Source organism: Pseudomonas sp. GM17, from assembly GCF_000282175.2.
In the GTDB taxonomy this organism is placed as follows: Bacteria; Pseudomonadota; Gammaproteobacteria; order Pseudomonadales; family Pseudomonadaceae; genus Aquipseudomonas; species Aquipseudomonas chlororaphis.
The window spans coordinates 3,718,026-3,773,132 of the sequence record NZ_CP124732.1 but is presented as its reverse complement, the minus strand read 5'-3'; the positions used below and the strand labels follow the sequence as shown (position 1 = coordinate 3,773,132).

Here is a 55,107-nt window from a genome sequence, read left to right as displayed (position 1 = left end):
GGCGCCGTAATGCTGCGCCACGCGCTTTTTCTGCGGCACGGCGCAGCGACAGCGCGGAAGCCAGCAATATCAGGGTGGTCAGCAGGAAAGAAATGACGATGCTGGGCGGTGTCGGCCAGTTGTCGAACACACTGTTGCGCGACGCAATCAGGATCAACATGACCACCGTCGGGGCATAGATCAGGCGATTGACAGTGGCCGTGCGTTTGGCGATCAGTTGCATGTCCACCCAATCGTCGATGCAGGGGTGCAAAGCAACACCGAAGAGCCTCTGGTGCTCCTCGCGTAATTCTTTTGGCCAGATCGCGTAATGCTTGCTCAGGTTGCGGATGAACCGCGTCAGCAGGCGATTGGCATCCACCACCCAGAACACCAGCAACTGGAAGGCCAGGGTGGGCAGCAGCCAGTTCCATATCCAGATCGATGAATCGCCTCGAGTGGGAGCGCCTTCCATTGGCCAGAGCACGAAGAGCGCGCTGGTGGCGACGATGAATATCCAGGTGGCGAGGAGGGCGCGCAACATTCGGGCACCGAAGGTGCCACCCACACAGTGCTCCTTCCAGAAGCGAGTGACGAAAATGATCCCGCGCTTGTCTGCGCCATAGGGCAGGACCGCAGTTATCAGTCGCTGATGCAGGCTCCAGTCGCGATTGTTGGCTGAGAGCGGGACCAGGATCAGGAACAGGCAGCGTCCCAGCGCGGCGCGCCACTTTTGCAGAGTCGTGCCCTTTTCTCGGTGAACGAGGCGCAGTAGCAGCCCCCATAGGTTCATCTGCAGCTTGCTCATGTACCGGTCCAGGTGGTAGGCCTTTTCGATCTCGATACTGTTGATGCGCAGGGTGCGCCAACCCCAGGCCAGCGCCGTGATCGAGATGACCACGGCGAGCAGGCGCAGGGCCACGGTGGGCCAGGCGCTGATGCCCTCGAACAGGAACATCGGCTCACCCAGCCCGTCATCCGTCAATGCACGCCGGATCTGGTACATCCACAGCAAGGCCAGGACGAATACCACGATCGGTACCACGACGTACCACGCCGAGGCGTCGAACAAGCTACTGCTTGCAGGAGCGGGGACCGGTCCGGGTTGCGCTGGTTGGGGCTGATGACGGCGGATAAGTTCCGAGCAAACGATGCCCAACAGGATCAGCACGAAGGCGGTCCACATGAACTCCACGCGCCAGAACCGCATGGCGAGCCACGCCGACAGTCCGGACACCACATACAGCGTCAGCGGGATACTGTGCACCCAGGCTGGCAGTTTGCTGTCTCTGGATTGCGCATAGGTCCACCACCAGCCGAGGAGGATCGCCAATACCAACAGGATGAACGTCAGCGGCCCGGCCCAGAAAAACGATTGTTTTTCATCGAGCTTGTCGCGTATCGACTGAGAGAGTTCGGGATAAGGAGGGGGCGACGGATCCTGCAGGCAGCGCAACGCCATGAGGTCATGCGTTGCTTGCCGGGTCTGGCCGGGTGCGGCGCAATCCTTGGGGCGTTCGGCACTCTGCTTGTTTGACAGGGGGATGAAGCCGCTGATGCCCACCTCATAGATGCCCGGCGAAAGCAGCTCCGATTTGGAGTAGTCGAACTTCGCCCGCTTGGCCTCGTAGTCCTGTGGTGCCTGGGCAGCCAGAACCGCGATGAACACAGCGCTTTGCAGACTCTCGCGAAACGGCGGCACATCCTGTTGCAGGGCGCGGGTCAGCGTGAGCCCGTAAGGTGCTGCCAGGACCAGGTTGCGGGTGGTCTGGGCCTGGCCGCGCTGGAGCATGCGCGCATCGAGGTTGGTGGAGAAAAACACTTTGTTCGGCATCCGGCCCTTGAGGGCCTGCAACACCAGCAGCTTGTCGTAGGTATCGGCCCCCAGCACACCGATGGCGCCGATACCGCTGGTGCCCTTGCGGCGATAGGCTTCGTCCTCGCGCGCGATGTGGTCGGCGAGGCGGCGCAGGTAATCGAGCTGGGAATTGCCGTCGGACTTTTCCAGCGGGCTCAGATCCAGGGTGTTCTTGTCCTTGCTGTTTTTATTGTCATCGCTACCAGGCGCCTTGTTGCCGCTGGCGGCCTCCTCTGGTACACGCCCGTCCACGCCTCGCAGGTAGCTGAAGCGTAAGACCCAGTCATTGACCGCCACCTGGTCTTTGCCCTCGATGCCGGCATCCTGGGCAACCTGCGATTTAAAACTCTCGCTCAGTGCGCGGCTGTAGAAACTGTCCCACTCGGAGACCAGCGCAATGCGACTGGGGCGCTGCCAGCCGCCAGAGCCGCAGCGGGTTCCGACCCGCAGCAATGCTCCTTGGCTGCATCCCATACCCGCAACTGGATCCACATGGCGCAGCTTCAGTTCGTCTAGAAGCAGGCGTGTCATGACGCCGTCGTCGCTGACAGTACGCAGCAGTTTCATGGAGCGTTTCGGCGCCGCTGGTGTTTGCTGCTGGGAGGTTGCTTCGCCGGGCGAGGGCTTGTCCAGGGCATGCATCAATATGTCGTAATCAGCAGTGGCCAGGGGGGAGTAAATCTCGATATTGGGCTTGGCATAGCCGTTGGCTTCGTCCCGATACATATCGAGCAGGACTTTCGAGGTGGAGGGGCCGATGACTTTCAGCAGTGTCGGCTTCGGGCAGCTTTCTTGGGATGGGCAAGCCGAGGGAACCTCTTTCTGCAGGGTGAGGCGCAATGTTTCGAGTTGTTGTAGCGGGTTCGAACCAAGAAGCTCCTGCTTTACCCAGAGCAGTATGGTCTGGGCGGATGGGCGCGGTCTGTCCTGTATGTCCCTGGGTGGGTCGAATGGATTGGCGATGAAGGTTTCATAGGGGATTTCTACGCGCTTCAGCTTGCCTTGCGCATCGGTTTGCAGCTCGCCTGACAGGTCGTCGGCAAGGGCCAGGCAACGGATGTGCTGCTCGTCCTCGGGCACCATGCGCGAGTTTTTGACCCCGGCCAGGATTGCATAACGAATGCGCCGGCGCATTTCCACTTCATCAGCGTATGGGCCGCCTTCGACCAGCGCCACCATGAGTTGGGGAGGCTCCGCCGGTTGTTGCATTTTTTTTTCGTCCAGGACCGCTGGCGTAACGACAACAAGATCGGAACTGCATTCAAAGTCATTACTTGGGGGCTTGTTACCGTCCTTGAACTTTTTGCGATGACGCTCGAGCGCATCGAACGGGTCCTGCCACAACCGGGCTTCTATCGGTGGTTGCGCCTGGAATTGTGCGCCGATGGGGCGTGGTTCGAGGAAAGGCTCGCGAGTGAGGGCGAAGGTCGAGACGACCAGACTGAGGATGAGGGCGCTACCCGGTAACCAGAGGACGAGGTTGTTACCTGAGCCATTGCTGTTGTCCATGGTCTTTTCCCCCTTCCTTAGGTGTAGGGCCGACCGCTATGCATAGGTATAGCCCCCGGATCAGGCTTTATCTACCGGCCCTCCGACGCTGCAACGAGGGTGTCGCAGGGCCAAACGAGCGTGCTTTCAAGCGGCCTGGGGCGCGCGAGCAATTGGGCCGCTGACCGGTGGCTTCATGCTGGGGGCGGGAACAGGATCGGCGGTCATGCGGCGGGGGCGCAAGGCTGCTATTCCTTCCCTTGGGACAATCGTTTCAGACCAGACGGAATGCGGGTCGATACCGATGCGTGGCCGTGGTCAAGGTGCCTGCCAGGTGCGCGCGCAGAACAACGGGCACCAGTTTCGCTGGAGGTGCCAAATGTTATTCATTGTCAGCTGGTCAATCAGTCCCGAGCGTCGTAACAGTGCGATCGAGCGATTTCTCAAGACCGGTGGGGCGCCACCCGCAGGGGTGAGCATGTTGGGGCGCTGGCATGCCGTTGGCGGCATGACGGGGTTTGGGATCGCGGAAACCAGCGATCTCGCGCTGATGCAGAAATGGGTGCTTGAGTGGAGCGACCTGCTGCGCATGGAAGTGCACCCGGCGTTGACCGATGAACAGGCCGCGCCGCTATTGGCGGCAGCGCTTGGCAGGTAACGGGCAAGCAGACCGTTGGCGATCCGCCGAGGGCTGTCTGCCTCGGCCAATATACGGGGTAACGCTGTTTGTCGGCGTGCCCCGGCCATTCACGAAGTGGAGGTTGTCATGCCAAAGTTCGTCATTGAGCGCGAGATGCCGGAAGCCGGGGCGCTTACGCCGCAGGATCTGCAACAGATCTCGCAAAAATCCTGCAAGGTTATCAGTGAGCTGGGGTCGCAAGTGCAGTGGCTGCATAGCTACGTCACGGGCGACAAGATCTATTGTGTCTATATCTCCCCGGACGAGGAACTCGTCAGGGAGCACGCCAGGCTAGGCGGTTTTCCGGCGGACCGGGTATCGCGAGTCACCTCGATCATCGATCCGACGACGGCGGAGTAGGGGCTGCCGCCGAGGTTCGCGCGCCAACAGCTAAGGAGGTTGTAGGAACGAGCTTGCTCGCGATGAACGTGAGAGCGCCGCGTTTACCCAGTCAGTGGGCGTTATCGTTAACGGCTATCGCGAGCAAGCTTCGCTCCTACAGTAACGAGCCGGGATCAGCTTTTTTGTGGTTACGGCGTGCCGCGCGGCGGTCCGCTGGGCGTCTTGATAGACAAACGGCTGCGCAGCGCTTGGCTATGCTGTCGAGTCTATAGCCGGTATGCAGCCGGTCCCCATGTCCCCAGCCCCAAGAGCGCCATGAGAAAAACCACCCAGCAGATGTTGCTCCACGAAATCGCCGACTGGCGCCACCGTGGCCTGATCGATGCCGAGGCGCAGCAGCGGCTCGGCGCCCTGTACGAACGTCCCGAACACCGCTTGTCCACGGTCCTGCAATGGCTGGGCATCGGCGCGGTGCTGCTGATCGGCATGGCGGTGCTGGGCGGCATTGGCCTGCTGGCCGAGTCGGTGCTGGTGGGGGCGGTGCTGTTTTTCGCCGCCGGTGTCGGGCTGTGGCTGATCGGCGCGCGCCTGGCCCGCGACCCGGCGCGACGCATGCCGGTCACCGGGGTGGCGATCCTGACCATCGGCCTGATCCTGATGGGCGCCAGCCTGTTGCTGGGCAGCTCCGACAGCGAGACCGGCGACTTCGGCAACCTGCCCCTGGCGCTGCTGGTCACCGCCGCCCTGAGCATTGCCACCGCCTATGGCTATCGCCTGCGCTGGCCGCTGCTGCTGGGCCTGCTTTGCGTCTTCCACGGCCTGGGTTCGTGGGAGTGGTATGGCGGTTCCGGCACGTACTATTTTGGCATCCAGGACCCGCGCTCCATGGCCGTGATTGCTGCGTTGACTGCGCTCCTGGGGCTCTGGCACCAGCGCGCCGAGGATCACGCCTTGCGCCGCTTCAGTGGCTTCGGACGGTTGTATGTGATCTTCGGGCTTCTGTACTTCAACTGTTCGCTGTGGTTCCTCAGCCTGGAGGAAGCTTACCGGCAGACCCTGACCTGGACCCTGTTGTTCACCTTGGGCGCCATCGTCCAATTGGTGCTCGGCGCGCGCTTCAAGCACCCCAGCTTCACCGGTTTTGGCGTGGTGTTCCTCGGCATCGACCTGTACACGCGCTTTTATGAGTACGCCTGGGAACAGCTGAGCGCCGCGGTGTTTTTTGCCGTGGCCGGCGCCCTCGGCATGCTCCTGGGCTGGTTGTTCGAACGCACCGCGCTGCGCGCCGGGGAGGCTGGCCAATGAACCCGGATCGCCGCAATCGCCAGGTGCACAACGCCCTGGACCAATGGTTGCGCGACGGCCTGATCGACACCCAGGCCCACGCGCGGATCGCCGAGCTGTACCCGCAGACCCGCTGGGACTGGCGTTCCCTGGGGCGCTGGTTCCTGACCTTCGGCGCCATCAGCCTGGCGGCGGGCTTGCTGATCCTGCTGCATGAGCACCTGACGTTCACCTTGCCGAAGCTGGCGGGCGGCCTTGGCCTGTTGATGGTCGGTTTGTTTGTCGCCGGGCGCTGGCTGCTGGGCAAACAGCTGAAGCTGCTCGGCGCGACCCTGGAGTTGCTCGGCGGTTTTGCCCTGATCGGCCTGAGCCTGGTGCTGGGCATGATCTACTCCGACGGCTCGGGCAACTGGCCGGCGCTGTTGCTGGTGGACCTGCTGCTGTTGCTGGCGCTCAGTTATGTGCTGAACAACGTCTTGCTGCTGACCCTGTGCAGCGTGCTGTTCTTTATCTGGTTCGGCGGGCGCAGCGGTTATGAGTCGGGGTGGGGCGCCTACTGGTTCGGCATGAACTACCCGCTGCGCTTCCTCGGCGCGGCCCTGGCCATGGTGCTGTTCGGCTTTGTCCATCTGTGGGGCGAGGCCTCGACGCTGGCCCGTTATCGCGGCTTTGCCAAGGTGTGGATTTCCGCCGGGTTGTTCATGGCCCAGATGTCGTTGTGGCTGTTGTCGCTGTTCGGCAGCTACGACCTGATCGACGGTCCGTGGCACCTGGTCGAGTCCGGCGAACTGGTGCTGTTCAACGGGCTGTGGGCGGCGTTCAGCCTGGGCTTGCTGGCACTGGGCATTCGCCTGCGTTTTTCCATGCTGGTGGGTTATGGCGCGACCTTCTTCATCATCCAGCTGTACACGCTGTTCTTCACCCAACTGGCGGACACCCTGGGCTGGTTCGTCAGCTTGCTGATCGCCGGCGGCAGCCTGCTGGGGCTGGTGATCTGGCTGGAAGGCAGACGCCAGCAACGCCGGACTGTGCCGGGCGAAGCCGGATCGGTGTAGGGAAGGGGAGAAGCCCATGCCTGAGGTTGCGGGCATGGGCAAACGACAGGCGTCAGGCCGTCAGTCGTTTTTCGATATCCCGGTAGGTTTCGCTGTCTGTGGCCGCCAGCAGTTTGCGGCCATCCTTGAAGGTGCCGATGAAGGTCACCTCGGTTTCTTTGCCGGCTATCAGGTAGCCCGCAAGCGCACCCACCGGACCCAGCAGCATGGCCCCGGCGATGCCGTAGCCAATGGCGTCCCTGTTGGTGATGCTGTCCTGTGTCGCGATTTCCAGGTGTTTGAATGCGGAGGCTTTGACCTCGACGCCCGGGGAGGGGTTGGTCACGGTCGGCAACTTGAAGACGCCCTGTCGGTACTCGCCATTCCCTTGTAGAAAATCACCAGCCAATACATTGATCTTTGCCATGTTGAATATCCTTGTTCAAGCATTGCGGATTGACCATACAGCGCCGTCCCACGCCCACCGTCAATGGGTGGGCGATGAAGGGCGGTACCACTGATCGGTGATGTTGCGCCTAACAGCATCGGTCTCGAGTGTAGACGTTTGGTTGACGCAGATCAGTGCGCTGGTCGCAATGGGCTACCGCTCGTCCGTTTGATTCTGCGCGGGCTGCAAGGCTGTCATGAGCTGCCTGGAGCTCATGTTCGATAATGTTAATAAATGTTAGATTGAAAAAATACTTCACATAATCTGTTCATTGGTAGATGATCGGCCACAACCTGATAACAACAAATCACAGGACGGCCCTCGATGTCCGACAAGGTCTCGATTCACCCGCCAGGCGACCCTGTCGCCCCCGTCGCCCGTGCTCCCATTCATCCTGCGGCCCGCCGCCCGCGCCTTGCCGGCGTGGACCAGGCTGCTGTCACCCCTGGAGTACCCCATGAATAACAAGAATGTCGGTGTTGTCGGCTTGGGCGCGATGGGCCTGGGCATTGCCCGCTCGTTGCTGCGCGCGGGTTTCAAGGTGCATGCCTGTGACGTGCGTGAAGCGGTCACCCAACAGTTCGCCAGCGAAGGCGGAGTGGCCTGTGCGTCGCCGGCGCGGATGGCCGAGGCCTGCGATGTGATCATCACCGTAGTGGTCAACGCCGAGCAGACCGAAACCGTGCTGTTCGGTGGAGAGGGCGCCGTGTCGGCCTTGGGTGCCGGCAGCCTGGTGATCGGTTGCGCCACCGTGGCGCCGACCTACGCCGTGGAGCTGGGCGAGCGCCTGGCCGAGCAGGGCCTGCTGTACCTCGACGCGCCGATCTCCGGCGGCGCGGCCAAGGCCGCCGCCGGCGAGATGACCATGATGACCTCCGGCCCGGCTGCCGCCTACGCCAAGGCCGAAGCGATCCTTGCCGGCATGGCGGGCAAGGTCTATCGCCTGGGCGACGCTCATGGCCTGGGTTCCAAGGTCAAGATCATCAACCAGCTGCTGGCCGGGGTGCACATCGCCGCGTCCGCCGAAGCCATGGCCCTGGGCCTGCGTGAAGGGGTGGACGCTGACGCCCTGTACGAAGTGATCACCCACAGCGCCGGCAACTCCTGGATGTTCGAGAACCGCGTGCCGCACATCCTCAAGGCCGACTACACACCGCTGTCGGCGGTGGACATCTTCGTCAAGGACCTGGGCCTGGTGCTGGATACCGCCCGTGCCAGCAAATTCCCGCTACCACTGTCGGCCACTGCGCATCAGATGTTCATGCAGGCCTCCAGCGCTGGTTTCGGCCGCGAGGACGACTCGGCAGTGATCAAGATTTTCCCGGGCATCGACTTGCCGACCGCCAAGCCCGAGCCTGTCTGAGGAACGCTCCATGACCCATTCCACCGCACGCCCGTTGCTGGGCTGCATCGCCGACGATTTCACCGGCGCCACTGACCTTGCCAACATGCTGGTGCGCGGCGGCATGCGCACGGTGCAAAGCATCGGCATCCCTAGCCGCGAAGTGGCGTCCGGGCTGGATGCCGACGCCATCGTCATCGCCCTCAAGTCGCGCACCACGCCGGTGGCCGAGGCGGTCGAGGAATCCCTCGCGGCCCTGGACTGGCTGCGCGAACAGGGTTGCGAGCAGATCTTCTTCAAGTACTGCTCGACTTTCGATTCCACCGCCGCCGGCAATATCGGCCAGGTCAGCGAGGCCCTGCTCAAGGCCCTGAACAGTGATTTCACCCTGGCGTGCCCGGCGTTCCCGGAAAACGGCCGGACCATTTTCCGCGGCCACCTGTTCGTCCAGGACCAGTTGCTCAGCGAGTCGGGCATGCAGCATCACCCGCTGACGCCGATGACCGACGCCAACCTGGTGCGCGTGCTGCAGGCCCAGACCCAACTGAAAGTCGGCCTGCTGCGCTACGACAGCATCGCCGGGGGCGTCGAGGCGGTGCGGGCGAAGATCGCCGAACTGCGCGCGCAGGGCGTCGGCATGGCCATCGCCGACGCGCTGTCCGACCAGGACCTCTACACCCTGGGCAGCGCCTGCGCCGACCTGCCGCTGCTCACCGGCGGCTCGGGCCTGGCCCTGGGCCTGCCGGGCAACTTCCGCCGCGCCGGCAAACTGCGCGACTTCGACGCGGCGTCGCTGCCGACCGTTGCAGGCGGCGAAGTGGTGCTGGCCGGCAGCGCCTCGGTGGCCACCATCGGCCAGGTCGCGGCCTGGCTGGAGGCCGACCGTCCGGCCCTGCGCATCGACCCCATGGCCCTGGCCGCCGGCGAGCCGGTGGTGGAAAACGCCCTGGCCTTTGCCCGCGACAGCGACGAAACCGTACTGATTTACGCCACCAGCACCCCGGCCGAGGTCAAGGCGGTGCAACAGCAGCTCGGCGTCGAACGCGCCGGCGCGCTGGTGGAGAACGCCCTGGGTGAGATAGCCCAGGGCCTGCGCCAGAACGGCGTACGCCGTTTTGTGATTGCCGGTGGCGAAACCTCCGGCGCGGTGGTCAAGGCGCTGGGGGTCAACCTGCTGCAGATCGGCGCGCAGATCGACCCGGGCGTGCCGGCTACCCTCAGCAACGCCGCCGAGCCGCTGGCGCTGGCCTTGAAGTCCGGCAACTTCGGCAGCCGCGACTTCTTCGCCAAGGCCCTCAAGCAACTGGCCGGAGGTGCCCGATGAGCGCCGCGGCGAACAAGGAACAGGCCCTGCGCGAAGAGATCTGCGACGTCGGCCGCAGCCTCTACCAGCGCGGCTACACCGTGGGCAGCGCCGGCAACATCAGTGCGCGCCTCGACGATGGCTGGCTGATCACCCCGACCGACGTCTGCCTCGGCCGCCTCGACCCGGCAGCCATTGCCAAGGTCAACCTGGCGGGGGAGTGGGTGTCCGGCGACAAGCCATCCAAGACCCTGGCCCTGCATCGCCAGGTCTATGACCGCAACCCGGGTGTCGGCGGCGTGGTGCACACCCATTCCACCCATCTGGTGGCGCTGACCCTGGCCGGGGTATGGAGGCCGGACGACATCCTGCCGCCGCTGACGCCGTACCAGGTGATGAAGGTCGGGCACATTCCGCTGATCGGCTACCAGCGCCCGGGTTCGCCCAAGGTCGCCCAGCAGGTGGCGCAACTGGCCAACAGCGTGCGCGGGGTGATGCTCGAACGCCTGGGGCCGGTGGTCTGGGAAAGCTCGGTGGCCAAGGCCAGCTATGCCCTGGAAGAACTGGAAGAAACCGCGCGGCTCTGGCTGATGAGCAACCCCAAGCCTGCGCCGCTGGATCAGGCAGCCCTGGATGAGCTGCGCGAGACCTTCGGCGCGCACTGGTAGCGCGCCGCTGTAAACGACACTGCAAGCACCGCCCGGGAGTCGTCCTCAGTCTCTCGACGGCCCCGGCTTGCCTTTAAAAAACAATAACAACAGGACATCCCCGCATGACGTTCCCTGACTGCAGCTGTTTTGGCTTCACCGGCGCTTCTTTCTCTTATGAGGGAGGGGCCGCGCAATGAGCCCGCTTATCCTGATGTTGACGGCCGGCGCGGGCATCGCGCTGCTGCTGTTCCTGGTGCTCAAGTACAAGTTCCAGCCCTTTGTCGCGCTGATGCTGGTGAGCATCCTGGTGGCGCTGGTGGCCGGGGTGAAACCGGCCGACCTGGTGGCGACCATCGAAGGCGGCATGGGCAAGACCCTCGGCCATATCGCGATCATCATCGCCCTCGGCGCGATGATCGGGCGGATCATCGAGCTGTCCGGCGGCGCCGAGGCCCTGGCCAAGACCCTGATCGAGCGTTTCGGCAACCGCCGCACGCCGCTGGCGCTGACCATCGCCGGGTTCATCATCGGCGTGCCGGTGTTCTTCGAAGTCGGGGTGATCATCCTTATGCCGCTGGCCTATGGCGTCGCTCGCCGGGCGCGCAAGCCGCTGCTGGTGTTCGCCTTGCCGATGTGCGCGGCGCTGCTCACCGTGCACGCGTTCCTGCCGCCCCATCCGGGCGCCGTGGCCGCGGCCAGCCAGCTGGGCGCCGACCTGGGCCGGGTGCTGATGTTCGGCCTGCCGATCACCGCCTTCCTGTGCTACGTCGGCTACCGCGTGGCCGGGCGCATGACCCGGCGCTTCTACCCGATGACCGACGATATCCGCGCCGAAGTCTATGGCCCCCACGTGACCAACGAGGACCTGCAGGCCTGGACCAACGGCAATGCCAAGGACCCGCAACAGGCCGCGGTGGCCGTGTCCCACATGGGCCTGGAAGAGTCCACCAGCGCCATAGTCGCCAAGCTGCCGCCAGCACCCGCGCCCGGTTTCGCCCTGATCGTCAGCCTGATCCTGCTGCCGATCGTGCTGATCCTGCTGGGCACCCTGGCCACTTCGTTGCTGCCGGCCGAATCGACCTTGCGCGGCATCATGACCGTACTCGGCGCGCCGCTGGTGGCGCTGCTGATCGATACCTTGCTGTGCGCCTGGCTGCTGGGTTCGCGCCGAGGCTGGAGCCGCAACCAGGTGTCGGACGTGATCGGCTCGGCCTTGCCGGGCGTGGCCATGGTGATCCTGATCGCCGGGGCAGGCGGGGTGTTCGGCAAGGTGCTGGTGGACACCGGGATCGGCGCGGTGGTCTCCGACCTGCTGCGCACCACCGGCCTGCCGGTGCTGGCCCTGGGCTTTTTGCTGACCATGCTGCTGCGCGCGGTGCAGGGTTCGACCACCGTGGCCCTGGTGACCACCGCCGGGATCATCAGCCCGCTGATCGCCACCCTTGACCTGACCCCCAACCACATGGCGCTGCTGTGCCTGGCCATGGGCGGTGGCGGGCTGGCGATGTCGCATATCAACGACGCCGGCTACTGGATCTTCACCAAGCTCGCCGGGCTCAACGTTGCCGATGGCCTGCGCACCTGGACCGTCATCACCACCTTGCTCGGTACCCTGGGTTTCTGTATTACCTTGCTGATCTGGCCTTTTGTCTGAGCCGTTTTTAGGAGCCAACATGCCTCGTTTTGCTGCCAACCTAAGCATGCTCTACCCACAGCACGGGTTTCTCGAGCGTTTCGCCGCCGCGGCGGCCGACGGTTTCGAAGCGGTGGAGTATCTGTTCCCCTACGACTATAGCCCCCAGGAACTCAAACAGCGCCTGAGCGACAACGGCCTGGTCCAGGCCCTGTTCAACGCACCGCCCGGCGACTGGGCGGCGGGCGAGCGGGGCACCGCGACCCTGCCGGGGCGCGAGGCGGAGTTCCGCGCCGGCTTCGAGCGCGCCCTGGAATACGCCGCGGTGCTGGGCAACTCGCGCATTCATGTAATGGCCGGCCTGCTGCCCTCGGAAGAGCTGCGCGAACGCCATCACGCGGTGTACCTGGAGAACCTGGCCTACGCCACCGCCCAGGCGGCCAAGGTCGGGGTCACGGTGCTGCTGGAGCCGATCAACACCCGCGACATGCCGGGCTTCTTCCTCAACCGCCAGGACCAGGCCCAGGCGATCTGCAAGGAAGTCGGCGCGAGCAACCTCAAGGTGCAGTTCGACTGCTACCACTGCCAGATCGTCGAAGGCGACCTGGCGACCAAGCTGCGTCGCGACTTCGCCGGCATCGGCCATATCCAGATCGCCGGCGTGCCGGACCGCCACGAGCCGGACCTGGGCGAGCTGAACTACCCCTACCTGTTCGCGCTGATGGACCAGCTGGGCTACGACGGCTGGGTCGGTTGCGAGTACCGGCCGCGGGGCGATACCTCGGCCGGCCTGCAATGGCTGCGGGACTGGAAAGCCTTCTGAGGGGCGGGCGGGGCGGCGCCACGGGGTAGCGCGCGCCGCCCGAAAACCGCGATTCTGCGGGAATCTGAACATTTCTGGAGGTGTCGGCCTTCGCTCCCCAGCTGCGGGTACATTGGCTCCCTGTCGCCAGGGCCATCACTGGTGCCATCAATGGGAGCGGGGAGCATGGAAAAGTCGATATTCGTCGATCAGTCGGGCCTGGACGACGCGCCTTGTCGCCCGCACGATCTGCATTGGGAACAGATCCCCACCGTGACCCTGGAGCGCATCGAGCGTGAATACCGCCGTGCCCGGCGTACCACCATTCTTGGTCAGTGGATCAATATCGCCAGCGTGCTGCTGGTGGTGCTGAGCGCCGCCTGCGGCCTCTGGCTGTGGAACCACTTCCGCGCCCAAGGGCTGGACCAGGGCTTTGGCCTACGCCAGTTGTTCGTGCTGTTGTTCTTTTTCGCCAGCCTGTGCGCGGTGGTGGAGTGGCTGCGGCGCATTCGCCGCACCACCCGGGTGGCCCTTGACGGCTTGAGCGAAGACCTGCGGGATATCGCCTGCGTGCTGTGGTTCAGAAAGCAGCACCGGTGAGCGGCACCCGCGCAGCGGCTGTCAGTCTTTCGCGGCAACCGCTTGCGAGTCGGACGGCAGCAGCAATTCCACCCCTTGCTTGCGAATCCCGTCCGCCGCGGCCTGGGCCAGGTCGTCGTCGCTGATGATCACGTCGAACTGCTCCAGCCCGGCGATGCGGTACATGCTGAAGGTGCCGTACTTCGAACTGCTGGCCACCAGCACCACCTGGGACGCCGACTGCATCGCCACCTGCTTGACCTCGACCTTCAACGCCGACGGCGTAGTGATGCCGCGGCGCAGGTCCCAGGAGCTGGTGGACATGAAGGCGATGTCGGTCACCACCTGACGCAGAGTCGCCACCGCCAGCCCGCCGACGCAGGAATGGTTGTCGTGGTCGAGCTGGCCGCCGGTGTGGATCACCGTGACCTGCGGTGCCTCCATCAGCGCCTGGACGATACCGAAGTCGTTGGTCACCACGGTCATGCCCGACAGCGCCTTGATGTACGGCACGATCTCCAGGGTGCTGGTGCCGGCGTCCAGGTACACCGTCATGTCCGCGTGCAGCAAACGCGCCGCCAGCCGCGCCATGGCCTGCTTCTGCGGCAGCTCGACCACCGCCTTGCTCTGGTGGCTCGGCTCGCTGTGCAGCTGGCTGGCGATGCGCACCCCACCGGTCACCGAATAGGCCCGGCCTTCCTGCTCCAGCAGGGCAATGTCGCGACGCACCGTCATGTGCGAGCAGTCGAACATCTCCATCAACTGATGCACGCTCAACACCTGGTGCTTGCGCAACTGGCGCAGGATCAGCTCACGACGCTGCTCGGGAATCATCGGGGCGCCGCTATCGCTGGCGATGTCCTTGGGGTTGGGCATTGAGGCTCCGCAGTGGCTGGGCAGAAGGCAGGTAACTGGCGGACATAGTAGCGAATCCGCGAGGCGTGGACGAGAACCCGTATAGGGCCGCATGGCTCTGCTTCTGTAGGAGCGCAGCTTGCGCGCGAAGAACGATGACGCGATATTCCTGCATTGCGCGTGACGGCTATCGACCGGCAAGCAGTTACCAAGGAGCGGTCATGGACCCCAGACGTTATGAACACCTGACGATCAGCGTCGAGCCCCATGAAATGCGCATGAGCCATTGGGTGTACGCACCCAGGGTGGTGGATGCTCGCGATGGCCGGGTGCTGCTGGACCTGAGTGGCGGGCCGTGGGATCTGGTGTCCTGCTCGTCATCGACGGCGGCGGTGGAGCTGCTGTTGCGCAAGTATCCCGGAGAGCGTGAGGCGCTCCGCCTGAGCATTCGCCTGGCCGACAACAGCCTGTGGCTGGAGGGCACTGCGGTTGCCACCGAGAATATCGAGGGGGCGTTGGAGAGGGCGCATGGCTGAGCCGCGCCGTGGCTCATGCCGGCGAAGCGTCACCGGGGCCTGACGACCGTTGGTAAGCTGGCGGTTCTTTCTTTTGCCAAATGGCATTAGAGTGAATGCCATCTGTCATCCGGCAGGGAGATGATCATGACCGCCGCCGCCAAGAAAACCGCCACCGTGAAACCTTCGGCCGAGGCTGAGAAGGCCAAGGGCAGTGTGCCCAAGGCCATCGCCAAGGTCGAACCGCGCAAGCCCTCCGCCAGCCGCATCCGCGGCCCCAAGGCCAACCTGCTGCGCGAAGAGGCGGCGGTCTATGCGCTGCCTTCGCCCATGGTGCGCGGGCTGCTGCCGGGCACTGACGCCGATGACCCGATGGCGGTGTTCAGGGCCACCCAGCTGGGATTCTCCCTGGGTGCGGTGATCGAGCTGGTGGAGTCGGTCGAGGCCTTCAAGCGCTACAACGTGCTGGCGAAGATCGTCGGGTTTTCCGAGCGCACCCTGGCGCGGCGCCTGAAGAACCAGGACCAGGCCCTGACCCCCGAACAGAGCGCCCGCGCCTTGCACTACGCGCAAGTGCTGGAAAAGGCCGAGGCGGTGCTGGGCTCCCGGGCGCTGGCCGAAGACTGGATGACCCAGCCGGCGCTGGGCCTGGATGGCGAAGTCCCCATCGACCTGCTGGCCAACCCGGTGGGCTATGAACTGGTGACGGACTTTCTGCACCGGCTCGAGTTCGGGGTCTACTGATGCTCACTGACCCCTTGGCCCCGGCCCTGCATTTCTGGCGCCTCGACCAGGCCCGGCATGCCTCGACCTGGAACAGCGGCATTGGCGCCGAAGGCAGCGGCGGACGCTGGAACCCCAAGGGGGTGCAAGTGGTGTACGCCAGCCTGGATGCCTCGACCGCCATTCTGGAAGTGGCGGTGCACAAGGGCTTCAAGGCCCTCGACTGCCTGCCCCACACCCTGACCGCGGCCCGGGTGCTGGAGCCGTCGCGGGTCCACACCGTTCGCCCCGAAGACATCCCCAACCCCAACTGGCTGATCCCCGGCACCCCCAGCCACAGCCAACAAGCCTTCGGCGCCAGCCTGCTAGAGCAGCATCCCTTCGTGCTGATCCCCTCCAGCGTGTCGCGCCATAGCTGGAACCTGCTGATCAACCCCTTGCTGGCCACGGGGTTGTATGAGCTGGTGTTGCAGGAGCGCTTTGCGCTGGATGGGCGGTTGAGTCCGCCGGAGCATGTCGTGTAGCGCAGCAGCACCGAGCAATTTCAGAATCTTCCTACACCCCGGCTGTCGCCACTTAGCGTAACGTTCCGTTGCCAACTGCAACCAAACTTGCCCCCATCTTGATGGGGGCTTTTTTATGGACGATGTGGAAGTGGACACGGATGAGCGGCTATGTACCCAACGCCCCGAAGGGCTATCGCAATAGAGGCGTGGAGCCTGTCGATATCGGTGAACAGCGTTGGGCCGAATACAAAGATCTGCCAGCTAAACCAGAGGCAAAACCTGGTTCTGTTGGCTGTGTCTTCGCCAAGTCCTGCACCTTGCCCAATGGGGTGATAAACCACAGCAACCCAGGCGGCTTTGTACCTGTCGAGTCACTGAATCAGTACGGTACCTATGTGGTGATGGGCACCGGTCCAGTGATATCCGCAAGCGGGACCCTACTGCAATGGATTGGTGGCTCGGACAGTGCTGCCGCCCTCATAGCCCGCCTTCGAGGCACCTTGGCGTTGGCCGGTCCAGCGACAGCTGTGGGTTTCGCGGCATTACTGCTGCCTGACGATACGTCAGCTGACAGTGCGTTCTATACCTCCGAGCAATACGCGCAGTTAAGCCAAGGGAACACCCGTGTACGGGTCAACGTAAAACACCTGCCGGATGGCTCTGTGAGCGTATATGGGTTCTATACCGGGACCAAGGCAGAGTGGCAGAAGGTGCCCGTAATTGCGGCTCAAGCGCGAGGAGATCAACGGGTAGCGGATTTGGGGAACTGCACTGAGCTCATATGGACTCCGGCAACTGATCCAAGCACTGTGCTAGGCATCCCCGCGCTGAAAGGCGCCTCGTTGAAGCCCGGGACCTGGGTTTTTCCTCCCACTGAGCAGGCCGATAAGATACTGGTCAACCCAGTGCATCCCCCCGACTACCAAGACGCGATCATCTGGTTTCCCAACACGGGTATTCAGCCGATTTATATTTCGCTGAGTGTTCCGGGGGACCATAGCTATCATCCCGCCCCTAAAGGACTGACGGCCTTTCCTGATGCCAAATGGGCCAAATCGAAAGCCTCAATTCAAGGGGCGGAGGGAAGCGGCACCGTTGGGTGGATAGCTCAGGAAAAATTTACGAATGGGACAGTCAGCATGGGACTGTTGAGATGTACGACAAACGGGGTAAGCATCTAGGCGAGTATGACCCCGAGACAGGGGAACAGACCAAACCGGCTAAGCCGGGTAGGACAACCCCAAAGTAATCGTTAGGAGTAGTTCATGTATTTATGTATTGCAGGCTTTTTCCCCGATGGTCACGAAAATGAATTTGTGCAATTTGAACTGGACGTAGCACCGGAATTCAATCAGACCGTGCTTGATCTGGTCGGCTGGGGCTCCCTCGAAGAGGGCGTGAGACATGGCGTTATGGAGTTAACCGCAGCACAAGTCAGGCAGATTGAGAATGTGCTTGGAAAACCCATACCGAGTGATCTGGATATCTGTATTAGCGTTTTTGCCTAGAAACTGGGATGCGGTCTATGCACCTGTACCTCACCGGCTTTTTACCCGATGGCTTTGATGACACGTCATTAAAATATGAGCTGGGCGTCGCTCCAGAATTTGAATAGAAGGTAATGGACATCTTGGGCTGGGAAAGCCTAGCCGCTGAGGCTGATGGTGAGTTGCCACTAACCAAGGAGCAGGTCAGTCAGATAGCCGTAGCCATCAAGGAGTCCTTACCCGATCACCTTGATTTGTTTATAGATGTCGTCGCGTAGCGCCATTGTTGGGGCGATAGCTCAGGAACGTTTATGAGTAGGACGCTCTGCGCAGGGAAGAACCACACTCAAATGAAGAGGCGTTTTATGTACTTGCGCATCACAGGCTTTCTACCTGACGAAGCTAACGACGACTCATTGCAGTACAAGCTGAAAGTCTCATCTGAGTTTGAACAGGCCGTAATGGAAATATTGGGTTGGCAGAGCTTGGCGGCCGAAGCCGATGGCGAGTTGCTGCTCACCAAGGAGCAGGTCAGACAGATAGCATCAGCCATCAAAGAATCCTTACCCGATCACCTCGATTTGTTTATTGGCGTGGTGGCGTAGCTCCACCCATCATCCGTGATCCCTGTCGACCCATTGAAGGGCGAAATCAGGAAGTTCTGATCGTTCTTCTCGTCCCCTACGATTAGCAAAGGTTTTTAGTACGGAGGTTTGGGAAAGCTCTGATATTTACGACTTTTCTGCATTGATAGGGTCGGTGCCTGAATTTTTCAGACACTCAGGATGTACTCATGGCCTATGTCATCAGGGAAGGAGACCCGACCACGACGGGTGGGAAGGTTATAGCAGGTTCGTCAACGACCATCGTTGAGTACCGCAAAGTTGCACGCATCACCGACCCAGTGTGGTGCCCGGTATGCCAGTCGGTGGGGTATATCGCGGAGGGCCATAACACATGGCTGGATAACCAACAGGCTATCGCGGTGGAAGGGTGCGCCGTTCAGTGTGGTTGCCCTGTAGGTTCTAACCGTCTTGTCGCCACTCAATCTTCTGTCCTCTCGGATAATCAGCCAGCGGTCCCTGTTCCCACCGCCTTGGTGCCGCAAGTTGTGGCGAACACCCAGCAATGGGCCGAAGCGATCAGGCGGGGATATTCGCAAAACCAATTCGCAGATTCACTGCCGCGCGATCAGGTAAAGGGGCTGGCGCCCATCAGCGAAACGGCGCTGTCAGCGCCCGCTCGCTTGTCGCAACAAGGCGTAGAGCCGGGCTTTTATATCGTTCAGTCCCCGATGAGCCGTGCAGCCCTCGAAGTGGTGCTTTTCGGTCGGCCCGACGCGGCCCTCCTGGAGAAGTTTCGTCGGCTCAACCCCCAACTGACGGACACCGCCAAACCCGGCCAGATGGTGGTCCTCAGCCATCCCGAAAACCATCAGTGCAGCCGGGAAGAAGCCCTGCTGATGGACGCAGCGCAAAAGGTCAGCGCCGCGTTGGACACCCTCGCGGCCGAGGAGGCGGCCTTTATGGTCCAGTACCGGCAGCAGATCGAGTCCGTGCTGTCTTATGGCTCAACCAACCTTGGGGTCGCGACCGCTGCTGCCGGCAACCATCTGGACGGTATTAAAAGAACCTTGCAGGCCATCGAATCCCTCCACCAAACCTACTTCCTGCGGGATGGGCATCTACGCAGCGTCCAGTTCTTCGCCGAACGGCGGGCACTGCTCGCCCGGCTGGACGCAAACCTCACCTCCATCACGAAAATGAGCATCGCCTTTCCCGACCACCCGGACCTGAAAACCGCCCTGGGGATTTCCAGCCGCAGCCTGGTCCATCATTGGACCAAAGCGGGAGCAGTGGGGCAGATACCGGGGTATGCAACGCATATCGAGGGCGTGTCGAAGGCTTCCACGGTGCTCAAGTATGGGGGGTGGATTGGCACGGCTTTGGGCGGTGGCGCGTCTTATGTGAAGGTTCAGGATGTTTGTTCTGCGGGGAATAAAGAGGCTTGCGAGAAGGTGAAGTTTACTGAGGTGGGGAGTTTTGCTGGTGAGGTGTTCGGAGGGGCAATCGCCAGCCCGGTTTTAACCCAGGCTATGACTTCCATCTGTGCTGCAGTTGCTGTTCCTACAGGGGGTATGGGCGGTGTTGTCTGTGGTTTGGTGGTGGTTGGAGCGGGGAGCTATTTGGCAGGGAAGGGTGGAGGCGCCTTCGGAGAACTCCTCGGAGAAAATATTTATGAGGTCGGACAATGAGTAAGTTAAGTACGGCGGAGTACGTGCTTACCTTTTTGGGTGTGGCCACGTTTTTGGGTGGGGGGATTACTGCTGGGGTGTATTTCTATCTGAGCTTCACCCGAATGGATGAAGTTTTGGGGTATGTAAAAAAACTGCAAGGTAGTAAATAATCAAAGGTATTATCTTTATATGGGCGCTTGGGGGCGCTTTTTAATGATTGGGATGATTTCGGGTGCCTTGGCATACTCTAACTATCAAATTAGAAAGGGGATGATGGATGCTGGTGATGTAGATAATTTTCCTGAGCCGCTCAAGCGGAGACTGATTGCAATGTTTAACATGCAGTTAGTATTCCTGGTCTGTCTAATAGTTGAGTTTATTGTTCTGAAGTTGATCAGGCCGTGATAAGTGGCGTTATTTATGAGGTTTTCAATTGGGCCTGCTTAACCTGGCGGCAGTTGTGCTTGCATTCACATTTGCCGGAATACTTGTTGGTGCCTTTGCCCTGATGGGCGTTTTTCTGTATGTCGGGTATTCACGTATGGAGGAAATGCTGGGCCATCTTGAGAATTGCCAAGCAATACAGCAAAGAAGGTTTCTTATGCACGTCGGGCCGTGGGGGACAGTCATGCTCACGGCGTCGATTGCGGGAATCATGACATTTCCCGGAATCTATCTTCGTCACGGCGGAGTCAGCCAGGCGGACTTGGACGCTTTTCCATCGACCCTAAAGCGCAAGCTGGTCCTGTTGCATATCGTGAATATTGCGTTGGCCGTGGGTGGTTTTTTGGTCGGCGGAGCAATGGTTGTGTGTTGGAGCTATGTAAAAAAAGGCGGCCTTTAAGGCCCCGAGGTTCGGACATAAACTGCCACGCCTTTGTCGTTGCCCCGTATCGAGCCCAGAGCTAGCCTTTGATCGTCGCTGCAAACGCAGTGATCGGGCTTGGTAACCCGTTTTGATACAGGCGCATCGATATGGAGTTCAATCATGTGCGCCGACAAGTCGTCCGTAGATCGCGGCTTTTCTAATCTCCTTTTCCTGCTCAATTACGTCTGCTTCCCAAGAGCAAATGGAGGTGCGCTATGAGCACCTTCACCCCGATCAAAACCCTCGGCTTCGTCACCTTTGGCCCTTGCGGCGATGGCGAGCTGCCGACGTACCTCTGCACCAAGCCCTGGAACACGCTTCGACCCTGATGTACTACGCCAAGAAACTCGCCCTGGATGCGGCGATGGAAGAGCAGGGCGAGCGTTACGCCTGGGCCGCGCACTTTCTGGCGGAGATGGGTAAGGCGGTGATCGATGATGTGGGATTGGGGCTGAGGGAAGAGGAGGTATTGCAGGTTTAACAGGATGCTGGATAGAGCGCCGGTTCTGGATGGCAGGGAAACGGCGTTTTTTATGGCACTCACCTCGGCAGCGCACAGTCGATTTCCCAAAGTCTGGTTCGACTATCTTTCAGGGAACGAAGCCGATGGATCGCAATGACCGTCGGCGTTCCCTTCGGCCGGGCCATCCAGGAGCTGTTCTCGCAACCGTTCGATTTGCTGCTGGGGCGCCGTATCGGTCGGGAGCTGCCCGGGGACGTAGCGACGACAAAAGAGCAACTATGCTAGGCCTGATGCCGAAATTGATTGGGCAGATCGGGCTTTGCGTCCTTGCGTCGTGGAAAAGCAATGGGAATGGGATCGATCCGCTTGGGTTGAATTGACCGTCGCTGCCTCTCAAGGACGGTCTGTTGGAGGTCTGAAGTTGCGTATCGCTTTTTTGGTGAACCGAGATGTGGAGAGCAACCTCACTCTCAACTTCCTGTTGCCCGAGATTCACGAGAGCACCGTGGGGATATTCCTCTCGGAGAGAGTGGGAACGGGCAGGCAGGTACCCCGCATGCTCGGACAACTCGCATTGATCGAGCAGGACCTCTTCAATGCCTTGGCTCCGGGGTTGAGCGGATCGAGCGATCAGGTCAGCAGCGGGCATCGATTCGGTTTTGCAGAACTGCAGCAACGCTTTGGGGTACCTGTGCGGGTCTTGCCCAGCTTGCGGGACCCAGCGGGCCTGCAAATGCTGCGGGAGGCGGGAGCGGATCTGTTTGTCTCAATCCGCTTTGGTCAAATCCTCTCCAATGACGCGTTGGTCATTCCGTCACGCGGCGTCCTCAACCTTCACTCTGGCCTCTTGCCTCAGTATCGAGGCGTTCTCGCGACGTTCCGGGCGCTGCTCAATGGTGACCCGGAGATCGGCTGTACGCTCCATTGGATCGACAGTCCCGGCATTGATGTGGGTCGCATCATTGAGACTGCGCGGGTGACGGTCGAAAAGGAGCGCTCCTTGCTGTGGCACATCCTTGCACTTTATCAACCCGGCGCGGGCCTCATCCTGGACGCAATCAGACGCCTGGAGCGCGGCGAGCCCATGACGGGGGCGCCTCAGGATCCATCCGCAGGGGCCTACTACTCCTTTCCCAGCGAAGATGACCTGATGCGCTTCACGACACTGGGGTGGCGGCTCTTCGATCGCGAGGACGTCTGGGATCTTTTCGAGTCGTACGGATTTCCGTTGCGCACGCGCACGCTTTGAGCGTTGAACGAAGGAAGAGGTTCACCGGGCTGGCGAGGCATTGATCTGGCGTTTTTCCAGCGTTGAATCTGACCGTCTCGCGTGAGCGGCTGCATGGCTGTGTTTCCAGTTGCGACCAAGGCCGGATAGGCCGACTCCTCGATACCCCGCGCAGAGCGCGGCCCGCCCTGAGTGACCGCATTTCAGATATTTCCAAGACGATGGGGTTAGACATAAACTGCCACGCCTTTGTCGTTGCCCTGTATAGAGCCCGAGACTAGCCTTTTGATCGTCGCTGCAAACGCAGTGATCGGGTTTGGTCGCCCGACTTTGATACAGGCGCAACGATATGGAGTTCAATCATGCGCGCTGGCAAATCATCTTCAGATCGCTGTTTTTCTAATCTCCTTTCCCTGCCCAATTACTCCCGCTTTCCAAAAGCAAAGGGAGGTGCGCTATGAGCACCTCCACCCCGGTCAAAACCCTCGGCTTCGTCACCTTCGGCCCTTGCGGCGATGACGATCAAACCCTGTTTCGCGTCAACGCCGACGTGCCTCTGCACCAAGCGCTGGAGCATGCGTCGACCCTGCTGTACTACGCCAAAAAACTCGCCCTCGATGCCGCCATGGAAGAGCAGGGCGAACGTTACGCCTGGGCCGCGCACTTTCTGGCGGAGATGGGTAAGGCGGTGATCGATGATGTGGGGTTGGGCTTGAGGGAAGAGGAGGTGCTGAAGGTTTAGTGGAGGGATGATGTTGCAGAGCGCCGTTTCTGGGTGGCAGGGAAGCGGCGTTTTTTAGGGTGGTTACCCCGCATCGTACTGTCGATTTCCCAGAGTCTGGTTCGACTATCTTTCAGGGAATGCAGCCGATGGGTCGCAATGACCGTCGACGTTCCCTGCCTGAGCACTTTCACGCAGACGAACCAGGAGAAGACCATGCGCAAGCTTATCGTTGCCGCTTTCATGAGCCTGGATGGCGTTATCCAGGCGCCCGGCGGGCCTGAAGAAGACACCAGCGGCGAATTCCGCTTCGGTGGCTGGGTCGTGCCCTACGCCGACGAAGCCTTTGGCCAGGCCATGCAGGAGCTGTTCTCGCAGCCGTTCGATTTGCTGCTGGGGCGCCGCACCTACGACATATTCGCCGGGTATTGGCCGCACATACAGGCCGGCTCAAACAACAGCGCCATCGCCGACCTGTTCAACCGCGTGCCCAAGCATGTGGCCACCCATAGTCCCGATACGCTTGATTGGCACAACAGCCATGCGTTGCAAGGAAACCTTGCTGACGCCATACAGGCCCTCAAACAGCAGGACGGCGCCAACCTGTTGACCCAGGGCAGTGGCGAACTGGTGCGCCAACTGCTTACGGCCGGATTGGTGGATGAGTTGCGGCTGATGATCTTTCCTATCGTATTGGGACGCGGCAAGCGGTTGTTTGATGATCATGCACAAGCGTCGGCCTTCACGTTGGTGAAGTCGACCAGTACGACTGGCGGGGTGCTGATTACCCGTTACGTTCATAGTGGCGAGGTACGTACAGGAACGTTTGAAGAATAGAAAGCCAGTGCTTTAGCCGACAGTTACTTCCGGTACCTGGGGGAGTAGAGGTTCCTAGGTGTTCGTTTAGGGGGAAGCGATCGCTTGTAAGTGATTGCTAACGGCCAATAGCAGATAAAGTAGTGGCAAATGGATGGCATGAATCTGCTACGCTGAGTCCTCACAAGAGAGTGGGCTTGTCGTCATCCATAAGCCTGTCACTAGTTAGGTACAGTCACCATGCATCACATAATCGGTTTATATACCTCAAAGAAAACAGAGCGATTGTGGCTGCTAGATCCACACGACCAAATTATTTTCAGAACTGATTGCTTTCATTCGTTTGGATATTTTTCCCTTATAGCCCCTGCCTTTGAAAAATATGCTCAAAGAGATGCAGGGATAAGCATTACATCAATAAATGTAAAGTTCTGCCTAAGAAGTGACGATCTGGATGAAGCGTTGGAAGTTTTGAACGATCTCGAAATAGAGCTATATCAGCAACCAACAAGCTGGTGGAAGTATCTAGGTGAAACTCAGTACCCAAGGCAGCCACTGCGGCCGATTCAGCCACTATTATTTAGGGGGCGAGCATTTCGGCTCATCCACAAGCTGCGAGCGTTAGTGCTTAAAGCTCAGGCCCAGGAAAAATGCCTGGTATATGGAAATGGGGTTCTCTATCGCTCTTTGCGCGGCATAAAAATGCCACCCGGCGTCGTCGTGTACTCCTAGAACCTGACTAACGGCTCAAGCCGTTCGCTTCGCCTGCTCGGGTCGGGATAAAACCTGCCCCTTGATAAAACGAAATGCCAGCGATGAAAGATAAAACAGCCAAAAAGCAGATGCTTGGTTATGAGTCAGTTAAATCCAGAATATTTACTAAAAGAAAATGCACATGAAAAAGCTAAGTAATGATTTCAGTGGGGCACTTCGGACGTTTGCGTACTTTATGGCAAGTGGAAGCCACTACATGCTTGAAAACGTGGAGTACCTCGACATGTATGGAACTCAGCCCAGTGCAATTGAGATGGTCTTTGCGATATTCGCGAACGTAATAGAGATGGACAGTGAAGGCAACGTGCTCAATTTCACCTACGCCCAAAGGAGAGCGACAGACTACTTAAGGTCATACTGCGACCCCTCTTTCAAAGTAACGCCGCCGCTTGAAGACTGGGAAACCGAGCTCTATGGGCCGCCCTCACTCGGACGCTAAGAATTAGATCTAGCTCGAACACGCGTGGAGCTGGAAAGGGTCAAAAAGATCCAGCTGAGCGGCTGCTTCTGGCCGTTGGCGGTCAGTTGTGTACGACTGCTATCGGCCCAGGCTGTGTAAAAACGCTGGCATCGACCTTGCTGTGATTTGATGGATTCAAATCAGTGGGGAATGCCGATGAAGCGTTTTATCCAGGGAGAGCATCGAGGCCAAAGTGTGTTGCTTCCCGAGAGCCTGGATGACTACGTGGCGGACACCAACCCGGTGCGTGTGGTCGATGTCTTCGTCGATGAACTCGATCTTGGTCAACTCGGTTTCGAGGGCGTTGTCCCCGCAGAAACTGGTAGGCCTGCTTACCATCCTGCCGTCCTGCTGAAGATCTACATCTACGGCTACCTCAATCGCATCCAGTCCAGTCGCCGCCTTGAGCGAGAGACCCAGCGCAACGTCGAGCTGATGTGGTTGACCGGGCGCCTGATGCCGGACTTCAAGACCATTGCCAACTTCCGCAAGGACAACGGTAAGGCGATCCGCGGCGTTTGTCGGCAGTTTGTCGTGCTGTGCCAGCAGCTCGGTCTGTTCGCCGAAGCGCTGGTGGCTATCGACGGCAGCAAGTTCAAGGCGGTCAACAATCGTGATCGCAACTTCACCAGTGCCAAGTTGCAACGGCGGATGGAGGAAATCGAATCCAGCATCAACCGCTACCTCACCGCCCTGGACACTGCCGATCGGCAGGAGCCTGCCGTGGCACAAGCCAAGGTCGAGCGACTGCACAGCAAGATCGCGGCGTTAAAAGTGAAGATGCAGGAACTCCAGGCCATCGAGATCCAGCTTCAGAGCGCCCCGGACAAGCAGATCTCCCTGACCGATCCAGATGCACGCTCGATGATGACGCGCGGCACCGGGATGGTTGGTTACAACGTCCAAGCTGCGGTCGATACGAAGCATCACCTGATCGTGACGCACGAAGTCACCAACGACGGCGTCGACCGTGACCAACTGAGTAGCATGGCCATGCAGTCGCGGGAAGCGATGGGCGTGGAAGCGCTCTCGGTGGTCGCTGACCGAGGCTATTTCAAGAGCGAGGAAATCCTCGCCTGCCACGAAGCTGGCATCACGGCTTTCGTGCCCAAGACGCTGACTTCGGGGGCGACAGCGGCTGGCCGCTTTGGCAAAGGTGACTTCGTCTATGACGCAGCAAGGAACGAGTACCGTTGCCCGGCAGGGCAAAGCCTGATCTGGCGCTTCTCACACGTCGAGAAAGGACTAAAGCTGCACCGTTACTGGAGCTCGAACTGCCAAAGGTGTGCGTTGAAAGATCAGTGCACACCGAGCGCACAGCGCCGGGTGAGTCGCTGGGAGCATGAGTCGGTGCTCGATGCGATGCAGACTCGTCTGGATCAGGCACCGGAGATGATGCGCATCCGCCGTCAGACGGTGGAGCATCCATTCGGCACGTTGAAGGCCTGGATGGGCGCTACTCATTTCCTCACCCGAACGCTCGACCGGGTGAGCACGGAAATGAGCCTGCATGTGCTCGCCTACAACTTCAAACGGGTGCTGAATCTGCTGGGTAATGGTGCGCTGATGGCTGCGATGAGGGTCTGAAACCCCATTGGCAGATCGTTGAACTCATCGCCAAGCATCGCAGATCCACACTTGCCCGAATTGGCTGAATACATCGGATCGACACACCAGGAGCCTGTAGGGCCTCTGGGCGCCGCTAAAACAATCCAATATCCAGCTATCCATCGCCCGCTGCGTTTTTACACGGCCTGGGCCGGAAGCAGACGTTCAGCGAAATCTGGATTGTCCGTCGCCAAGCTTGGCTGATATCGCTCACACCCGCGCCAGCAGTAGCAAATACATCCTTTCAAGCAGATTCCTGCACTCCCGCCACGTGGCGCCCAGCCCACGTTGTTCATATTGCTCGAACAGTTCGAAGCGCTCCAGGCGCAATCCGGTAGTGCGCAGGGCCAGGCAGTCGGCTAAGGCCAGTCGGGACAGGTTGGCATCTAACACAGGATAAGGCTGGCTCGACTGGATCAGCCAACCCAGCTCCGTCTGCTCGACATTGCAAAACAACAACTGGCAATTCGCGTTCAGCTCTCGGTCGAGAATCGAGTTCAGCCGCTCTCGCAGGAGGTCGGTTGGCTGGAGTGCGCTGCCCTTCAAATGGGTGACAAGCAGAAATCGGGCACTGGAGGTGATGATCAAGATTCGTGGCCTGCCTCGACGGGGGAGAGCGGGGATTAGCTCACTCTCGGCCCGTGCTGAGGAAGGGGAAAATTCTGAAATGGAGGTGGGAATCGGCTCGGACGGTTGTCGGGTTTTCTCGATTATTTCGGATACAGCGGCGGCAGGCTGCTGGTGTCGGCCAGCGGGGTCTGGACGTGTTCGGCGATCGGGATGGTGCGGATGGCGCGCCACAGTTCTTCGCCTTGCCAGTAGTGGCCGGTTTCGCTGTAGAGCGCGCCGTTGAGGCCATCCAGGGCGTCGGACAGGGGCACGAAGCGGGCGGCCATGTCGGCCAGGGTTTCCGGTTGCTGGCGGGCCCAGGCGTCCAGGGCCTGACGGGTGGCTTGCGGGTCGTTGGCCAGGCAGGCGCGCTTGAGGTCGTCGAGCAGGGTGCGCGGGTTGGGGCCGGCCTGCACAGCACGCAGGATTGCCGGTTGCCAGCGCGCGCGCCACCAGAGGCCGAAGCCGAGCAGGGTGGTGCAGGCGAGCAGCAGGGTGCTGAGTTTCCAGGCCCACAGCGTGGTGCTGTCGCCACCGGCGCCAGATGGTGTCGCGCCGGCCGGGGTGTCCACCACCAGGCTTGGGTTGTTCGCCACCTGCAGGGTGCGCGCCGGCAGGCTGCTGCGTTCCAGGTGGTCCTCATGGGTGTTCCACCAGACCACCTCCAGCGCTGGCAGGTCGATGCTGCCGCTGCGGTTCGGCACCAGGGCCTGGCTGTCTTCGCGGCTGCCGATCAGCCCGCGGTCGCTGATCTGATTGCTCAGTTGCGGCTGGTCCGGGTAGCTGCGCAGGCCGTTGGCTTCGGTCACCGGCAAGGGTGGCAGCTGCGAGCTGGACAGGCCCTCGGCCTTGAGGGTCAGGCTGCGGGTCAATGAGTCGCCGACCTGGCTATGGTCCGGCTCGGGGTTCCAGCTTTCGCCCAGGCTCAGGCTGCGGGCCGGCAGCCAGGGCGCGTCGGCCGGGTATTCGGCCGGCTTGGCCTTGACCGTCAGCGGCATCTGCGCCGAGCTCACGTGCATCAGCTTGCCCGGTTTCAGGCCCTGGGGCGCCGGGTCCTGGGTGCTGGCAGTGTCGGCCAGGGTGGCGCTGAAGGTCAGCTCTGGAATGTCCAGCACGCCGCTGTGCTGGGGGAAGATCGCGTAGCGGATCTCGATCACGCCGTGGCGCACGCCGTTGATGACTTTTTCATAGGTGCGCGATTCGCCGAGCTGTTCGACCCGGGCGTCGTCGATCTGCAACGGCGTCAGGCTGCTGTCGTCGTACAGCGACACCGAGTGATAGATGTGCAGAGTCAGCACCGCCTGGGCCTGCACGTAGACGCTGTCCTGGTCGAGGCTGGCGTCGATGAACACCGGCTCCAGCGGCGCGCTGTCGCTGCGGCTTGCGCTTTGCAGCACCTGCAGGGTGATCGGCTGGCTCTGTACGTCGCCCAGTTGCAGGGGCGGGATCACCACGGTGCCGGTGGTCCTGGGCAGCAGGGTGATGATCCAGCGGGTGATGGCGCGGTTGTCGCCGTTGAGGCTGGTCAACTGGTTGACCTGGCGCGTGCCCTGGACCTCGAACTGTGCTTGCAGCGGGGTCAGGTCGGGTTTGCCGAACAGCGTGACATTGTTGGATTCCAGGGTCAGCTCGACGGTTTCCCCAGAGTTCACGCGGCTGCGGTCGACACTGGCGACCAGCCCCTCGGCTCGGGCCGCAAAGGCGCCGAGTGTCAGCACAAGCGTGAGTAAGAGGGTGGTGAAGCGGGTCATCGAATTTTTCCCTGATCCTGATGTTGTTGCTGTTCGTACCAGAACTTGCGGCGCAGCAGTTCGCCCGGATCGTCCGGAATCTGCCGCAGCCATTGTTCCAATGCCTGACGGTGTTCGCCGTCGAAATTGTCCTGGGCATCGCGCAGCGGCGGCGTGGTGGTTTGTTCGTCGCCCAGTTCGCTGCCGGGAACCGTATCGTTGCCCGGGGTGGCGACCTCGTCGTCCGTCGACTCGTCGGCGCTGGTGGGGTGGCTGTTCTCCGGCGGCTGCTGGCCCGGGGTGACCGGTGCCTGGGTCGCCGCGCCGGCTTGCGGCGGCTGGCGGGTTTCGTCGTTGTCCTGGCTTTCGCCCTTGGCCGGTTCTTCCGGCGGCTCGGGCTCGGTTTCCTGCAGCAGGCGCTCGACCAGGGCCTTGTTCTTTTGCGCGGCGGCAAGCTCCGGTTGCAGTTCCAGGGCCTGCTCGTAGGCATCCAGCGCGGCTTCCAGCTCGCCGCTCCTGGCCAGGGCGTTGCCACGATTGTAGTGGGCGCGGGCGTCGTTGCCTTCGGCAAAGCGCTGAGCGGCAGCGGCGTAGTTGCCGGCCTCGTACAGTGCCACCCCTTGCCACTGCGGGTCCTCGAAATGCTGCGCCGCCTCGCCGGGCCGCTTCTGTTCCAGCAGGCGCTGGCCCTGCTGGTCGGGGCGCAGCCACAGGTCGTTGAACTCGAAGGCGTAGCTGGGCTGCGGCACGGCGAACAGCAGCAGCGGCAGGCAGAACAGCCAGCCGCGGCGCCCGGCGCAGGCGGCCAGCAGCAACAGCGGCAGGAGCAGCCAGTAACCCTGGTCGGCCCAGGTGTCCAGGCGCAGGGTCTGGCCGTCGCTGCGCAGGTTCTGCGGGCCGCTGAGCAGGCCCAGGCCGCGCAGGTCGTTATCGTCCAGGCGCGCCGGGCGATAGCGGCCGCCCATTTCGCCGATGAAGCGCTTCAGGCTCGGACCGTCGAGGCGCGACATGAGGATCGCGCCCTGTTCGTCCTTGAGAAAGCTGCCGTCTTCCTGGGCCACCGGCGAGCCCTGGCGGCTGCCGATCCCGAGCATCAACAGCTGCGGCGCCTGGCCACCGAGGGCCTGGCGGATGCCTTGGCGTTCCTGCTCGCTCAGGGACGAGCCGATCAGCAGGATCCGGCCCTGGCCCAGTGCACCCTGGTCCAGCAGCTTCAAGGCTTTTTGCAGGGCCAGGTCGGCGCGATGGCCGGGCTGGGGCATGATCGACGGCTTGAGGGCTTCCAGCAGGTTGCGGCTGGTGGCCAGGTCGTCCGACAGCGGCACCAGGGTGTGGGCGCTGCCGGCATAGACCACGATTGCCGTCTGCGCATCGCTGCGTACCTGCAACAGGTCCAGCAGCTTGCGCCGGGCCTGTTCCAGGCGATTGGGCGGGACGTCGCCGGCGAGCATTTCCGGGGTCAGTTCCAGCAGCACCACCAGCGGGTCGGCCGGTTTCTGGCTGGTCTGTTCGACCCGCTGCCAGCCGGGGCCGAGCAGGGCCAGCACGGCGAGAATCCAGGCCAGGCCGAGGGCGATCCACGGCAGTTTGCTTTCGCGGCCGTTGCCGCCGCTGAGCAGGGCGGCGTGAAAGGCCGGCGGCAGGATCATCTGCCAACGGCCAGCGCGCTTCTGCCGGTGCCACAACTGCCACAACAGCCAGCCGAGCAGCGGCAACAGCAGCAGCCACCAGGGACGGAACCAGTGGGGCCAGAGTTCGGCCCAGAACGGCGCGCTCATCGACGCCTCCGCAGGCGCAGGCGTTTGAGCCGTTCGCGCCAGTCTGGCAAAGGTTGCAGAAAGCGCTCGCGGGTGAAGAAGCGTTGCAGCGGATGGTCCGGCCAGCGCTCGCGCACCACCAGCAGCATGCTCAACAGCAGCGCCGCGGCCAGCGGCCAGCTGTACAGCGCCTGCGCCGAACGAGCCTGGGTCGGCTGCTGGGTCACCGGCTCCAGTTGGTCGAGGGTGTCCTTGATCGCTTGCAGCTCCTGGCTGTCGCGGGCGCGGAAATAGCGCCCGCCAGTGGCTTCGGCGATGGCCTTGAGGGCCGGCTCGTCGAGGTCCAGGCTCGGGTTGAGGCCGAGAAAACCCAGGGTGCCACTTTGCTCCGGGTCGGCGCCGATGCCGATCGGGTAGATCTTCACGCCTTCTTCGGCGGCCAGGCGGGCGGCGGTCAGCGGGTCGATTTCGCCGCCGTTGTTGGCGCCGTCGGTGACCAGGATCAGCACCCGGCTCTGCGCCGGACGCTGGCGCAGGCGCTTGAGCGCCAGGCCGATGGCGTCGCCGATGGCGGTGTTCTTGCCGGCGATGCCGATCTTCGCTTCGTCCAGCCAGACGCGCACGGTGTGCCGGTCGAAGGTCAGCGGCGCTTGCAGGTAGGCCTTGCTGCCGAACAGGATCAGGCCGACGCGGTCGCCTTCGCGGCTTTCCAGGAAGTCGCCGAGCAGGTGCTGGACCAGGTTCAGGCGGCTGACGTCTTCGTCCTGCCATTGCATGTCGGGGAAGTCCATGGAGCCGGAGACATCCACCGCCACCAGCAGGTCGCGACCGCTGGCGGCCACCGGCAGCGGCTCGCCCAGCCATTGCGGGCGGGCGGCGGCCACCAGCAGCAACAGCCACAGCAGGATAAAGGGGGCCTGCTGGCGCCAGGTCGGCAGGTTGGCTCGGGCGCGGCGCTTGGCCAGGCCTTCCAGGTCGCTGAGGAAGCTGACTTTTAGTGCCGGTTCGCCGCTGTCGGCCACCGGCAGCAGCACCCGCAGCAGCCAGGGCAGCGGCAGCAGGGCGAAGATCCACGGCCAGGCGAACTCAAACATGTTTGCGAATCCAGATTTCCACCGCCTGGGTCAGGCCGGCGATGGCCTTGTCGTCAAGCTTGCACTCGGGCTTGTAGGCGCCTTCCACCAGGACCATCCAGCGCGTGAGGCCGGCCGCCGGGCAGCGGTTGTCGAGGAACGCCAGCCACTTGCGGCCGTTGAGGGTATGGCTCTGGCTGTAGGGGTAATGGTTGCGGCACAGGCGCTTGAGCAAGCCATTGAGTTGTTGCAGCCAGGCGCCAGCGGGCGCGCCGTCGTAGGGCTTGGGCAGCAGCGCCAGTTCGGCGAGGGCGGCCAGGCGCAGCGGGTCCAGCGGTTGTTCGGCGCGGGGCAGGGCGCGTTGGCGCGGCCAGAAGCGCTTGAGCCGCCACAGGCCGAAGCCGAGCAGCGGCAGCAACACCAGCAACAGCCACCAGCCCGGTGCCGGCGGCCACAGGCCGATGGCGGGCGGGGCGATCAAGGGCTGCAGTTGCTCGAGGCTGCTCATCGGGTTTTCCCCGGGCGTTGCGGGTTCAGGTACTCGCGCAGTTGCTCGACCATTTCGCTCTGGGTGCTCAGGGGCATCAGCAGCACCCGCAGCTTCTGCGCCAGCAGTTCCCAACGGGCGATGCGCGCTTCGCTCTGCGCCCGATAGGCCTGGCGCAGTTCATAGTTGAGGGTGTCCAGCTCCAGCTGCGCGCCGCGTTCGGCGAAACGCAGCAGGCCGGCGGCGGGCAGGGCGTGGTCCAGCGGGTCGGACAGCGGCATCAGCAGCAGGTCGCAGTGGCGCGACAGCAGGCTCAGTTGCTGTTCGGCGGCGTCGCTCAGGGCACGCTCGTCGCAGATCACGATCACCAGGCTGCCCGGGCGCAGCACTTCGCGGCCACGGCGCAGGGCGGTGCCGAGGGCGTCGCGCTCGGGTTCGGTTTCGCTGTGCAGCGACTGGTTGACCCGCACCAGGCGGTTGAGCAGTTGCAGCAGGCTCTGTTTGCTGCGCCGCGGCTTGATCTCGTAGTGCTCGTCGTCGCCGAACACCAGGCCGCCGACCCGATCGTTGTGGCCCAGGGCGGCCCAGCCGATCAGGCTCGCGGCCTGGGCGGCGAGCACCGACTTGAACATCAGCCCGGAACCGAAGAACAGCCGCCGGCTCTGCTCGACCATGATGAAGATCGGCCGTTCGCGCTCTTCGTGGAACAGCTTGGTGTGGGGTTCCTGGGTGCGCGCGGTGACGCGCCAGTCGATGCTGCGCACGTCGTCGCCGGCCTGGTAGACCCGCACCTGGTCGAAGTCGACGCCACGGCCGCGCAGCTTGGAGTGGTGCAGGCCGACCAGCGGGCTGCGCTGGCTCGGCGTGGAAAACAGCTGCACTTCGCGCACGCGATGGCGCATCTCGATCAGCTCGGCGAGGCTGACGCGGATGCCCGGGGCATCGACAGGGCTGGCGTTCATCGGGGTCAAGCGACGGCTACGACGTCGAGAATCCGCTGGACCACCCGGTCCTGGTCGATGCCGGCGGCTTCTGCTTCGAAGGACAGAATGATGCGGTGGCGCAACACATCGAACAGCACCGCCTGGATGTCCTCGGGGCTGACGAAGTCGCGCCCGGCCAGCCAGGCGTGGGCCCGGGCGCAGCGGTCGAGGGCGATGGAACCGCGCGGGCTGGCGCCATAGGCGATCCATTCGGCCATCTCCGGGTCGAACTTGGCCGGGGTGCGGGTGGCCATCACCAACTGCACCAGGTATTCCTCCACGGCGTCGGCCATGTACAGGCCGAGGATTTCCTTGCGCGCGGCGAAGATCGCCTGCTGGCTGATACGGCGCTCGGGCTTGGTTTCGCCGTTCAGCGCTTCGCCACGGGCCTGCTGCAGGATGCGCCGCTCGACGGCGGCGTCGGGGAAGCCGATCTTCACGTGCATCAGGAAACGGTCGAGCTGGGCTTCGGGCAGCGGGTAGGTGCCTTCCTGCTCGATGGGGTTCTGCGTGGCCATCACCAGGAACAGCGGCGACAGCTCATAAGTGCTGCGGCCGACGCTGACCTGGCGCTCGCCCATGGCTTCGAGCAAGGCCGACTGGACCTTGGCCGGGGCGCGGTTGATTTCGTCGGCCAGCACCAGGTTGTGGAAGATCGGCCCTTGCTGGAACACGAAGCTGCCGGTTTCCGGGCGATAGATTTCGGTGCCGGTGATGTCGGCCGGCAACAGGTCGGGGGTGAACTGGATGCGATGGAACTGCGCTTCGATGCCTTCGGCCAGCTCTTTGATGGCCTTGGTCTTGGCCAGGCCCGGGGCGCCCTCGACCAGCATGTGGCCGTCGGCGAGCAGGGCGATGAGCAAGCGCTCGATGAGTTTTTCCTGGCCGAGAATCTGCGTTGAAAGAAAGGTTCGCAGCGCGAGTAGCGCTTCACGATGTTCCATCGATGACTGTTCCTGCAGAGGGTGACCGAGGGCGTTCGAATAACGCCAAGGCTGGGGGCGTTACTTTAATCCATCCGGGCCCCCGGCGACTAACGGCACCTGGCAAATTTCTGTAAATAACCGGTAATCGTCCGCAAGGCTGCGACCTATTGTGAGGATCGATGGAAGGGGATGGCGGCGGGTGCCTGACGCGCCGCTCTCACGGCGCGTCAGTGGCGGGTGCTCAGTTCTTGAAGCTGGAGTGCTTGCGGCCCTGGTCGCACAGGGCGAAGACCACCACCATCACCGCCGAGACCGCCAGGATCAGCGCCACGCCGTCGGTCGAGTGAGTCACCGAGTTGGCCACCAGGGCCAGCCCGCCCAGGGGCGCCAGGCCGCCGGCGATGGCAGTGCCGATTTCACGGCCGGTACCGAAGCCGGAAGAGCGGGTCTGGGTCGGGAACTGGCGGCTGAGGAACGAGCCCTGGGGCGCGAACATCATCGGCGCCAATACCCCGGTGCCGATGGCGATGGCCAGGTAGATCATCAGCGGCTCGCCGGTATTGAGCAGGCTCAGGAACGGATAGGCGAACAGCACCGAGCACAGGCCGCCGAGCATCAGCACCTTCTTGCTGCTCCACTTGTCGCAGAGCCAGCCGAAGCAGGGCACGGCGACTATCGCCACCAGGCTGGCGATGGTCACCGACAGCGAAGTGACATGGGCCTCGACGCCTTTGTACTGGGTCAGGTAGGCCAGGGAGAAGGTCTTGAAGATGTAGCTCAGGGCGTTGTAGCCGATGGCCACGAACAGCACCACGGCCAGGCCCTTGAGGTCGTTCTTGAACAGCAGCTTGAGGGGCGAGGCCTGGGCCTTGGCGCTGTCCTTTTCCTGCGCCTTGTCCAACTTCTCGAACTGCGGGGTTTCCGGAATGCTGCGCCGCACCCACAGGCCGACGCCGACCAGGGCGATGCTGCAGACGAACGGAATGCGCCAGCCGCCGGAGAGCAGGAAGTCGTTGCCGTTCATGGTCAGCAGGTAGACGGTCAGCGACGACAGCAGCAGGCCCAGATTCAGGCCCAGCGCCGGCCAGGCCCCCTGGCTACCGCGCTTGCCTTCGCTGGCGTGCTCATAGGAGGTCACCGCCGCGCCGGACAGTTCGGCGCCGGCGCCCAGGCCCTGGATGATCCGCACCAGCACCAGGATGATCGGCGCCCAGATGCCGATCGAGGCATAGCTGGGAATCAGGCCGATCAGCGTGGTGCACACACCCATCATGCAAAAGGTGATCACCAACACCTGCTTGCGCCCGAACCGGTCGCCCAAATAGCCGAACAGCACGCCGCCGAAGGGGCGGGCGATAAAACCGATGGCAAAGGTGGAGAACGCCAGCAGCGAGGCGACTTTCGGGTTGCTGGGGTCGAAGAAGATTTTCGAGAAGACGATGGCCGCCATGGTGGCGTACAGATAGAAGTCGTACCACTCCAGCATCGAGCCGAAGATGGTCGCCGCCGCGACCTTGCGCAGGCGTTTTTGTTTTTGTTGCGGCGTTTCGCATGCGGCCGGGGCCGCCTCATGGACTGACATCTGAGGATTCCTTGTTGTTTGTAGTTATTTTCAAGCGGGCGCCGGGCACCCGTGCAGCGGGGATCAACGGGCGTTGAGAATTCTCTCGGCAATCATCTGGCCGATGGGGATGGCCGAGGTCGCGGCCGGCGAGGGGGCATTGCAGACGTGGACCATGCGCGGGGTTTCGGCGAACAGGAAGTCGTGCACCAGGGTGCCGTCGCGCATCACCGCCTGGGCGCGAATCCCGGCCTCATACGGCAGCAGGTCGGCGACTTCCAGGGACGGGCAGTATTTGCGGCACTGTTCCAGGTAGCCACGCTTGAACAGCGAGTTCTTCATTTCCGTGGTGCCGGAACCGAGGTTGTTCCAAATGGTTTTCCAGAAACCGGGGAAGGCGGCGTACTCGGCCACGTCGCGCCAGTTGATGGAGAACTTGCGATAGTTTTCCCGGCCCAGGCCGAGCACGGCGTTGGGGCCGACGGTGACACTGCCATCGATCATGCGGGTCAGGTGCACGCCGAGAAACGGCAGCTCCGGGTCGGGGATCGGGTAGATCAGGTGATTGACGATGGCGTTCTTCGCCGCCGGCAGGCGGAAGTACTCGCCGCGGAACGGGATGATCTGGTGGTCGATCCTGACCCCGGCCAGGGCCGCCAGGCGATCCGATTGCAGGCCGGCGCAGGCCACCAGCTGGCGGGCGCTCCAGACCTTGTCGTCGCTGCTGATGGTGACCTTGTCGGCGCTTTCGACGATGGCGCGCACCGTGGTTTGCAACTGCACTTCGCCGCCGGCCTGCTGAATGACCCGGGCCATGGCTTCGCACACCTGCTTGTAGTCGACAATGCCGGTGGCATCGAGGAACAGGCCGCCGAGGCCGACGATGTTCGGTTCGCGCCGCTGCAGCTCTTGCGCATCCAGCCGTTCGACCTTCAGGCCGTTCTGCTGCGAGCGCTCGTACAAGGCATGCATGCGCTCGACTTCCAGCGGCGTGGAGGCCACCAACAGCTTGCCGCAGACCTCGAACCTGATCCCGTGCTGGATGCAGAAATCCTTGGTCGCCTGGGCGCCGCGCTTGCACAGGTCGGCCTTGAGGCTGCCCGGGGCGTAGTAGATGCCGGCGTGGATCACGCCGCTGTTGTGGCCGGTCTGGTGCCGGGCCAGGAGGTTTTCCTTTTCCAGGATCAGCAGCGAGGCGCCAGGCTGGCGTTCGAGCAGCGCCATGGCGGTGGCGAGGCCAACGATGCCGCCACCGATGATGCAGTAGTCGTAGATCATGCAGATGTCACCTTGGTTATTCTTGTTCGGGTCTGATCATCAGGTTGTCAGACAAAGATGGGTAAACAAAAGACGCTGCGCGGCAGCGTCCGTCAGACAGTGGGTTACAGGGGGTTAATCGATACTCGGCAGGTCGATTTTCAAGCGTTTGGCCGCGGCTCGCAGGTGCGCTTCGGCGCAGGCGGCGGCCTGCTGCCGGTCACCGGCGGCGATGGCTTCGTACAGCGCCTGGTGTTCGCGGCCGGCATCGGCGGAACCGCCGACCGAATGGGCCGCCGAGTTTTCCCAGGCGGTGCGCCGCGCTTCGGCCAGCTGGCCACGAAGAAAATCATGGAAGGCGACGAAGTAGTGGTTCTTGCTGGCGTCGGCGATGGCCCGGTGGAACTCCACGTCGGCCAGGGCGGCCGCAGCCAGATCGCTGCGCTGGTCGTGCATCTCCTGCAGGGCGCTGCGCATGCGTTGCAGGTCGGCGTCGTCGCGGCGCTGGGCGGCGATGGAGGCGGCCTGGGTCTCGATCCACAGGCGCATTTCGAACATCTGCACCAGGTCGGGCTTGCGGCCCTTCTGGCTGGGAAAACGGAACACGCTGCCGTTGGGATTCTGCGAAATGAACGAGCCCAGCCCGCGGCGGCTGACCAGGATGCCGTCGGCCTTGAGTTGCGCCACGGCCTCGCGCACCACCGAGCGGCTGACGTTCAGTTGCTCGGTCAATTGCTGTTCGGTCGGCAGGCGCGATTCGGCGGTCAGGCGGCCGGCATCGATCTCCTTGCGGATCGCGTTGACCACTCGTTCGACCAGGGTGTCGGGGCGCTGGAGCTGAAGCATGGAAGAGGGGCTCGCAAGTCAGGTTGTCAGACAATGCCGGGGCGCCGGTTTCTTGTCAAGAAACCAGTCGGTGGCTCGTAGCTCCAAGCTCCAAGCTCCAAGCTCCAAGCTCCAAGCTTGTAGCTTAAAGCTTGTAGCTCAAAACTCTCTGATATAGGTGCCGGTGCCCTTGAGGATGTTCTGCAGGGTTTCCTCGACTTCCGCCAGGTCCGCCGCCGCGGTGTTGTGCAGGATCTCCAGGTGATCGCTGCCATTGAGCGCGTCGGCGTCGGTCGCGGCGATTTCGATCAGCAGGCGGGTCGGGCCCAGGGTGACTTTCACCCCGTCCAGGGTCGAGGGTTCGCCGTCCAGGGTGATCTCCAGTTCGTCCTCGTCCGGGTAGCGGGTCATCAGGAACATCTCGCCCTGGTTGCTGTGGCAGCAGAGCATGGCCATGTTGTCTTCTTCGTCGTCGCACGGGTTGGCGATCAGGTGGGCGGTGGTCATTTGCATGGGGCGAGTCCTGGGGCTGGCTCCGGTGGGGAGCGGGGCGAACAAAGTGCAATTCTGCCAGCCCGGGGGAATTTCTGCTGCTTTGTGTGTCAGAGAGTGGGTTCCCGGCGCGGGCCGTTTCTGGCACGACAGTCCCGTAAAGTCTCGGCGCGACCGCCGTTTTGTCCGGCGGCTGCTAGTGTTGTTCAAGGCCTGGCCCGCCAGTTGCCTGCCAATGACCGAATATGTCGCAGCACCGCAAGCAGCGCTCTTGCCGCACTCGTTAAGCTGCGCAACGGATGAGCACCTGTAAAGGCATTGCCCGGCGCACCGCGGCAGTCGTTTTTGCAGATGCCCATCCGGGAACGGTGAATGTGACCTGAGCGTCTCGTACAGCTTCACCACCCTGTCATCCTGCGACCTCTGCCCGAGATCCAGGAGCAGGATGACCGACACCCCCGCAAGGGGATTGCATGCGACGCTTTACTCAATAACAAGCCCAAGCGGAGTACCACAGATGGCGTTCTTCACCGCAGCCAGCAAGGCCGACTTCCAGCACCAACTGCAAGCGGCACTGGCGCAGCACATCAGTGAACAGGCACTGCCACAAGTGGCGCTGTTCGCTGAACAATTCTTCGGCATCATTTCTCTGGACGAACTCACCCAGCGTCGCTTGTCCGACCTGGCGGGCTGCACCCTTTCTGCCTGGCGCCTGCTTGAGCGCTTCGACCATGCGCAACCGCAAGTGCGCGTCTACAACCCCGATTACGAACGTCATGGCTGGCAGTCGACCCACACCGCGGTCGAAGTGCTGCACCATGACCTGCCGTTCCTGGTGGACTCGGTCCGCACCGAGCTGAACCGTCGCGGCTACAGCATCCACACCCTGCAGACCACCGTGCTGAGCGTGCGTCGCGGGAGCAAGAACGAGCTGCTGGAAATCCTGCCCAAGGGCACCCAGGGCGAAGGCATCCTGCAAGAATCGCTGATGTACCTGGAGATCGACCGCTGCGCCAACACCGCCGAGCTCAATGTCCTGAGCAAGGAACTGGAGCAGGTGCTTGGCGAGGTGCGCGTCGCCGTGGCCGATTTCGAGCCGATGAAAGCCAAGGTCCAGGAACTGATCGATGGCATCGGCAACAGCCAGTTCGAGATCGACGCCGATGAAAAGGGCGAGATCAAGAGCTTCCTGGAATGGCTGGTGGGCAACCACTTCACCTTCCTCGGCTACGAAGAGTTCGTGGTGCGCGAGGACCACCACGGTGGCCATATCGAGTACGACCAGGACTCCTTCCTCGGCCTGACCAAGCTGCTGCGCGCCGGCCTCACCGTCGACGACCTGCGCATCGAAGACTACGCCGTGAACTACCTGCGCGAACCGACGCCGCTGTCGTTCGCCAAGGCCGCCCACCCAAGCCGTGTACACCGTCCGGCCTACCCGGACTACGTGTCGATCCGCCAGATCGATGCCGATGGCAACGTGCTCAAGGAATGCCGCTTCATGGGCCTGTACACCTCGTCGGTGTACGGCGAAAGCGTGCGGGTGATTCCTTATATCCGCCGCAAGGTGGAAATCATCGAACAGCGCTCCGGCTTCCAGGCCAAGGCGCACCTGGGCAAGGAACTGGCCCAGGTCCTCGAAGTGCTGCCGCGCGACGACCTGTTCCAGACCCCGGTCGACGAGCTGTTCAACACCGTGATGTCGATCGTGCAGATCCAGGAACGCAACAAGATCCGCGTGTTCCTGCGCAAGGACCCGTACGGTCGTTTCTGCTACTGCCTGGCCTATGTGCCGCGCGACATCTATTCCACCGAAGTGCGGCAGAAGATCCAGCAGGTGCTGATGGATCGCCTGAAGGCCACCGACTGCGAGTTCTGGACCTTCTTCTCCGAGTCCGTGCTGGCGCGCGTGCAACTGATCCTGCGGGTCGACCCGAAGAACCGTATCGACATCGACCCGCTGCTGCTGGAAAAAGAAGTGGTGCAGGCCTGCCGCAGCTGGCAGGACGACTACGCCGCGCTGACCGTCGAAAGCTTCGGCGAAGCCCACGGCACCAATGTCCTGGCCGACTTCCCGAAAGGCTTCCCGGCCGGCTACCGCGAGCGCTTCGCCGCGCATTCGGCGGTGGTCGACATGCAGCACCTGCTGAGCCTGTCCGAGGCCAACCCGCTGGTGATGAGCTTCTACCAGCCGCTGACCCAGTCCACCAGCCAGCCGCTGCTGCACTGCAAGCTGTATCACGCCGATACCCCATTGGCGCTGTCCGACGTGCTGCCGATCCTGGAGAACCTCGGCCTGCGCGTGCTCGGCGAGTTCCCGTATCGCCTGCGTCACGCCAGCGGCCGTGAGTTCTGGATCCACGACTTCGCCTTCACCGCGGCCGAAGGCCTGAACCTGGATATCCAGCAGCTCAACGACACCCTGCAGGACGCCTTCGTCCACATCGTGCGTGGCGATGCCGAGAACGACGCGTTCAACCGCCTGGTGCTGACCGCCGGCCTGCCATGGCGCGACGTCGCGCTGCTGCGTGCCTACGCCCGTTACCTGAAGCAGATCCGCCTGGGCTTCGACCTGGGCTACATCGCCAGCACCCTGAACAACCACACCGATATCGCCCGCGAGCTGACCCGGTTGTTCAAGACCCGCTTCTACCTGGCGCGCAAGCTCGGCAGCGATGACCTGGAAGACAAGCAGCAACGCCTGGAGCACGCGATCCTCAGCGCCCTGGACGATGTCCAGGTGCTCAACGAAGACCGCATCCTGCGCCGCTACCTGGACCTGATCAAGGCCACCCTGCGGACCAACTTCTACCAGACCGACGCCAACGGCCATAACAAGTCGTACTTCAGCTTCAAGTTCAACCCGCACTTGATTCCCGAGCTGCCCAAGCCGGTGCCGAAGTTCGAGATCTTCGTCTACTCGCCGCGCGTCGAAGGCGTGCATCTGCGCTTCGGCAACGTTGCCCGTGGCGGCCTGCGCTGGTCCGACCGCGAAGAAGACTTCCGTACCGAAGTCCTCGGCCTGGTAAAAGCCCAGCAAGTGAAGAACTCGGTGATCGTGCCGGTGGGCGCCAAGGGCGGCTTCCTGCCGCGTCGCCTGCCATTGGGCGGCAGCCGGGACGAGATCGCGGCCGAAGGCATCGCCTGCTACCGCATCTTCATCTCCGGCCTGCTGGACATCACCGACAACCTGAAGGACGGCGCCCTGGTGCCGCCGGCCAACGTGGTGCGTCATGACGACGATGACCCGTACCTGGTGGTGGCGGCGGACAAGGGCACCGCGACCTTCTCCGACATCGCCAACGGCATCGCCATCGACTATGGCTTCTGGCTGGGCGATGCGTTCGCTTCCGGCGGCTCCGCCGGCTACGACCACAAGAAAATGGGCATCACCGCCAAGGGCGCGTGGGTCGGCGTGCAGCGCCACTTCCGCGAGCGCGGCATCAATGTCCAGCAAGACAGCATCACAGTGGTGGGCGTCGGCGACATGGCCGGCGACGTGTTCGGCAACGGCTTGCTGATGTCCGACAAGCTGCAGCTGGTCGCGGCCTTCAACCACATGCACATCTTCATCGACCCGAATCCGGACCCGGCCACCAGCTTCGCCGAGCGCCAGCGCATGTTCGACCTGCCGCGTTCGGCCTGGAGCGACTACGACACCAGCATCATGTCCGAAGGCGGCGGCATCTTCTCGCGCAGCGCGAAGAGCATCGCCATTTCGCCGCAGATGAAAGAACGCTTCGACATCCAGGCCGACAAGCTGACCCCGACCGAGCTGCTCAACGCCTTGCTCAAGGCGCCGGTGGACCTGTTGTGGAACGGCGGTATCGGTACCTACGTCAAGGCCAGCACCGAAAGCCACGCCGATGTCGGCGACAAGGCCAACGATGCGCTGCGGGTCAACGGCAACGAGCTGCGCTGCAAGGTGGTGGGCGAGGGCGGCAACCTCGGCATGACCCAGCTGGGTCGTGTGGAGTTCGGCCTCAATGGCGGCGGTTCCAACACCGACTTCATCGACAACGCCGGTGGCGTGGACTGCTCCGACCATGAAGTGAACATCAAGATCCTGCTCAACGAAGTGGTGCATGCCGGCGACATGACCGACAAGCAGCGTAACCAGTTGCTGGCGAGCATGACCGACGAAGTCGGTGGCCTGGTGTTGGGCAACAACTACAAGCAGACCCAGGCTTTGTCTTTGGCGGCGCGTCGTGCCTTCGCGCGGATCGCCGAGTACAAGCGCCTGATGAGCGACCTGGAAGGCCGTGGCAAGCTGGACCGCGCCATCGAGTTCCTGCCGTCGGAAGAGCAGCTCAACGAGCGCGTCGCCGCCGGCCACGGGCTGACCCGTCCGGAACTGTCGGTGCTGATCTCCTACAGCAAGATCGACCTCAAGGAGCAGTTGCTCAACTCCCTGGTACCGGACGACGACTACCTGACCCGCGACATGGAAACCGCGTTCCCGCCGACCCTGGTCAGCAAGTTCGCCGAAGCCATGCGCCGCCACCGCCTCAAGCGCGAGATCGTCAGCACCCAGATCGCCAACGACCTGGTCAACCACATGGGCATCACCTTCGTGCAACGCCTGAAGGAGTCCACTGGCATGAGCCCGGCCAACGTGGCGGGCGCCTATGTGATCGTGCGTGACATCTTCCATCTCCCGCACTGGTTCCGCCAGATCGAAGCCCTGGACCACCAGGTCTCGGCTCAGGTGCAACTGGAGCTGATGGACGAGCTGATGCGCCTTGGTCGTCGTGCTACCCGCTGGTTCCTGCGCAGCCGTCGCAACGAGCAGGATGCCGCCCGTGACGTCGCGCACTTCGGTCCGCACCTGGCGGCGCTGGGCCTCAAGCTCGACGAACTGCTGGAAGGCCCGACTCGCGAAGGCTGGCAGACCCGCTACACCGCCTACGTCGAAGCCGGCGTGCCTGAGCTGTTGGCGCGCATGGTGGCAGGTACCACTCACCTGTACACCCTGTTGCCGATCATCGAGGCCGCGGATGTCACCGGGCACGACGCCGCCGATGTGGCCAAGGCCTACTTCGCCGTGGGCAGCGCCCTGGACCTGCCGTGGTACCTGCAGCAGATCAGCGATCTGCCGGTGGCCAACAACTGGCAGGCCCAGGCACGCGAAGCCTTCCGCGACGACGTGGACTGGCAGCAGCGGGCGATCACCATCTCGGTCCTGCAAATGGCCGACGCGCCGCAAGACATGGAAGCCCGCGTGGCCCTGTGGCTTGAGCAGAACCAGAGCATGGTCGAGCGCTGGCGCGCGATGCTGGTGGAAATCCGTGCCGCCAGCGGCACCGACTACGCCATGTACGCGGTGGCCAACCGCGAGTTGCTGGACCTGGCCATGAGCGGTCAATCGGGCCTTGTAGCGGCCTGATCGAGCGGTAAATGAAAAAGCCCCGTATCGCGAGATACGGGGCTTTTTTCATGGCCTCAAGAAATGCTGTAGCCGCTGCCGCAGGCTGCGCTCGAGCGGAACGTGCGGCAGCGGCTACAAAAAAAGTCCGCTTCTGTAGGAGCGAAGCTTGCTCGCGATCCGCGCAGCGGCCAGGCGCCTTTTTATCGGCTTGGCCTTGTGCTGTTTGTACTGACGTTATCGCGGGCAAGCCTCGTTCCTACGGAGTATCTGCTGCCAGGCGCTTACTGCTTCAGCGGCGTCAGCACGTCGTCCTTGGCGTCCTTGAGCATGAACACCAGCAGCCTGGCGGGTTTGCTGGCGCTGGCGTTGGCCGACACCGGGTGCTGCGAGCCGGCCGGTTCGTACCAGGATTGGCCTGCCTTGTAGGTGATGGCCGGTTCGTCGTTGACCCGCGAGGTGATCTCGCCTTCGAGCACATAGGCCAGGGCCGCGCCCTTGTGCATGTGCGGCACCGTGGCCTGGCCCGGTGCGTAGTCGACGGTGAGCATCAGCGCGGTCTTGCCCGGCAGGTTGTTCAGGGCATGTTCCTGCAGGATCCTGGTTTTTTCCTGGCCGTACTCCGGGTCATGGGCAGCGGCGCCCAGGGCGGTGAGCAGGGTCAGGCCGGCGAGGGCGCAGGTCAGGGCAGCGAGGGTCTTCATGGTCGGTTTCTCCGGTGCGAAAGGGGTCGGCTCAAGGTAAGCCCGCTGGTGCGACCGGCCTATAACCAATCCCGGCAAAGAAGCGCAGACCAATGCCTCAGTGTTCGAAGTCGAGGGCGCAGGCCAGGCGGCTGGCCAGCAGGTCGATGAAACCCTGGGCCGCCGGCAGATGGAAATGCGCCTGCATCTCGGCCGCCGAGCGCCATTGGCCGCTTACGGTCCAGCGGTGCGAGTCCGCTGTGTTGCACTGGGCGCTGTACGCCAGGCAACCGGGAGCCTCGCGCAGGGCGGCGAGAAGCGTGGTCAACTGCTGGCCAAGCTCCTCCGAACGGCCCTGGGCGGCCCTGATTTGCACGATATTGATGGCTGGACTGGACATCTAGAACCCTCCGCGAGTCCTGTAGCCGCTGCCGCAGGCTGCGATCGGCTTGGGCGGCACTCCGACAGAGCAGGTGCAGGATCTCAAGATCGCAGTTGCAGTCACGGCGTTTGCTGGAGGCTCAGAATAGGGCCGCAAGATTGCAACAAAAATAACCAATCCCCGGGAAAAGCCCGGGACCAATCAGGCGATCTGTTGCAGGATGTCGCGCACCTTGTCCAGGGCCGGGTCGATGTCCAGGGTCTCGATGGCGCCAAAGCCGATGAACAGCCCGTCCCTGGCCGGCTCCTGATAATAGAAGCCGTGCAGCGGGTAGAGCCCGACCTCGACCTTCTTCGCCAGCTCCAGCAACAGCGGGATATTCACCGGCACCTTGCACAGCGCCGCCATGTGGAAGCCGGCGGTGGACGGCACCGCCTGCAGCCAGGGCGAGAGGTCGCCGTTCAGGCGCTGCAGGATGCGCTCGCGGCGTCCGGCGTACACCGTGTGGCAGCGGCGGATGTGCTTGAGCAGGTAACCCTCGGCGATGAACTTGGCCAGCGCCCATTGCGGCAGGGTCGAGGTGTGGCAGTCGGTGAGGCGCTTGGCCTTGATCACCGCGCCGAGGATCGCCGGTGGCAGCACCGCGTAGCCCAGGCGCAGCTGCGGCAGCATGGTCTTCGAGAAGGTCCCGACATAGGCCACCACGCCGCGCTTATCCAGGCTTTGCAGGGAATCGGTGGGGCGCCCCTCGTAGCGGAAGTCGCTGTCGTAATCGTCCTCGATGACGATCGCCCCCAGCTCCCGTGCCCGCTCCAGCAGGGCCTCGCGGCGGGCCGGGCTCATGGGCATGCCCAGGGGGAACTGATGGGACGGGGTGACGTAGATCAGCCGTACGCCATCGGGAATCCGCTCGACCTGGAGGCCCTGGTCGTCCACCGGCACGCCGATCACCGTCGCGCCCTGGGCACTGAACAGCAGGCGCGCCGGGGTGTAGCCGGGGTCTTCCATGGCCACCAGGCTGCCGGGTTCGAGCACCACCCGGGCGATCAGGTCCAGGGCTTGTTGCGCGCCGTTGCAGACCACGATGTCGGCGTCGCTGCAGACCACGCCGCGCGAGAACGAGACATGCCCGGCAATCGCATTGCGCAGCGCCGGCAGGCCTTCCGGCTGGCTGTAGAAACCGCCGCTCTGGGCGATCCGCCGCAGGGCGTCCTGGGTGCAGCGTCGCCACTCTTCCTGGGGGAACTGATTGCGGCTGGTGGCGCCGCCGATGAACTCGTAGCGCGAGGTGCCTTCCAGGGTCGGATGGCGCAGGGGCGAGGGCAGCTCCTGCCATTTTTCCAGGCTTTGCGCGCAGGCCAGGTCGGCGGCGCTCTGCTTGGGTTCGGCCTTCACTGGCCGGGCATTGACGAAGGTGCCGCGGCCGATCCGGCCGATCAGGAAGTTCTCGTAGGTCAACAGGCTGTAGGTGTCCGACACCGTCTTGCGCGAGATCCCCAGTTGCTCGGCCAGCAGGCGGCTCGGCGGCAATTGCGCGCCCGCCGCCAGCCGCCCGCACTCGATGGCGTCGCGCAGTTGCCGATACAGCTGGTCGGCCAGGTCCTTGCGCCCGTTGATGACGACATGCAGTTCCATCGATGACATTCCAAAACGATCAGTGCCCGCCAGATTACCCGCAAGCCCGGGGTTCGTGTAGCGCCCCGGGATCGGCCTGCGGCCTTGACGCGTACTGCGTACGCGATCGCAGCCTTCGGCAGCGGCTACACCGATTGGGGAAACCACGAGTCCGCGCCACAACCAACCCCTGTAGCCGCTGCCGCAGGCTGCGATAAGCCCGAAGGGATTCGGCGGTCTTGAGCCGACCCCGGCCCGATGGACTGCCGATAAACCCCCGGATTGGCTATAGGGGCAGGCCGACGCGGACCTTAGGCTGGGGGAACACACACACGCTCAGGGTGACTCCCGATGGAACCCCGCCTGGATTACTACAGCGCCTCGCCGGAAGCCCTCAAGGGCTTGTTGATGCTCGAGGCACAAAGCTTCGACCTGTCCATCGAGAAACCCCTGCTGGAGCTGGTCAAGATCCGCGTCTCGCAACTCAACCACTGCGCGTTCTGCGCCGACATGCACGCGGTGCAGGCGCGCCAGAACGGCGAGAGCGAGCGGCGCCTGTACGCCCTCGGCGTGTGGCGCGATTCGGCGTTGTTCAGCCCGCGGGAACGCTCGGCGCTGGCCTGGAGCGAGTCGGTGACCCTGTTGTCCGAGTCCGCGGTGCCGGATGCGTTGTTCCAGGCCGTGCGTGGCGAATTCAGCGAGCGCGAGCTGGTCGACCTGACGGTCGCGGTGGCGGCGATCAACTGCTGGAACCGCCTGGCCGTGGCGTTCCGCCAACAGCCCAGCGTCTAGCCCGGATTCCTTTTCCATCCACGCCAGCCAATGCTCGGCAAACGGCTGCTCGCGACAGGGCCCGAACACACAACCTCAAGGCCGCTGCGGCTTCACCGAGGTGCCGAAGGTATTGCCCATCCGCGTGCTGGTGGCGGCCGGAGTGGCCAGGCCCATCTGGTTTGGCGGGCGCTTGTGGACCGGCACCTGCAGGGCTTCCTGGTTCTTCTGCCCGGCCTTGGTGCCGTCGGGGTTGTTGCCCATCTGCTGGCTCAGGCAACCGTAGTCCGGGGCCTTGTAGCCGCCCACGCTGACATCGATACACCCCTCCGTGGGCGTTTTGCCGGGAGCGGCGGCGGGCGCTTCGACGGGCGTGGCGGCGTGGCCGGCCAGCGGCAGGGCGCCGAGCATCAGGCTGGCGACAAGGGTGCGAAGCTGTTTCATCGGGGGCCTCCTGGCGGGCCCGGGAGGGGCCGTTGCGGTCCTTGAGTGTAAAGCAAGGCGGATGGCGCAAAGGTGATGGTTTTTTTGCGGGCACCGTCACATCAGGTTCATAAACTGGCCTCAGGATGACGGTTTTCAGGGACAGGTCAGCCGTGCAGCGACGCCGAGCAAAGGTCGGGTATCGGTCTTTCTTTCACGCGGTGTTCGCGCGCTGGGGGCTTGCGCTGCTGTTGGCGCTGGCCGCCTCGGGCGGGTTGCGGGCGGCGCAACCCGCGCCGCCGATGGTGGATTCGCACCGGCTGCTGGATCTGGACATCGCCGCGCAAGACCTGGCCGAAGCGCTGGAACTGTTCAGCCGCTCGACCGGGATGGCGGTGCTGGTGGACCGCGAGCTGACCCGAGGGCGTCGCTCGGTACGGGTCCAGGGGCGCTACAGCGCCCGGGACGCCCTGAGTCGCCTGCTGACAGGAAGTGGTTTGATGGCCCGTTACGCCCGTTCCGATGCCTTTACCTTGCAAGTCGCCCAGCTCAGCGATGCACCTGCCCCCAAGGGGACGGGCGGCGTTGCCGGGGCCTGGGCCAGCGACAGTTTCGCCAGTGCGCTGCAACGCGCGGTGGAGGCCGGCCTGTGCCGTTCGGAGCTGACCCGGCCGGGGCGTTATCGCGCGGTGCTGCAACTGTGGATCGACCGCGGCGGGCATATCGAGCACAGCCGCCTGGTCACCACCACCGGCGATCTGCGGCGCGACGAGGCGCTGGTGCAGAGCCTGAGCGAGACCTGGGTCGAACGACCCGCGCCAAGTTCGCTGCGCCAGCCAGTGACCTTGCTTCTGATACCCGACAGCGCAGGAAAACGCATGGATTGCAGACAACGCCAGGGAGCCTCCGGGGCATGAAGAATACCGGGCACAGTGTGATGGTCAGGTTGTTCCTGACCTCCTACGACGACTTCAAGGTGCGTCTGCGTCGGCGCCTGGGCTCGGAGGACCTGGCCAACGATGTGCTGCACGAAACCTACCTGCGGGTCGACCGCATGGAAGAGCCGCCGAACCTCGCCCAGCCCAATGCCTACCTCTATCGCATGGCCCTGAACATCGCCGCCGACCGCCGCGAGGCCGATGCCCGGCTGCTCACCGGCAGCGAGGTCGAGGAACTGCTGCAGATCAGCGACGAGGCCCTGGACCCGTCGCGGGTGGTGGGCGGGCAGAAGGAAATCCAGTCGCTGCTCAAGGCGCTCTACGAACTGCCGGCGCGCCGCCGCAAGATCTTTATCGCTGCACGCCTGGAGGAGGCGCCGCACCTGGAAATCTCCCAGCGCTTCGGCATTTCGACACGGATGGTCGAGAAGGAAATCAAGGCTGCCCTGGGCCACTGCGCCTCGCGCCTTGAAAGAAAAGTGATTCAGCGGTTCGGTCCCGGCGCCGGAAAACCGTCCTAGTCACTAAAGGCCCCGATTAATCCGTGAGTACCCGCACGCTTGAACATCTTTAGCATCTCCACTTCTCGGGCGACACCGGACCACCGGCTGCGCAACGAGGCCCAGGACTGGCTGCTCCTGCTGACCTCGGGGCGGGCCACCGCGGCCGACGCCCGGGCCTTGCAGCAGTGGTGCGCGCAGAGCCCGCAGCATGCCGAGGCCTTCGAGCAGGCCAAGTTGCTGTGGCACAGCCTGAAGCCGGCCGCCGAACACTGCCAGCAACAGGTCCAGCCGCGGCGCTTCGGCCGCCGGGCCTTTCTCGGTGGAGCGCTGGCGGCCTCGGTGGCCCTGGTGGCGGTGCGGGTCTCGGTGCCCGGCGGTTTTGCCGGGCTGAGCGCCGACTACCGCACCGAGGTCGGCGAGCAGCGCCGGGTCGAACTGGAGGACGGGCTGAGCCTGGAACTCAACACCCAGACCCGCATCAGCCGGCGCGAACTGGCCGACGGCGGGCAGGGCATCGAACTGCTCGAAGGCGAGGTCGAGGTGTTGAGCCAAAGTGCGCTGCCGGTGCGGGTCCAGGCCGGCAACGGCTGGCTGAGCGCCTCCCAGGCACGCTTCAATGTGCGCAATACCAACCACAGCGTCTGCGTGACCTGCATCGATGGCGCGCTGCAGGTCGAGGTCGGCGGCCGGCTGATCCGCCTGGACAGCGGTCGCCAGCTGACCTACGACAGCCGCCAGGTCGGCGAGCCGACGGCGGTGGACCCGACGGCGGTGATCGCTTGGCGCGAGCAGGTGCTGGTGTTCGACAACGCCACCCTCAACACGGTGATCGACGAGATCAACCGCTACCGTCCGGGCATGCTGGTGCTGCTCAACGCCGAGCTGGGCAAGCGCAAGGTGCAGGCGCGCTTCAACCTCAACCAGTTGGCCGGCGTGGCCCTGTTGATCCGTGACGCCTACGGCGCCAAATGCACCGAATTGCCGGGCGGCGTGGTGTTGTTGAGCTGAGACCTGCCACCTGGATCTGTAGGAGCGAAGCTTGCTCGCGATAGCGTCCGTGCAGACAACCCGCGTGGTCTGGATCGCGGGCAAGCCTCGCTCCTGCAGAATCGCCGTCGACCCAATCCCGCGTAACCGCTGCGTTAACGTGCGTTGCTGTTGTAGCCGCTGCCGAGCGCAGCGAGGCTGCGATCGGCTGCGCAGCGGCCGTAAACCGGGCAATCCAGTTTTCCTGGCAAACCGCGTGCTCAGGTTTGGCGAGGACTTCGTCCTCGATCGCAGCCTCGCTGCGCTCGGCAGCGGCTACAGGTGCGGTGTCCAACCCGGCGTTGTCCTTACTCCAACGGCCCCAGCACCTGGCGGTAACGCTCTTCGCCCTGGGGCGTCTGCCGCACCAGGCGGATCTCCAGGCCTGGCGGGTTTTCCTTGCGGTTGCCGCTGAGCTGGCGCCAGCCCTTGTCCCGATCCCAGACCCGCAGTTGCAAGTCGCTGACATGCTCCAGCACCGCCACGCCGTTTTTCGGCGCGGGCAGCGGATAACGATCGCGGGCCGGCGCCGCCGCGCGGTACAGGGTGTCGCCCTTGAGCCACCAGCGCACCCGTTGCAGGCCCTCGCCGGGCGTCGCCGAACTGCGGATCACATCCAGGCGGAAGGTGCCGCTGTCGGCGCTGCGCACGGTGAGGGCCGCCGGCACATCGACGGCTTCGGCATCGGCCCCGGCCGGCACCGGCTCCATCAGTTCGACACTGGCCCGCAGCGCCACGTCCCGTTCCAGCTGGTGCAGGGTGCGCAGCAGTTCCTCGGTCTGCTCGCTGCTGGCCTGCAAATGGCTGTCGGCCCGGCTGACGCTGTCCAGCCCGCGCCAGGCGATCACGCTGACCACCGCCATCAGCAGGATCGCCACCATCACCTCGATCAGGGTAAAGCCGCCTTGGCGCTTGTTTATCCGCGCCCTCATGGCTGTGCCACCACCCGGACCTGGCCTGTGGCGGTGCGTTGCACCGTCAGGCTGTGCCGGCCGTCGGACAGTTGCACCTGCAGCGGCGCGTCTATCCATTCGGCGTTGAGCACCAGCCGCGGGCCGGGCTCGATGCGCACTTTGATCGTCGGGCTTTCCCAGGGCCGCGGGCGCAGTTGCGGGTCGTCCTTGAACTGATCGAGGCCGCGGCCGTCGTCGCTGGGCCGGCTGAAGGCGAAACCCTTGGCATCCGCCCGCCAACTGATGGGCCGGCCATCCACGCGGGCCTCGGCCTGGGCCACCTGGAGCAACTGCGCCAGGCGCTCGGCATCTTTGCGCAGGCCCTGCAGCGGGTCGGGGCGGATGCTCAGGCTGATGGCGGCGCTGGCGATCCCGATGATCACCAGCACCACCATCAGCTCGATCAGGGTGAAGCCCTGTTGTCGGGATGAGGTCATGGGGCGCGCTCCTGTGCGTCGGTTTTCATCCTGCCCGGCGAATGTGAAATAAAAACGTGACCATTGCGCGCTAGGCTGCGAAGACGGACAAACAGGAGGTCCTTGCCATGGCATTCGTCCATCGATTTTCCCCGCCGCAGCTGGTGCAGTCCGTGGCCCTGCTGGCGATCGTGGCCGGGGTGGCGACCTGGTCGTCGCTGCTGCTGACCCCCGCCGAGTCACGCACCCCGCAGGCGCCGCCGCAAGCCCTGGCCGCCCAGGCGCAGAGCCCGGCGCAGCAGTGGTTTTCCAACCAGCCGCTGGCGCTGGACATCAAGGTCACCGGGCTGATGGCCAGCCCCCGCGGCGCGGTAGCGATCCTCAGCCTCAACGACGCGCCGCCGCGCAGCTTCCTGGTGGGCGAGCGCCTGGCCCAGGGCGTGCAACTGGTGGCCATCGAGGGCGACGGGGTGGTGATCGAACGCGGCGGCGAGCGCTCGCGGCTGGATGTCAGCAAGTTGCCGGAAAGCCCGGCGTTGCCGGTGCTGACCCGGCAGTGATGGCTCTGTACGACAAGTGGCTGCACGCTGGAGCCTTCGGCGCTACGCAGGCCATGCCTAGCGGAGTCCCCTGTAGGAGCGAGCTTGCTCGCGATGGACCCGAGAACGCCGCGTTCATCCACTCAGCACGCATTATCGTTAACGTCCATCGCGAGCAAGCTCGCTCCTACAGGGTTATTCCTTAGCGATTGGGGTTTTTTGGTGTGCGCGCGACCAGGGTGTCCAGGCGCGCCAGGGGCGGGGCCTCGCGGCTGCGGTCGAGGACCCGCACGCTGACCCGGGACAGCCGTGGGTCGGGGCTGGGCGCGATGTTCTGTTCGCAGCGCAGCTTGAGCCGGCCCTGATCGCATTCGATGTTTTTGGTCCCGGGCGGCAGGCGGCCTTCCAGGCGCAGTTCCGCCAGGCGCGACTGGGCCGCCAGCAAGGCGATGGATTTATCCCGCAACAAGCCATTGCTCTGGGTCATCAAGCCAGCCACGCGGATCGCCGCCGACATGGCCACGGCGATGATCGCCAGCGCCACCAGCACCTCGATCAGGGTGAAACCCCGCTGTTCAGCGGCTGGCGGTCCGGCGGGTCGTTTGAGTAGTGGCTGGCGTGGCCCCGGCATGGACGTCTCGTGGCGCAAATGGAGGCTTGCAGGCTACATGGCAAATTTGACCGATTGGCTACGGACGCTCCCGAGCAACGTCAATATCACTGACATATTTTCTTGTAACACTGCCCGACGAATCGAAATCAAGCCAAGGAACGTCGAGATGGATGTCGTGCGCTTCACGTCACACCCCGGATCCTGCTGTCAGCCCCGCCTCCAGCCCCGCCGCCCACGCGGACAGGGCGGTTTCACCCTGATCGAGATCATGGTGGTGGTGGTCATTCTCGGGATCCTCGCCGCGATGGTGGTGCCCAAGGTACTCGACCGTCCGGACCAGGCCCGGGCCACCGCGGCCAAGCAGGACATCGGCGGGCTGATGCAGGCCCTCAAGCTCTATCGCCTCGACCACGGCACCTACCCGAGCATGAACCAGGGCCTGAAAGTGCTGGTGGAGCGCCCGGCGGATGCCAAGAACAGCAACTGGCGCTCCTACCTGGAACGCCTGCCCAACGACCCCTGGGGCCGTCCTTACCATTACCTGAACCCGGGGGCCAATGGCGAAGTGGATGTGTTCTCCCTGGGGGCCGACGGCCAGCCAGACGGTGACGGCGTGAATGCCGATATCGGCTCCTGGCAGTTGTAAGCGCCGCCATGACAGCCCGTTCGCCGACAGCGGCGAAACAGCGTGGCATGGCCATTATCAGCGCCTTGTTGATCGCCGCCGTGGTGGCGGTGATCGCCGGCGGCATGCTGACCCGCCAGACCCTGTTCACCCGCGGGCTGGAAAGCGAGCAGCTGCGGGTCCAGGGCAGCTGGCAGTTGCAGGGCGGCATGGAAGTCAGCCGCCAGCGCCTGTGGGAAGACCGCCAGCGCGACGTGTTGACCCGCCTCGACCAGAACTGGGCGCGGCCGATCCAGCTCGCGGCCCTGGGCCCCGGCGCCGGGCCGTTCGAGGGGCGGCTGGAGGACGAGCAGAGCAAGTTCAACCTGCGCAACCTGCTGGCCAATGACCGGCTCGACCCGTTGCAGATAGAGAATTTCCAGCGCCTGTGCGAGCTGCTCGGGGTCAGCGCGACCCTGGGCCAGCGCATCAGCCAGCGGGTGATCGCTTCCTACCCACGGCAGTTGAGCCCGGAAGGCACGGCGGCGCCGGTCAATAACGGTTTCCAGAGCGGTCGCGACACTTCGCCCGAGGCCGCGCGCAAACCGCTGCTGGCCAAGCAACCGATGCTACGCAGTCTCGACGACTTGCTGGGGGTGAACGGCGTCGACGAAAAGCTGCTGGCGCGCTTGCAACCCTTTGTCACCATCCTGCCGGCCAATACCTGGGTCAACGGCAACACCGCCAGCGCCGAAGTGCTCGCCGCGACCGTGCCGGGGCTGGCGCTGCCACGGGCCAAGGCGCTGATCGCCGAGCGCGACAGCGGCCAGTGGTTCATCAACCAGGGTGACTTCATCAACCGCCTGCGCATGCCGCAGGTACCGGCGGACGCGGTGCGGGTCGGCATCACCAGCGAATGGTTCCGCCTGCAAGGCCAGGCCCGTGGCGAGCGGCGCCGGGTCAAGCTGCTGGCCTTGCTGCAGCGCAGCGAAGACAACATGCCCCGGGTGATCTGGTCGCGGGTGGGCGTATGAGCCGTTTGCGCGTCAGCCTGCCGCCCTTGCACACACTGACGGCCGAGAGCCGGGTGAGCTTTGCCCGGCTCCAGGCTAAGGAAGGCCAGGTCAAGGAAACCGGCGAAGCCAGCCTGATGCAACTGGGGCAGATGCCCAAGGCGCCGGCGGTGGAGTGTTTCCTGCACCCCGAGGACAGCCTGCTGGCGAGTATCGAGCTACCGGCCCTGGCCCCGGCCAAGGTCAGCGCGGCGGTGGCCTGTGCCGCCCAGGCGCTGATTCTCGGCCACAGCGACAGCCTGTACGTGGCCCACAGCCCGCGCGACAGCGACGGCCAGGTGCACATCAGCTGGTTGCCGCGCGAGGCGCTGGCGCGGCTCGGCCAGGTGCTGGAGCAGGCCGGCCTGAAACTGCGCGGCCTGTACCCGGCGCCCTATGCCTTGCCGGTGCCGGCGGCGGGCCAGTTGAGCGCCTGCCTGCAAGACCAGCACCTGTTGCTGCGCCATAGCCCGCGGCAGGGCAGTGTGCAACCGCTACCCGAAGATGCCTTGCAGGCGTTGCTGGCCAACGGCGCCGGGCTGCAATGGATAGGTGAGGCGGCCCCGCCAGCGGCCCTGGAGCAACTGCCGGACAGCTGCCGCTGGACCGGCCAGGCACCCGACTGGGGCCTGCACGACGGGGTGCAGGACAACAGCGCTCGCCAGCAGGGCTGGGGTCGTGCCGCGGCGCTGTGCGCGGTGGCGCTGGTGGTCTGGACCCTGGGCCTGAACCTGTACGCCGCGCGCCAGGCGGCCCAGGGCCAGCAGCTCAAGGCGCAGATGAGCCAACGGGTGCAGCAGGTGTTCCCGGAATTGCCGGTGATCCTCAACCCCCTGCAACAGGC

At 63.4% G+C, this 55,107-nt stretch carries 54 protein-coding genes and 3 pseudogenes (2 of these 57 running past the window's edge); 36 read left to right on the top strand and 21 right to left on the bottom strand.

Going from position 1 to position 55,107, the window contains the following annotated elements; translation table 11 throughout:
- Nucleotides 1-3,346, bottom strand: partial view of a hypothetical protein gene (locus PMI20_RS16925; RefSeq protein WP_007931879.1) — the 5' portion only. The gene continues 200 nt to the left of window position 1, outside the view; the window shows 3,346 of its 3,546 coding nt (coding positions 1-3,346); its start codon is at nucleotides 3,344-3,346; its stop codon lies beyond the left edge, outside the window.
- 358 nt (nucleotides 3,347-3,704) lie between these two features.
- Between PMI20_RS16925 and PMI20_RS16920 the strand changes: the two genes are divergently transcribed.
- The 4 genes from PMI20_RS16920 (at nucleotide 3,705) to PMI20_RS16905 (ending at nucleotide 6,685) form a co-directional block, all read left to right on the top strand.
- The gene (locus tag PMI20_RS16920) at nucleotides 3,705-3,983 is read left to right on the top strand and encodes a DUF3303 domain-containing protein (protein WP_007931878.1); all 279 of its coding nucleotides are present in this window, start codon (nucleotides 3,705-3,707) and stop codon (nucleotides 3,981-3,983) included.
- A 108-nt stretch (nucleotides 3,984-4,091) separates the two neighbouring features.
- Nucleotides 4,092-4,364: a DUF4242 domain-containing protein gene (locus tag PMI20_RS16915; RefSeq protein WP_007931876.1), complete on the top strand. Its 273-nt coding sequence runs from the start codon at nucleotides 4,092-4,094 to the stop codon at nucleotides 4,362-4,364.
- A gap of 297 nt (nucleotides 4,365-4,661) precedes the next feature.
- Nucleotides 4,662-5,651, top strand: a complete 990-nt coding sequence (locus PMI20_RS16910; protein ID WP_007931873.1) for a DUF2157 domain-containing protein — start codon at nucleotides 4,662-4,664, stop codon at nucleotides 5,649-5,651.
- On the top strand, nucleotides 5,648-6,685 hold the full coding sequence (locus tag PMI20_RS16905) for a hypothetical protein (RefSeq protein WP_007931872.1): 1,038 nt from the start codon (nucleotides 5,648-5,650) through the stop codon (nucleotides 6,683-6,685). Before PMI20_RS16910 ends, PMI20_RS16905 begins: the two co-directional genes overlap by 4 nt.
- Nucleotides 6,686-6,737: 52 nt before the next feature.
- Here the strand turns inward: PMI20_RS16905 and PMI20_RS16900 are convergent, their stop codons facing one another.
- Nucleotides 6,738-7,091: a hypothetical protein gene (locus tag PMI20_RS16900; RefSeq protein ID WP_007931870.1), complete on the bottom strand. Its 354-nt coding sequence runs from the start codon at nucleotides 7,089-7,091 to the stop codon at nucleotides 6,738-6,740.
- Between the two features lie 478 nt (nucleotides 7,092-7,569).
- On the opposite strand from PMI20_RS16900, the gene ltnD reads away from it, so the two are divergent.
- The 6 genes from ltnD to PMI20_RS16870 all read left to right on the top strand — a co-directional run bounded on the left by ltnD (nucleotide 7,570) and on the right by PMI20_RS16870 (nucleotide 13,442).
- Nucleotides 7,570-8,475 carry an L-threonate dehydrogenase gene (gene ltnD / locus PMI20_RS16895; protein ID WP_007931868.1) on the top strand — a complete coding sequence of 302 codons (906 nt, stop codon included), beginning with the start codon at nucleotides 7,570-7,572 and terminating at the stop codon, nucleotides 8,473-8,475.
- 10 nt (nucleotides 8,476-8,485) lie between these two features.
- Nucleotides 8,486-9,778, top strand: coding sequence for a 3-oxo-tetronate kinase (gene otnK / locus PMI20_RS16890; protein ID WP_007931866.1), 1,293 nt, complete (start codon nucleotides 8,486-8,488; stop codon nucleotides 9,776-9,778).
- Entirely contained in the window at nucleotides 9,775-10,425 is a 651-nt protein-coding gene (gene otnC, locus PMI20_RS16885) for a 3-oxo-tetronate 4-phosphate decarboxylase (RefSeq protein WP_007931864.1), read from the top strand. The genes otnK and otnC overlap by 4 nt, the downstream gene beginning before the upstream one ends.
- A gap of 175 nt (nucleotides 10,426-10,600) precedes the next feature.
- Nucleotides 10,601-12,061, top strand: coding sequence for a GntP family transporter (locus tag PMI20_RS16880; RefSeq protein WP_007931862.1), 1,461 nt, complete (start codon nucleotides 10,601-10,603; stop codon nucleotides 12,059-12,061).
- Between the two features lie 19 nt (nucleotides 12,062-12,080).
- The gene (otnI, locus tag PMI20_RS16875) at nucleotides 12,081-12,863 is read left to right on the top strand and encodes a 2-oxo-tetronate isomerase (protein WP_007931860.1); all 783 of its coding nucleotides are present in this window, start codon (nucleotides 12,081-12,083) and stop codon (nucleotides 12,861-12,863) included.
- Between the two features lie 165 nt (nucleotides 12,864-13,028).
- Nucleotides 13,029-13,442: a hypothetical protein gene (locus tag PMI20_RS16870; RefSeq protein ID WP_007931859.1), complete on the top strand. Its 414-nt coding sequence runs from the start codon at nucleotides 13,029-13,031 to the stop codon at nucleotides 13,440-13,442.
- Nucleotides 13,443-13,463: 21 nt separating this feature from the next.
- Here PMI20_RS16870 and PMI20_RS16865 read toward each other — a convergent pair whose 3' ends face one another.
- Entirely contained in the window at nucleotides 13,464-14,297 is an 834-nt protein-coding gene (locus PMI20_RS16865) for a DeoR/GlpR family DNA-binding transcription regulator (RefSeq protein WP_007931857.1), read from the bottom strand.
- Between the two features lie 200 nt (nucleotides 14,298-14,497).
- On the opposite strand from PMI20_RS16865, the gene PMI20_RS16860 reads away from it, so the two are divergent.
- The 17 genes and pseudogenes from PMI20_RS16860 (at nucleotide 14,498) to PMI20_RS16780 (ending at nucleotide 26,660) form a co-directional block, all read left to right on the top strand.
- Nucleotides 14,498-14,812 (top strand): hypothetical protein, encoded by a 315-nt coding sequence (locus tag PMI20_RS16860; protein WP_007931855.1) that lies wholly within the window; start codon nucleotides 14,498-14,500, stop codon nucleotides 14,810-14,812.
- Nucleotides 14,813-14,938: 126 nt separating this feature from the next.
- Nucleotides 14,939-15,535, top strand: a complete 597-nt coding sequence (locus PMI20_RS16855) for an Xre family toxin-antitoxin system antitoxin (protein ID WP_007931849.1) — start codon at nucleotides 14,939-14,941, stop codon at nucleotides 15,533-15,535.
- Nucleotides 15,535-16,038 carry an RES family NAD+ phosphorylase gene (locus tag PMI20_RS16850; RefSeq protein WP_007931847.1) on the top strand — a complete coding sequence of 168 codons (504 nt, stop codon included), beginning with the start codon at nucleotides 15,535-15,537 and terminating at the stop codon, nucleotides 16,036-16,038. Before PMI20_RS16855 ends, PMI20_RS16850 begins: the two co-directional genes overlap by 1 nt.
- A 101-nt stretch (nucleotides 16,039-16,139) precedes the next feature.
- On the top strand, nucleotides 16,140-17,201 hold the full coding sequence (locus PMI20_RS16845; protein WP_502945119.1) for an S-type pyocin domain-containing protein: 1,062 nt from the start codon (nucleotides 16,140-16,142) through the stop codon (nucleotides 17,199-17,201).
- Nucleotides 17,147-17,269 (top strand): annotated as a pseudogene (locus PMI20_RS16840) (colicin E3/pyocin S6 family cytotoxin); the annotation flags it as partial. The gene PMI20_RS16845 and the pseudogene PMI20_RS16840, both read left to right, overlap by 55 nt.
- Before the next feature lie 16 nt (nucleotides 17,270-17,285).
- Nucleotides 17,286-17,528, top strand: a complete 243-nt coding sequence (locus PMI20_RS16835) for a pyocin S6 family toxin immunity protein (RefSeq protein WP_007931843.1) — start codon at nucleotides 17,286-17,288, stop codon at nucleotides 17,526-17,528.
- Between the two features lie 8 nt (nucleotides 17,529-17,536).
- A pseudogene (locus tag PMI20_RS16830) lies at nucleotides 17,537-17,785 on the top strand (pyocin S6 family toxin immunity protein).
- 87 nt (nucleotides 17,786-17,872) lie between these two features.
- Nucleotides 17,873-18,112 carry a pyocin S6 family toxin immunity protein gene (locus PMI20_RS16825; RefSeq protein ID WP_007931838.1) on the top strand — a complete coding sequence of 80 codons (240 nt, stop codon included), beginning with the start codon at nucleotides 17,873-17,875 and terminating at the stop codon, nucleotides 18,110-18,112.
- A 188-nt stretch (nucleotides 18,113-18,300) separates the two neighbouring features.
- Nucleotides 18,301-19,761, top strand: coding sequence for a PAAR domain-containing protein (locus tag PMI20_RS16820; RefSeq protein WP_007931837.1), 1,461 nt, complete (start codon nucleotides 18,301-18,303; stop codon nucleotides 19,759-19,761).
- Nucleotides 19,762-20,176: 415 nt separating this feature from the next.
- Complete coding sequence (locus tag PMI20_RS16815; RefSeq protein WP_052034503.1) at nucleotides 20,177-20,587, top strand: hypothetical protein; 411 nt, start codon at nucleotides 20,177-20,179, stop codon at nucleotides 20,585-20,587.
- A 239-nt stretch (nucleotides 20,588-20,826) separates the two neighbouring features.
- Nucleotides 20,827-21,092 (top strand): annotated as a pseudogene (locus tag PMI20_RS16810) (DUF3077 domain-containing protein).
- Nucleotides 21,093-21,495: 403 nt separating this feature from the next.
- Nucleotides 21,496-22,323, top strand: a complete 828-nt coding sequence (locus tag PMI20_RS16805; protein ID WP_007931812.1) for a formyl transferase — start codon at nucleotides 21,496-21,498, stop codon at nucleotides 22,321-22,323.
- A gap of 436 nt (nucleotides 22,324-22,759) precedes the next feature.
- Nucleotides 22,760-23,044 (top strand): DUF3077 domain-containing protein, encoded by a 285-nt coding sequence (locus PMI20_RS16800; protein WP_007931811.1) that lies wholly within the window; start codon nucleotides 22,760-22,762, stop codon nucleotides 23,042-23,044.
- A 195-nt stretch (nucleotides 23,045-23,239) separates the two neighbouring features.
- Entirely contained in the window at nucleotides 23,240-23,860 is a 621-nt protein-coding gene (locus PMI20_RS16795) for a dihydrofolate reductase family protein (RefSeq protein ID WP_007931809.1), read from the top strand.
- Nucleotides 23,861-24,079: 219 nt separating this feature from the next.
- The gene (locus PMI20_RS16790) at nucleotides 24,080-24,571 is read left to right on the top strand and encodes a hypothetical protein (protein WP_081502483.1); all 492 of its coding nucleotides are present in this window, start codon (nucleotides 24,080-24,082) and stop codon (nucleotides 24,569-24,571) included.
- 163 nt (nucleotides 24,572-24,734) lie between these two features.
- Nucleotides 24,735-25,052: a DUF7677 family protein gene (locus PMI20_RS16785; protein WP_037036047.1), complete on the top strand. Its 318-nt coding sequence runs from the start codon at nucleotides 24,735-24,737 to the stop codon at nucleotides 25,050-25,052.
- A 177-nt stretch (nucleotides 25,053-25,229) separates the two neighbouring features.
- Nucleotides 25,230-26,660 carry an IS1182 family transposase gene (locus PMI20_RS16780; RefSeq protein ID WP_007930624.1) on the top strand — a complete coding sequence of 477 codons (1,431 nt, stop codon included), beginning with the start codon at nucleotides 25,230-25,232 and terminating at the stop codon, nucleotides 26,658-26,660.
- Nucleotides 26,661-26,891: 231 nt separating this feature from the next.
- Here PMI20_RS16780 and PMI20_RS16775 read toward each other — a convergent pair whose 3' ends face one another.
- From PMI20_RS16775 to PMI20_RS16725, 11 genes are all read right to left on the bottom strand, one after another.
- Nucleotides 26,892-27,269, bottom strand: a complete 378-nt coding sequence (locus tag PMI20_RS16775) for a hypothetical protein (protein ID WP_007923721.1) — start codon at nucleotides 27,267-27,269, stop codon at nucleotides 26,892-26,894.
- A 122-nt stretch (nucleotides 27,270-27,391) separates the two neighbouring features.
- Entirely contained in the window at nucleotides 27,392-29,041 is a 1,650-nt protein-coding gene (locus tag PMI20_RS16770) for a BatD family protein (protein ID WP_007923719.1), read from the bottom strand.
- Complete coding sequence (locus PMI20_RS16765) at nucleotides 29,038-30,798, bottom strand: vWA domain-containing protein (protein ID WP_007923717.1); 1,761 nt, start codon at nucleotides 30,796-30,798, stop codon at nucleotides 29,038-29,040. Before PMI20_RS16765 ends, PMI20_RS16770 begins: the two co-directional genes overlap by 4 nt.
- Nucleotides 30,795-31,871 carry a vWA domain-containing protein gene (locus tag PMI20_RS16760; protein WP_053260943.1) on the bottom strand — a complete coding sequence of 359 codons (1,077 nt, stop codon included), beginning with the start codon at nucleotides 31,869-31,871 and terminating at the stop codon, nucleotides 30,795-30,797. The genes PMI20_RS16765 and PMI20_RS16760 overlap by 4 nt, the downstream gene beginning before the upstream one ends.
- On the bottom strand, nucleotides 31,864-32,358 hold the full coding sequence (locus PMI20_RS16755; RefSeq protein WP_007925765.1) for a DUF4381 domain-containing protein: 495 nt from the start codon (nucleotides 32,356-32,358) through the stop codon (nucleotides 31,864-31,866). The genes PMI20_RS16760 and PMI20_RS16755 overlap by 8 nt, the downstream gene beginning before the upstream one ends.
- Nucleotides 32,355-33,299 (bottom strand): DUF58 domain-containing protein, encoded by a 945-nt coding sequence (locus tag PMI20_RS16750; RefSeq protein WP_007925772.1) that lies wholly within the window; start codon nucleotides 33,297-33,299, stop codon nucleotides 32,355-32,357. The genes PMI20_RS16755 and PMI20_RS16750 overlap by 4 nt, the downstream gene beginning before the upstream one ends.
- Nucleotides 33,300-33,304: 5 nt before the next feature.
- Nucleotides 33,305-34,264, bottom strand: coding sequence for an AAA family ATPase (locus PMI20_RS16745; protein ID WP_007925774.1), 960 nt, complete (start codon nucleotides 34,262-34,264; stop codon nucleotides 33,305-33,307).
- Between the two features lie 223 nt (nucleotides 34,265-34,487).
- Nucleotides 34,488-35,828 (bottom strand): MFS transporter, encoded by a 1,341-nt coding sequence (locus tag PMI20_RS16740; protein ID WP_007925776.1) that lies wholly within the window; start codon nucleotides 35,826-35,828, stop codon nucleotides 34,488-34,490.
- 63 nt (nucleotides 35,829-35,891) lie between these two features.
- Entirely contained in the window at nucleotides 35,892-37,085 is a 1,194-nt protein-coding gene (gene lhgD, locus PMI20_RS16735; protein WP_007925783.1) for an L-2-hydroxyglutarate dehydrogenase, read from the bottom strand.
- 114 nt (nucleotides 37,086-37,199) lie between these two features.
- Nucleotides 37,200-37,910 carry a FadR/GntR family transcriptional regulator gene (locus tag PMI20_RS16730; protein WP_007925785.1) on the bottom strand — a complete coding sequence of 237 codons (711 nt, stop codon included), beginning with the start codon at nucleotides 37,908-37,910 and terminating at the stop codon, nucleotides 37,200-37,202.
- Between the two features lie 138 nt (nucleotides 37,911-38,048).
- A complete protein-coding gene (locus PMI20_RS16725) occupies nucleotides 38,049-38,402 on the bottom strand; it encodes a hypothetical protein (protein ID WP_007925787.1) in 354 nt (117 codons plus the stop codon).
- Between the two features lie 496 nt (nucleotides 38,403-38,898).
- Between PMI20_RS16725 and PMI20_RS16720 the strand changes: the two genes are divergently transcribed.
- Nucleotides 38,899-43,767, top strand: a complete 4,869-nt coding sequence (locus PMI20_RS16720; protein WP_007925789.1) for an NAD-glutamate dehydrogenase — start codon at nucleotides 38,899-38,901, stop codon at nucleotides 43,765-43,767.
- Nucleotides 43,768-44,030: 263 nt separating this feature from the next.
- On the opposite strand, the gene PMI20_RS16715 is transcribed toward PMI20_RS16720, so the two are convergent.
- From PMI20_RS16715 to pdxR, 3 genes are all read right to left on the bottom strand, one after another.
- Complete coding sequence (locus PMI20_RS16715; RefSeq protein WP_007925791.1) at nucleotides 44,031-44,450, bottom strand: cupin domain-containing protein; 420 nt, start codon at nucleotides 44,448-44,450, stop codon at nucleotides 44,031-44,033.
- Between the two features lie 97 nt (nucleotides 44,451-44,547).
- Nucleotides 44,548-44,829 (bottom strand): antibiotic biosynthesis monooxygenase family protein, encoded by a 282-nt coding sequence (locus tag PMI20_RS16710; protein ID WP_007925793.1) that lies wholly within the window; start codon nucleotides 44,827-44,829, stop codon nucleotides 44,548-44,550.
- A 183-nt stretch (nucleotides 44,830-45,012) separates the two neighbouring features.
- On the bottom strand, nucleotides 45,013-46,446 hold the full coding sequence (gene pdxR / locus PMI20_RS16705; RefSeq protein WP_007925795.1) for a MocR-like pyridoxine biosynthesis transcription factor PdxR: 1,434 nt from the start codon (nucleotides 46,444-46,446) through the stop codon (nucleotides 45,013-45,015).
- 330 nt (nucleotides 46,447-46,776) lie between these two features.
- Between pdxR and PMI20_RS16700 the strand changes: the two genes are divergently transcribed.
- On the top strand, nucleotides 46,777-47,217 hold the full coding sequence (locus tag PMI20_RS16700) for a carboxymuconolactone decarboxylase family protein (protein ID WP_007925797.1): 441 nt from the start codon (nucleotides 46,777-46,779) through the stop codon (nucleotides 47,215-47,217).
- A 75-nt stretch (nucleotides 47,218-47,292) separates the two neighbouring features.
- Here PMI20_RS16700 and PMI20_RS16695 read toward each other — a convergent pair whose 3' ends face one another.
- Nucleotides 47,293-47,640 carry a hypothetical protein gene (locus PMI20_RS16695; RefSeq protein ID WP_007925799.1) on the bottom strand — a complete coding sequence of 116 codons (348 nt, stop codon included), beginning with the start codon at nucleotides 47,638-47,640 and terminating at the stop codon, nucleotides 47,293-47,295.
- Between the two features lie 281 nt (nucleotides 47,641-47,921).
- Here PMI20_RS16695 and PMI20_RS16690 point away from each other — a divergent pair, with 281 nt between their 5' ends.
- From PMI20_RS16690 to PMI20_RS16680, 3 genes are read left to right on the top strand one after another with little or no spacing between them, the layout of a single operon-like run.
- The gene (locus PMI20_RS16690; protein ID WP_081502439.1) at nucleotides 47,922-48,536 is read left to right on the top strand and encodes an STN domain-containing protein; all 615 of its coding nucleotides are present in this window, start codon (nucleotides 47,922-47,924) and stop codon (nucleotides 48,534-48,536) included.
- Nucleotides 48,533-49,078, top strand: a complete 546-nt coding sequence (locus tag PMI20_RS16685; protein WP_007925803.1) for an RNA polymerase sigma factor — start codon at nucleotides 48,533-48,535, stop codon at nucleotides 49,076-49,078. The genes PMI20_RS16690 and PMI20_RS16685 overlap by 4 nt, the downstream gene beginning before the upstream one ends.
- A 39-nt stretch (nucleotides 49,079-49,117) precedes the next feature.
- The gene (locus tag PMI20_RS16680) at nucleotides 49,118-50,068 is read left to right on the top strand and encodes a FecR family protein (protein WP_007925805.1); all 951 of its coding nucleotides are present in this window, start codon (nucleotides 49,118-49,120) and stop codon (nucleotides 50,066-50,068) included.
- Between the two features lie 326 nt (nucleotides 50,069-50,394).
- Here PMI20_RS16680 and PMI20_RS16675 read toward each other — a convergent pair whose 3' ends face one another.
- Nucleotides 50,395-51,018: a PulJ/GspJ family protein gene (locus PMI20_RS16675; protein ID WP_007930649.1), complete on the bottom strand. Its 624-nt coding sequence runs from the start codon at nucleotides 51,016-51,018 to the stop codon at nucleotides 50,395-50,397.
- Nucleotides 51,015-51,476, bottom strand: a complete 462-nt coding sequence (gene gspH, locus PMI20_RS16670; protein WP_007930651.1) for a type II secretion system minor pseudopilin GspH — start codon at nucleotides 51,474-51,476, stop codon at nucleotides 51,015-51,017. The genes PMI20_RS16675 and gspH overlap by 4 nt, the downstream gene beginning before the upstream one ends.
- A 107-nt stretch (nucleotides 51,477-51,583) precedes the next feature.
- Between gspH and PMI20_RS16665 the strand changes: the two genes are divergently transcribed.
- Nucleotides 51,584-52,015 (top strand): type II secretion system protein N, encoded by a 432-nt coding sequence (locus PMI20_RS16665; RefSeq protein ID WP_007930664.1) that lies wholly within the window; start codon nucleotides 51,584-51,586, stop codon nucleotides 52,013-52,015.
- Nucleotides 52,016-52,196: 181 nt separating this feature from the next.
- Here the strand turns inward: PMI20_RS16665 and gspI are convergent, their stop codons facing one another.
- Complete coding sequence (gspI, locus tag PMI20_RS16660; RefSeq protein WP_007930666.1) at nucleotides 52,197-52,625, bottom strand: type II secretion system minor pseudopilin GspI; 429 nt, start codon at nucleotides 52,623-52,625, stop codon at nucleotides 52,197-52,199.
- 148 nt (nucleotides 52,626-52,773) lie between these two features.
- Here gspI and gspG point away from each other — a divergent pair, with 148 nt between their 5' ends.
- The 3 genes in view from gspG to gspL are tightly spaced (at most 8 nt apart) and all read left to right on the top strand, a layout consistent with a single transcriptional unit that may run on beyond the window.
- Nucleotides 52,774-53,253: a type II secretion system major pseudopilin GspG gene (gspG, locus tag PMI20_RS16655; RefSeq protein ID WP_007930668.1), complete on the top strand. Its 480-nt coding sequence runs from the start codon at nucleotides 52,774-52,776 to the stop codon at nucleotides 53,251-53,253.
- Nucleotides 53,254-53,261: 8 nt separating this feature from the next.
- Nucleotides 53,262-54,245 carry a type II secretion system minor pseudopilin GspK gene (gene gspK, locus PMI20_RS16650; protein ID WP_007930673.1) on the top strand — a complete coding sequence of 328 codons (984 nt, stop codon included), beginning with the start codon at nucleotides 53,262-53,264 and terminating at the stop codon, nucleotides 54,243-54,245.
- On the top strand, nucleotides 54,242-55,107 hold the 5' portion of the coding sequence (gene gspL, locus PMI20_RS16645; protein WP_007930674.1) for a type II secretion system protein GspL. Its footprint extends 328 nt past the window's final position; only the first 866 of its 1,194 coding nucleotides appear in the window; it begins with the start codon at nucleotides 54,242-54,244; the stop codon falls past the right edge of the window. Before gspK ends, gspL begins: the two co-directional genes overlap by 4 nt.

Bases quoted from the DNA above. Each gene is read 5' to 3' on its own strand.
- PMI20_RS16770 (WP_007923719.1), bottom strand. From the start codon at position 29,041: ATGACCCGCTTCACCACCCTCTTACTCACGCTTGTGCTGACACTCGGC.
- PMI20_RS16790 (WP_081502483.1), top strand. From the start codon at position 24,080: ATGCATCACATAATCGGTTTATATACCTCAAAGAAAACAGAGCGATTG.
- PMI20_RS16700 (WP_007925797.1), top strand. From the start codon at position 46,777: ATGGAACCCCGCCTGGATTACTACAGCGCCTCGCCGGAAGCCCTCAAG.
- ltnD (WP_007931868.1), top strand. From the start codon at position 7,570: ATGAATAACAAGAATGTCGGTGTTGTCGGCTTGGGCGCGATGGGCCTG.
- PMI20_RS16675 (WP_007930649.1), bottom strand. From the start codon at position 51,018: ATGAGGGCGCGGATAAACAAGCGCCAAGGCGGCTTTACCCTGATCGAG.
- PMI20_RS16870 (WP_007931859.1), top strand. From the start codon at position 13,029: ATGGAAAAGTCGATATTCGTCGATCAGTCGGGCCTGGACGACGCGCCT.
- PMI20_RS16785 (WP_037036047.1), top strand. From the start codon at position 24,735: ATGAAAAAGCTAAGTAATGATTTCAGTGGGGCACTTCGGACGTTTGCG.
- PMI20_RS16880 (WP_007931862.1), top strand. From the start codon at position 10,601: ATGAGCCCGCTTATCCTGATGTTGACGGCCGGCGCGGGCATCGCGCTG.
- otnC (WP_007931864.1), top strand. From the start codon at position 9,775: ATGAGCGCCGCGGCGAACAAGGAACAGGCCCTGCGCGAAGAGATCTGC.
- PMI20_RS16755 (WP_007925765.1), bottom strand. From the start codon at position 32,358: ATGAGCAGCCTCGAGCAACTGCAGCCCTTGATCGCCCCGCCCGCCATC.
- PMI20_RS16665 (WP_007930664.1), top strand. From the start codon at position 51,584: ATGGCATTCGTCCATCGATTTTCCCCGCCGCAGCTGGTGCAGTCCGTG.
- PMI20_RS16920 (WP_007931878.1), top strand. From the start codon at position 3,705: ATGTTATTCATTGTCAGCTGGTCAATCAGTCCCGAGCGTCGTAACAGT.
- PMI20_RS16850 (WP_007931847.1), top strand. From the start codon at position 15,535: ATGCTCACTGACCCCTTGGCCCCGGCCCTGCATTTCTGGCGCCTCGAC.
- PMI20_RS16865 (WP_007931857.1), bottom strand. From the start codon at position 14,297: ATGCCCAACCCCAAGGACATCGCCAGCGATAGCGGCGCCCCGATGATT.
- PMI20_RS16780 (WP_007930624.1), top strand. From the start codon at position 25,230: ATGAAGCGTTTTATCCAGGGAGAGCATCGAGGCCAAAGTGTGTTGCTT.
- gspH (WP_007930651.1), bottom strand. From the start codon at position 51,476: ATGACCTCATCCCGACAACAGGGCTTCACCCTGATCGAGCTGATGGTG.
- PMI20_RS16745 (WP_007925774.1), bottom strand. From the start codon at position 34,264: ATGGAACATCGTGAAGCGCTACTCGCGCTGCGAACCTTTCTTTCAACG.
- PMI20_RS16795 (WP_007931809.1), top strand. From the start codon at position 23,240: ATGCGCAAGCTTATCGTTGCCGCTTTCATGAGCCTGGATGGCGTTATC.
- PMI20_RS16740 (WP_007925776.1), bottom strand. From the start codon at position 35,828: ATGTCAGTCCATGAGGCGGCCCCGGCCGCATGCGAAACGCCGCAACAA.
- PMI20_RS16720 (WP_007925789.1), top strand. From the start codon at position 38,899: ATGGCGTTCTTCACCGCAGCCAGCAAGGCCGACTTCCAGCACCAACTG.
- PMI20_RS16835 (WP_007931843.1), top strand. From the start codon at position 17,286: ATGTATTTATGTATTGCAGGCTTTTTCCCCGATGGTCACGAAAATGAA.
- PMI20_RS16910 (WP_007931873.1), top strand. From the start codon at position 4,662: ATGAGAAAAACCACCCAGCAGATGTTGCTCCACGAAATCGCCGACTGG.
- gspK (WP_007930673.1), top strand. From the start codon at position 53,262: ATGACAGCCCGTTCGCCGACAGCGGCGAAACAGCGTGGCATGGCCATT.
- PMI20_RS16845 (WP_502945119.1), top strand. From the start codon at position 16,140: ATGGGGGCTTTTTTATGGACGATGTGGAAGTGGACACGGATGAGCGGC.
- otnK (WP_007931866.1), top strand. From the start codon at position 8,486: ATGACCCATTCCACCGCACGCCCGTTGCTGGGCTGCATCGCCGACGAT.
- PMI20_RS16915 (WP_007931876.1), top strand. From the start codon at position 4,092: ATGCCAAAGTTCGTCATTGAGCGCGAGATGCCGGAAGCCGGGGCGCTT.
- PMI20_RS16825 (WP_007931838.1), top strand. From the start codon at position 17,873: ATGTACTTGCGCATCACAGGCTTTCTACCTGACGAAGCTAACGACGAC.
- PMI20_RS16690 (WP_081502439.1), top strand. From the start codon at position 47,922: ATGGTGGATTCGCACCGGCTGCTGGATCTGGACATCGCCGCGCAAGAC.
- PMI20_RS16855 (WP_007931849.1), top strand. From the start codon at position 14,939: ATGACCGCCGCCGCCAAGAAAACCGCCACCGTGAAACCTTCGGCCGAG.
- gspG (WP_007930668.1), top strand. From the start codon at position 52,774: ATGGATGTCGTGCGCTTCACGTCACACCCCGGATCCTGCTGTCAGCCC.
- PMI20_RS16820 (WP_007931837.1), top strand. From the start codon at position 18,301: ATGGCCTATGTCATCAGGGAAGGAGACCCGACCACGACGGGTGGGAAG.
- otnI (WP_007931860.1), top strand. From the start codon at position 12,081: ATGCCTCGTTTTGCTGCCAACCTAAGCATGCTCTACCCACAGCACGGG.
- PMI20_RS16730 (WP_007925785.1), bottom strand. From the start codon at position 37,910: ATGCTTCAGCTCCAGCGCCCCGACACCCTGGTCGAACGAGTGGTCAAC.
- pdxR (WP_007925795.1), bottom strand. From the start codon at position 46,446: ATGGAACTGCATGTCGTCATCAACGGGCGCAAGGACCTGGCCGACCAG.
- PMI20_RS16765 (WP_007923717.1), bottom strand. From the start codon at position 30,798: ATGAGCGCGCCGTTCTGGGCCGAACTCTGGCCCCACTGGTTCCGTCCC.
- PMI20_RS16710 (WP_007925793.1), bottom strand. From the start codon at position 44,829: ATGTCCAGTCCAGCCATCAATATCGTGCAAATCAGGGCCGCCCAGGGC.
- PMI20_RS16900 (WP_007931870.1), bottom strand. From the start codon at position 7,091: ATGGCAAAGATCAATGTATTGGCTGGTGATTTTCTACAAGGGAATGGC.
- PMI20_RS16695 (WP_007925799.1), bottom strand. From the start codon at position 47,640: ATGAAACAGCTTCGCACCCTTGTCGCCAGCCTGATGCTCGGCGCCCTG.
- PMI20_RS16685 (WP_007925803.1), top strand. From the start codon at position 48,533: ATGAAGAATACCGGGCACAGTGTGATGGTCAGGTTGTTCCTGACCTCC.
- PMI20_RS16760 (WP_053260943.1), bottom strand. From the start codon at position 31,871: ATGTTTGAGTTCGCCTGGCCGTGGATCTTCGCCCTGCTGCCGCTGCCC.
- PMI20_RS16750 (WP_007925772.1), bottom strand. From the start codon at position 33,299: ATGAACGCCAGCCCTGTCGATGCCCCGGGCATCCGCGTCAGCCTCGCC.
- PMI20_RS16800 (WP_007931811.1), top strand. From the start codon at position 22,760: ATGAGCACCTCCACCCCGGTCAAAACCCTCGGCTTCGTCACCTTCGGC.
- PMI20_RS16725 (WP_007925787.1), bottom strand. From the start codon at position 38,402: ATGCAAATGACCACCGCCCACCTGATCGCCAACCCGTGCGACGACGAA.
- gspI (WP_007930666.1), bottom strand. From the start codon at position 52,625: ATGCCGGGGCCACGCCAGCCACTACTCAAACGACCCGCCGGACCGCCA.
- lhgD (WP_007925783.1), bottom strand. From the start codon at position 37,085: ATGATCTACGACTACTGCATCATCGGTGGCGGCATCGTTGGCCTCGCC.
- PMI20_RS16860 (WP_007931855.1), top strand. From the start codon at position 14,498: ATGGACCCCAGACGTTATGAACACCTGACGATCAGCGTCGAGCCCCAT.
- PMI20_RS16715 (WP_007925791.1), bottom strand. From the start codon at position 44,450: ATGAAGACCCTCGCTGCCCTGACCTGCGCCCTCGCCGGCCTGACCCTG.
- PMI20_RS16905 (WP_007931872.1), top strand. From the start codon at position 5,648: ATGAACCCGGATCGCCGCAATCGCCAGGTGCACAACGCCCTGGACCAA.